Here is a 57,671-nt window from a genome sequence, read left to right on the forward strand (position 1 = left end):
GCAGCTCAGCTGCAGGTGTTTTGCATTAGATCCCCCGTAACGAGCCCGTAACGTTTAAGCCTTACTTATCCTAAAGGGGCTTAATACTAGTGGGCTTCATACTAGTGAGCTTCATCCCAGTTGGCGCCGCTTTCGGCTTCAACAATCAGCGGCACACTAAGCGTGGCAGCGGCTTGCATACGCCTCTGAACCTGTTCAATAAACGCCTCAACTTGTCCATTGGCCACCTCAAACACTAGCTCATCGTGCACCTGCATGACCATGAGTGCATCAAACTCCCCTTCAGCAAGCCATGCATCGACATCGATCATCGCCTGCTTGATGATATCCGCTGCCGTGCCCTGCATAGGCGCGTTAATGGCGGTGCGTTCGGCCCCCTGACGGCGGTTGCGATTTTGCGAGTGGATCTCTGGCAGGTACAGCCGTCGCCCAAGCACGGTTTCGACAAAGCCATCCTCCGCAGCCTGGGTGCGAATACGATCCATATAGCGAGCAACACCAGGATAACGGTCAAAATAGCGGTCGATGTAGGTTTGCGCCTGATTGCGATCAATATGCAGCTGGCGTGATAAGCCCCAAGCGCTCATGCCGTAAATCAGCCCGAAGTTGATGGCTTTAGCGCTGCGCCGCTGGTCGGCAGAGACCTTTTCAAGCGCAGTACCAAACACTTCGGCAGCGGTCGCGGTGTGGATATCGCGCCCTTCCGCAAACGCCTCTAAAAGCCCTTTATCTTCTGAGAGGTGCGCCATAATACGCAGCTCAATTTGCGAGTAGTCTGCCGCCACAATGCGATAGCCTGGACGAGCCACAAACGCTTGGCGGATTTTGCGTCCTTCTTCTGTGCGAATCGGAATGTTCTGCAGGTTGGGGTCGGACGACGAGAGACGTCCTGTCGCTGTTACCGCTTGGTGATAGCTGGTATGTACCCGTCCAGTGGTTTTATTGAGCAAGCGTGGTAGCTTGTCAGTATAGGTGGACTTAAGTTTCGCCAGCCCCCGGTGTTGCATAATCACCTTGGGCAAGGGGTAATCCAGCGCCAACTCTTCTAGCACCGCCTCTGCTGTCGATGGCGCGCCTTTGGGCGTTTTCTTGATCACCGGAATTTTCTGCTCTTCGAACAGAATCTGCCCCAGCTGTTTGGGTGAACCGAGATTAAACTCACGACCTGCCAACTCGAATGCTTCGCTTTCAAGCTCACGAATACGGCGCTCTAGCTGCTGGCTTTGCTCGTACAGGCGTTCGGCATCCAGTGCTACGCCATTGCGTTCAATCCGCGACAACACGTTAATCAGCGGCAGCTCAAGATGATCCAGAACGTCCGCTAAACGCCCTTCCCGTTCCACCTGAGGACGCAATATTTCTTGCAGCCGCAGCGTGATATCCACATCTTCACAGGCATAAGGCACTGCTTGCTCTAGGGCAATCTGGTTAAACGTAAGCTGCTTGGCACCTTTTCCAGCGATCTCTTCGAAAGAGATCGTTTTTTCGCCCAAATACTTCAGTGCCAGCGAATCCATATCGTGGCGCGTGGCGGTGGAATTCAGCACGTAAGAGGCGAGCATGGTGTCGGCCAGCGGCCCCACCACGCGAATATCATAGTTTGCCAGCACGGAAATATCGTACTTAAGGTTCTGGCCAATTTTGGTTTTCTCAGGATCTTCCAGTAGCGGCTTTAATGCCTGCAGTACCCGTTGACGATCAAGCTGTGCGGGCGCATCCAGATAGTCATGGGCCAGTGGAATATAGGCGGCTTCACCAGCCTCCAGTGCCAGGCCAACGCCTACAATATCGGCGTCCATATAATTCAGGCTGGTAGTTTCTAAGTCGAAGCAAAAGCGCTCGGCTTTTTTCAGCCGCGCTAACCACGCATCGAACTCAGCTTGCTCAACGATGACATGGTCATTTCGCTGGCTGGAAGTCGTGGCGCTTTCAGCGGCGTCAGTAGTGATGTTATCAGGCGCGGGCTCGCCCCCTTTTACGTCATCAACACCCTCGTCGTTACCCGCCAGCAGCTCAGCCAACCACTGCTTGAACTCCATCTCTTTATAGAGCTCCACCAGGGCTTCGCGGTCTGGGTGCGCAATATCCAAGTCATCCAGCCCCACGGGGAGTTCGCAGTCGGTCTTAATGGTCGCTAATTGGTAAGAGAGAAAGGCCTGTTCACGGTGCTCTTCCAGCTTCTTCGGTAACGTTTTCGCGCCACGGAAACTAAGTGTCTTGACGCGTTCCAGATCACCGTAAATAGTTTCTAACCCCCCTTCCATGCCTTGCAACAGGCCAATAGCAGTCTTTTCGCCCACCCCCGGCACGCCGGGAATGTTATCAACCTTGTCACCCATCAAGGCCAGAAAATCAATGATCAGCGAGGGCGGCAGCCCAAACTTCTCTTTGACGCCCGCTTCATCGAGGGTTTCTTCTTTCATGGTATTGACCAGTGTGATGTGGTCATTCACCAACTGCGCCATATCTTTATCGCCAGTCGAGATCACCGCATCACGGCCAGCCTGAGTGGCATGATGGGCCAAGGTACCAATCACATCGTCGGCTTCGACGCCCTCAATGCATAGAAGCGGTAAGCCTAGCGCTCTTACACACGCGTGCAGCGGCTTAATTTGGCTGCGTAGATCGTCCGGCATGGGCGGTCGATGGGCTTTATAGTCGCTGTACATCTCATCGCGAAAGGTTTTTCCTGGGGCATCAAACACCACCGCCATTGGGCTTTCCGGGTAGTCTTTGATCAGCCGCTTGAGCATATTTAATACGCCTTTCACGGCCCCCGTGGGCTGGCCGTTGGAGGTCGTTAACGGTGGCAGCGCGTGAAAGGCGCGATATAGATACGATGAGCCATCGACAAGCACGATTGGGGCACGGGCCATAACCAATTCCATTGTTAGCAACACAGTAAGAAAGTCTATTGGCTATGATACGCGTTCAGACCAATGGCTGCAGAAACAACCGTTACGAATAACGCATTTCAAACTCACACAACGCTGCCAACTGACCCTGCAAGCCGCTACAATAATGGGCTTAGCAACCTGGGCGAGATTCTCATGGCTGTATTTACTCCGCTGAGCGACGTTCAGGTCGCCGCGTTTTTGGAAAAGTTTGATGTAGGCAGCTTCGTTTCGCTACAAGGCGTTGCCGGTGGCACAGAAAACTCGACGTTTTTTGTGACCACCGATCGTCGTGAGCTGGTATTAACCCTGTTTGAACAGGGCGAACATGAAGAGCTGCCGTTTTTTGTCGAATTGTTGGATTACCTGGATGAGCACCGTTTGCCGGTGCCCGGCACTATTCATGACCGCGAAGGTATTGCGCTACACAGTTTGGCAGGCAAACCTGCTCTGCTGTTTCCACGCCTACCAGGCAAGCATCCTAGTGCACCTAACCTTGCCCAATGCCAAGCACTGGGCAATACGCTGGGACATCTGCATGTAGTCTCCCAGCGTTTCCCTGGCCATCGGCCAAACCCGCGCGACCTCCACTGGCTGCGTGCGGTGCATCATAAGGTGCTAACGTATATCAGCCCTGACGATCAGACGCTGATGAAAAATGAAGTCGATGACTTTGAAGGTGCCTTTGGCCAGCACGGCGAGCTACCGCAAGGAGCGCTCCACGGAGACTTATTCCGTGACAACACGCTGTTTGAGGGCGACCAATTAGGCGGTATTATTGATTTTTATAACGGTTGTACCGGCGATTTGCTCTTTGACCTAGCCATCGTCATTAACGACTGGGCAAGCAATGATGATGGCACGCTGAACGCTGAGCGTTATGAAGCCATTCTGCGCACTTACCAGGCACGCCGTTCTCTCACCGCTGATGAACGTGAACTATGGCCAATCATGTTGCGCATGACAGCGTTGCGATATTGGCTATCGCGCCTGCTGGTCGTTTATGTTGATCCACCTGCTCATGACCTAACGCCTCATGACCCTGAGCGTTTCCGAACCATTTTAAAAGCGCGCATTGCATTTGGCGCACTACCGCTCCCAGAGGTTTCTTGATGATCGAATCGGTGACCACCAGCGCCCAGGCCTTACGCGCCCGACGCACATGGAATATTGACCAATGGGGCAGTGGCTATTTTGATGTGGATGACCACGGGCAAGCCTTGGTTCGTCCGCTAGGTAGCGACGCAGAAGGCCCGGCACTGCCACTTAGCGGGCTTGTGCGTCAGTTGCAGACAGCGGGGCTGCGGTTGCCGGTGCTAGTAAGGTTTAGCGACATTCTGCACGACCGCGTAGAACAGCTGTGCGGTGCATTCGATGTTGCAATGCAGGATATCGACTATCAGGGCGGCTACACAGCCGTTTATCCTATCAAAGTGAATCAGCAGCGCCGCGTGGTGGAAGAAATCCTTGCTACCTCAGAACGGGGCAATGGTCGCGTAGGCTTAGAAGCAGGCAGTAAACCGGAACTGCTGGCAGTAATGGCGCTGTCTGATGGCGGCTCTTCGCTTATCGTCTGCAATGGTTATAAAGACCGCGAGTACGTTCGCCTAGCGCTGCTGGGTGAAAAGCTGGGGCATCGCGTTTATCTGGTCGTGGAAAAGCTGTCTGAACTGGAGCTTATATTAGAAGAAGCTCGTGAGTTAGAAGTTACCCCGCGTATTGGTTTGCGGGCACGACTGGCCTCTGTGGGTAAGGGTAAATGGCAAAATACCGGTGGCGAAAAGTCAAAGTTTGGTCTGACAGCCAGCCAAATTCTTGACGTAGTCACGACCTTGCGCGCTCAAAATGCGTTAGAAAGCCTACAGTTAGTACACTTTCATCTCGGCTCGCAAATTGCCAATATTCGCGATATTCAGCGTGGCCTGCGGGAATGCGCCCGTTTTTACCAAAACCTAATGAACCTAGGGGCACCGATTGATACCGTTGATGTGGGCGGCGGGCTAGGAATCGACTATGAGGGCACTCGCTCACGTAGTTATTGCTCAGCTAACTACTCCATGCAGGAGTATGCACGTAACGTCGTTAGCGCTTTTGCGCAGCTGTGTCAGGAGGCTGACCTTCCCCAGCCCCACCTGATCAGCGAGTCAGGCCGTGCGCTAACGGCTCACCATGCCGTCTTGATCACCAACGTGATAGGCGAAGAGCGCGTTAATGATTCGCCTCCAGAGCGCTCTTCTCAGGAAGACCTTCAGGTGGAAGCCCTATGGCGGGTTTTTGATCAGTTAGCCGAAAGCCAGGAGCCTCGTGTTTTGGTGGAAGCTTGGCATGATCTTCTGCAGGCGGTTAGTGAGCTGCAAGACCGTTTCGTAATGGGCTTAAGTGATATTAATGCCCGTGCCGAAGGCGAACGGCTTTATATGGCGGCCTGTGCACGCTTACGCGACCAGCTCGATACCCGTAATCGCGCACACCGAGAAATCATGGACGAATTGGCTGAAAAGCTAGCCGACAAGCTGTTCGTTAACTTCTCATTATTTCAGTCGGTGCCGGACGTTTGGGGGATCGAACAGATATTCCCTGTCCTGCCGTTGAGCGGGCTAGACCAGCCCCCGACTCGTCGCGCAGTCATTCAGGATATTACCTGCGACTCAGATGGCCGCATTGATAGCTACGTGGATGGCCAAGGCGTTGAAAGCACACTACCGCTGCCCGAGTGGGCGAGCGACGACGAGCGTTGGCTAGGCTTCTTTCTGGTAGGTGCCTATCAGGAAATTCTCGGCGACTTACACAACCTATTCGGCGATACCGATTCAGTCGATGCCGCACTGGGTGAAGATGGCGAGTGGGTCCTTTCTAACCTACAGGCAGGCGATACGGTGGCCGATGTCTTAGCCTATGTAAATTTTGATGCACGAGTGCTTAAGCAAAAGCTCACCGAGCAACTTGTCACTAGCGGCTTTTCGACCCAAGAGCAGGCAAAGTTTGCTGCTAGCCTGAGCGAAGGCCTAGATGGCTACACTTATTTAGAATAGTGTCTTTCTTTTAGAGTAGTGCCCTTAGAATAAGCCAACAAAAAAGCCACTGACGATGTCAGTGGCTTTTCGCGTTTACCTATTGTTGGTTTTGGCGTCATCGCCATCCAACTACTCTACTACGCTAGTGATGACTTCTAGTCCACCGGTCAATGTTAAACGCAGCGAGGCACCACGGGGCAACTCGCCGACCCCCGCGGGTGTACCTGTCAAAATAACGTCACCCGGTTCTAGCGTGAAATGACGACTCATCTCTGCCACCAGCGTAGGAATTGCAAAGATCATATCGGCACCCTCTCCGTGTTGACGCTCTTCACCATCAATCTCAAGGGTGAATACCAGTGCATTCCAATTGGGTACACGGCCTAGCGGCAAGAACGGTGATAGTGGACAAGCACCATCAAATGCTTTTGCTATTTCCCACGGGTGCCCTTTCTCTTTCAGCTTGGTTTGTACATCACGAAGCGTTAAATCCATCGCTAGGCCAATACCCACAATGGCACGCTCTGCTTCATCTTGAGTAGCGTGGGTCAGTGTCTCTCCAACCAAAAGCGCCAGTTCGACTTCATAATGTACATCTCCCCGTGAAAACGGCGGATCAAGAGGTCTAGTCAAGTCCACCACACTGGTGGCGGGCTTCATAAATAACAGTGGCTCACTGGGAACCGGATTATCCAGTTCTTTGGCATGGTCGGCATAGTTGCGGCCAACGCAGACGATTTTGCCCAACGTGTGGGGAAACTCCTGGCCATCGGTAAACTGTGGAACAAAACGCATGGCGGGTCCTCTCCTTCTCATTATGCGTGCCGCATTCGCAACGACAGGCGCAACAGTCTACCCCAGCTATGCATATGTTCCACAATCTCTTCTACAGCATTTCATACATACCACTAGCGATACGTTAGATTATGCATCGGGCGTCCAGCGATCATCAGGCCCATGCGCCAAAAAGCTAGGACGCTGCCTTGGAGCAGCAAACGGTTCAACGCAGCGATTATCCGGACGATTAAATACAAAGAACACGTTGCTACGCGGGTCAGGCGACAAATTAGCATTAGACGCATGTAGCGTGTTGCAATCAAATAGCAACAAGCCTCCTGCTTTACCTTTTGGCGCTTCAATCCCGTATTTAGACACCAGTTGAGTTAACGCTTCAGGACTAGGAACACCAACCTCTTGTGCCTTAAGTGAACTTTTATGATTATCTTCCGGCGTTTCTCCCAAGCAGGGCACAAATTCTAAATGGGAGCCTGGAATCAGCATAAGCGGGCCATTAAATTCATGATTGTCAGTCAAAATCAGAGAGGCGCTAACAGCATGCATATTCGGCATACCGTCTTCCGCGTGCCACGTCTCGAAATCAGAGTGCCAATTAAACCCTTTACCTGCCAAACCTGGCTTATAGTTAATCCGTGATTGATGCACGTAAGGATCAGTGCCAATGATCTGCCGGGCAGCACCCGCTATGCGCTCGTCGCTAGCCAACTGACCCAAGCGCTTTGAAAGCTTATGTATCGCAAATAACGAACGAATGTTGTGGCTTTCTGGCTCGGTAACGCTGAATTCTTGATCACGATAAGCATCATTGCTCATCAACAGCGTCATTTCATGGCTAAGTGCCTCCAGCTCTTCGCCTGAAATTAGGTTTGGAATAAACAAAAACCCTTTACGCTCAAACTCATCAAGCTGTTTTTGAGATAGTGGGCCTGATAAGTGCCGCCCCTTTATCACTGCATCGCGACGCGGCAGAGTTAGCGAAATCGGGGCTGATGCCAAGCGCGTTGGGTACTCATCTTTCACCGATGTACGTTGCGCCGACGGCATATCCGACATTTCACTATATTGCTTATAGGCAGTAATAGTCTTGAGAGAATTGTTGCTGACTGTCATCTAATCCACTCCTTGTATGATTAAATTTCAGACCAATAAATGTATGCATTGGCTTTCAATTGCACATTACACAAACAATAGGGTAGCCAAATGATTAGCCCTTGCAACCCATATATCTTAATTTATAACGTGTGTTATGAAATCTCTTTAACCCCTATCAAAAGGACCTAGCAATGACTTTCAAATAACTAATCTAAACAAATATGACCATAAATAAAATCACTATCAAAACCAGTATTTTCTGCCATTTCATTTGGCTTTAAAAGCTTAATACTACTCCGAGTTTTTCGAATAAATTTTTTCTGTTCAAGTGCTGTCATACAGCGACTCACATGAACACTCGTCATACCTAAAAGCTCCCCAACGATTTCTTGGGTAACAGGAAAATCAAAAACATCGCCTTCCAAAAGTCCTTTAAATTTAAAACGTGCGTACACTTCAAGTAAAAAGTGCGCAACGCGTTCTACTGACCGATGATGCGTGCAGCTTCTGAGGCGTTCGATCGTGATATTGTCATTCACCATGACATAAGATGTTATGGCCTTTCTAATCTCCTCGTTTTCTTTACAAAGCGTATGAAGGTAATCCCCAGACAATTTTACAAGCTCACAATTAGTAATCGGAAATATAATGACATCGTAACGTTCAAAAAAGCTCTCACGCATGCCAATGATATCGCCAGGCATAAAAATATTACAAATATCCTGCCCACGTGCACTCGTTGGATGAGATAGACTTGCCCACCCATCTTTTATAACAAAAATATCGGAACGTCCGTCACTGACAGAGAAAAACTGCTGACTCTTCTTTAGCTCCACAGGCTTTTGGGGCATTTTTGACAGTACATTGAGCGACTTATCTCCCATTTTTCCATACAGACCCAGCACCTGTGCTACGGTAATACCTACTGCATTATTATCACCCAAGCTTCCAAGCTTACTTTTAAGACTTATATCGCTCGCTAGTGGAACTCGATCCGCAGTAAGCCCTTTCATCTCTACACTCCATTGTAGTTAGACAAAAATTATGCACTTCATAAAAAAAGTACAACTAAATAAATATTAAAAAAAGTTTCGCGACAAAAATATAGTCAACACTGAATAAATAAACAAGGTCCTTTTATGACGCAGTGGTGAAGCGTATTAAAAATATAAAATATTGATTTTTATTAAAAAGCAATCCTATATGATTAATTAACTTAGAATTAAAACATTAAACAGCCCGAATAAAAACCTTCTCTATTAACCTTACGTCATCTAATTCTAGATTCTTATAAAAACTCCCAATACCTCCATACCAAAAACCCTTAAGCATCAGAAAACGATTTTTGAGCTAAAATAATTTATCAAGTACCTATCATAAAAAAACCCTCGGCAAGCTCTGGCGAGGGTTAGGTCACAGTTCAGTCATGATAATAAATATAGCCCTGCTACTTAGGACTTCTCAGCAGCACAAACAAGGCATTTTATGAGGAGCTTACTTTTCAGGGTCAATCTGCTCTTTCTGTGCACCAGACTTCGATTTAGCCTTCCCCAGACTAGGCTCCTGACCTTCAGGCTCAGGCTGCTCTCGCACGCTGTACTTACTACGTCCATCCAACGAGGGACCACTTGACCAGCGACCCTCTGGGGCTTTTTTATCTATTAAGGTATTTAGATAGTAATACGAATGTTGTGTCGCCTCATTGGTTTCCGGCGTGGCATTGGGAATCGGTAGCTGCTTTTCAAAACCACCCAACTCTTCAATGACTGCCAACCACTGCTGCTGGTGATAAGTATCTCGGGCAATGAGGAAGGAAAGGAAATCCTTCATACCATTGTCGTCAGTCCAATTATACAGCCGTGACGCTAACACTCGTCCACCCGCCTCTGCTGCCACGTTCGCCATCATATCAGCAGCAATATTGCCTGTGGCATAAACATGACTCATATCAAAGGGAACACCATTAGCATTAACAGGCATTGCGGAAAGCCCCGATGAAAGCAAATGGCGCGGATTTGCTCCACCAAGAATTGCGTTCATCACAGGGTCTTTTGCCGTCGCTTCCTGATACGATACAGGAGCACCTTCCAGATTAAGCGCGACAGCATGCCCCAACATCTCAATATGAGAAAGCTCTTCAGTAGCGGTCGACATCAGTAGATCACGTATTCGATCATCGCCTCTCGCCCCCATCGCCTGGAAAAAATACTGCATAGCTACTCGAATTTCGCCTTCAACACCACCAATTGCTTGCTGTAACAACATAGCAAACTCAGGGTTCGGCTTATCTACTTTAACGGGGTACTGTAATTTTCCAGAGTGATAAAACATCGTGCTACCCTCCTTGAGTAAACCTTCTCGAATAAAAATTCCATATGCCTTACATCAGAGTTTTTATTCCTTGAGAAAATGACATGCACAACTATCCCCTTAGCCATTATATTACCTGAGCACCCTATAAAAATTCATTACTCAAGTTACTTTAGGCTAGCTGAGCAAAAGTGATAATCAAGCAGATAGCATAAAAAATAAAACTTTTAATATTTATATAGATAATATAAAACAGAGCCAGGTTATTTTCCAAAAACCTATAATATAAGTTAAAATTAAAAATCTTTGCGAGCTAATTATTATTTAAGCTAAAAACCTAGAGAAACGATCTATGAAAACACTACCTCTTATCGCATCTACCATGTTCATACTAATGGCAAGCGGGTGCCAATTACATTCAGCCCCTAACAAAGCAGTCCAACCTGACGAAACACTAACCAATACGTACTGGAAACTGGACACCCTTGAAGGACAGACCATCACCACTGCCGACAACTTGCGTGAACCTCACCTTGTGCTCCATGAAGAAAACTCACGGCTAGCCGGATCAACTGGCTGCAATGCCTTAATCGGAAGTTACCGTGTTGATGGTAAGCAAATAGCGTTTGAACAAGTTGGCACCACGATGATGGCCTGCCCCGACACGCAAATGCGTAATGAGCAGGCAATGCTAAGCACACTTGCGCAGGTGGACACCTGGCAAGTAGACGGCAGTACCCTGTCGCTTAAAAACGCCAACGGCAAACCAGTAGCAGTGTTTGAGGCCGTGCATCTTTATTAATAGGGTAGTCTTGCAGCGTTATAATTAAGGTTAAAAAGCTTTACTGGGTTATCTGAGGCAGGCTGGTCAGGGCAAGCTTTCTGAACTAGCGTTATCCACAGTCACTATTTAGATAGTGGGTGTGGATAACGCCAGTTCGGAATAGGGTAAGTAGCACACACGAAAAAGCCGCCCTTTCGGGTGGCTTAATCTAATTCTCTAACGCTCTGATTTTAACCACTTTTAGTGGTGCCGACACCAGGAGTCGAACCCGGGGACTAATGCACACCAAAAAGACCAATTATTTCGTATAGTTAAGGCAGTTACGCCCACTACATCACCATGAAAAGTGGATCACCCTAATGGGAGTGGATGAAGTTGGCTCATCCTAGGCTGAAACACTCTTTATGGCAACCAGCTACCGACGGGATACTTAGCAGAATAGAGTTAAGACCAGCGCAGCACACAACTGCTATAAGCTTGCGATTGGAGTTGATCAGGATTCAAATCCAGCTGCCAAGCTTTTAAAAGCTCCTGTCGAGACCAGTCCCAGAATCCAGGCCAGCGCTCTTCCAGCTGAGACCGCGTTAACTGGTAAGCTTCTATCACCATAGAATCTAATGTTTCGTCTAGGCTTCTTGAACTGGTCTTTTCCCAGCGATTTTCGTATCCATTCCAGTAAGTATGGCCACTAATTACCGCTAGTTTTTGAGTCATAACACCACAAGCTTCAGCCGCGTTGTTAGCTTGGACAGGTGCTGAAAGTAAGACTCCGAGGGTGAGCGCCCATCCTAGAAGATTTTTGTTGGTTTTCTTCATTTTAGCACCTCGCAATTGGTCAACTGTTGGATGCTGAAATAACTCGCCGAAATGCCTTCCACCAGCACTGTATGCCCGCGTGTAGGGTGTAAGCAGTTGGATATGGTGAGATCGCCGGTGTCGTCCCTTTTAAAGACTTCCGAGGCTTCCAGCAGGGTAACGAACTCAACAGCGGTGAGCTGTTGAACCTCGAAGCGTTCGTTGGAATTATCATTTGGCGTGACGATCTGTGGGACTTCCATGCACTTTGTCTCTGCGGCCACTGTAGTTCTTCTCGTATGGTGATGGCGGATTGCCACACGAGAATTTTAATTTAGAAGTATGAGTAAGCGTCTACTTAGTTTTTATAACAATTTGATATATTAAATTTAATTATTAAATCAATTTAGAGCATGAATATACATTGGCTATTTGCCTTTTCCCGCTTGCGCTGTCTGCTTAAGCGATTTTCAAATATCTCCGGGCGTTGTCTCTGCAATGCATAGAAACGGGGCGATTTTTTCTAGGACTTTTGCTTTTTTTTTGGGGACAACCTGCTGGTCGTTATCAGCGCCAGCAATGGCGTCCTGCATCTCGTCAAGGTCAGGCAGGCTGTCCAGCTCCGACATATCAATTTTTGCCATAAGCGGTTCTGAGGCTGGCACCGGACATGGCTCTATATCGTCCAGAGAATCCAGAAGGGAGTCGATACTGTCTTCTGAATGGTTAGGCATAGGGTCATCGCTAGCAGCGCCCAGAGCATCATGATACTCCCAGTCGAACGGCTCAGGCTCACGGCTGGGTAGACTCCGGCCATGCTGGATGAAGCCCCATATCTGCGTGAAGGAACGGCTTTCCAGTTCTTCCCAGTGTTTCTCAAGGTTGGTGAGACGCTTACGCCGTGTCTCATAAAGCTGCTTGGCTTCGGCTCTTATGTCCTTGGGGGCAAAGATTCGCTCCGAACCTTTGGAGAGATAGTCGGAACGTTTGAATAAGTCCTTTGACTGGTAATCCGACCAACTTATGCTAATCGGTCGACCTTCATGCTCGACCTTCCACGTCATGAAGCTGTTGTTTCCGTCTCTCTTGTCTTTACGGAATACAGCTTTGATCTCCACTTCATCTTCGACGTGGTAGGCAACGGTCATATGGACATGCAGCCCTGATAACTTGGCGCGGCCACGGTCGCCACAATCCTCAACCACACCAAACCATGCAGCGGGGATGCCACGATCTCGAAGCCGTTTATTGATGCGGTTGGCGTGGGTGTTGATGAACGATCTTTCGTTCTTCTTGCTACTGGCGACCATTTGCCGCGCCGATTTCTCTGAGAGCGTTACGGTTACCGCTGCCAATCGGCAATCGCTCGCGCTCCGCCTCACCTGCTCAAGCACTTGATGAAATGATCTCAGACCTCTTGAAAAGGACAGTTTCCCGTCCTTCTCAGAGAGCGGCTTCTTGTCCCATTCAGGTATATATAGGTCTTTAATAGAGACTAATAGCCGGGCACCGTTGCCAGTGGCCTCTCTATGCAGGAAAACCCGCGCCAGCTCTGGGCTTGGGCGATTCAGATGGGGGCCATCGATGATGCGAAAAGTTGCATTATTCGCGTCAGTGGGTGGGTGAGATCGTGTGGCGACCATGCTACAATCCTATCAATCGAATAATTTGCCGATCTCTTATGGGGTCGGCTTTCTTTTGTCTGGTTGCTGCTCTAGGTCAGCACAACTAAATCTGCGTCCTCTTGGTGTTCGCCCTCGACTCCCTCGCTTTCGAGCCTACTGGCACCCGCCGCTTTAATGGCTTGAATCTCTTCATCAGTCAGGGCACGAACAACCAGCTCCGGCAATTGCTCAGCCTCGCTGTCTGCGCGGTTGTAGCCGATGGCTCTATGCAGAACGTCACTTGTATTCTTCAAGGCTGTGGAAGCAGCCGTGAGGCCACGTAGGTGCATCCCCCAGGACTGCATATCATCCGGCGCTGGCGCTTTCTCCAGAGCTGTATAGACACGCTCCCTTAGCTCGTGTGCGAGCGCCAGCTCGTCGTCAATTAAAGCGGATGCCTGCGTTCTGATCCACTCTTCATCAAATGACTTGCGAAGCTCTGCTCGATGGGCGTCGATCATCTCTTGAGTGACGGCCCCCGCCACCACGCCACGGCGCTTCTTGATGCGCTTGACCGTTGATATAGACAAGTCGAGACGTTTAGCGACTGAGGTCAGCGTGTAACCTACTTCGAGCATAACCACTGCCTGAGCTTCGATGTCGGGCTTAGTGGACATGCCTTGACCCTTTCGGCTTTTTCCTTCTGCTGAGCGGTGCGCTTAGGTCGATCCCTTCATTTTTCAGCTTAATACGGGTTGTTTTGATCGCGAGTTTCAGCGTAGTGGTGGGATCGTCATAGTGACGAACGCCTGCTTCTTTCTTGACCTCATCAGGTAAGCCAGACAGATAAGCGTGGATAATACGAGCAACGCGCTCGTCGTCTAGTTCGTTCCATGGTATGACCTCATAAGGCAGCTTCCGAACAGCATCCATCAGATCAGCAGGAAGGCTGAAGGAGTAGCGCCGGATGTTGAGCGCTTCTTGCGCCTCGTCTGCGACCTGAATAATTCTTTTAAGCTGCTGTCCCTGTTCCTTATTCATTACAGCCCCTCTCGGTTAATCTGCACGGCGGCTTCTGACAGCGCCAGCTCAAATGGATTAAAGGCGTGACTATCTGTGGCAAAACCAAGCTTAGCCTTGAGCGATTCCGGTTGAGAGTTTAGCCAATCGAAAAGAGCCGCGAAGGCAATGGTGTCGGTGTTATTGACGCCATTGGCATCCTCGCATTTAAGCCGCTCCATCATGCTTATGATGGCGTTTGTCAGATAAATCGTTATAGGAGTCATGTCGTAAGACTGAGCGGCTTGGTGAAAAATTTGTTTGCGGCGTCGAGAGCGTTTCACCCGCTCGTGTGATGTCATTGTCTTGCCCTTGTTAGGGCGGATGCCGGGGTTAGGCATGGTCATAAATCCAGTGTAAGTGACTACTCACATAATACTCTCAACCATGCTTAAAACGCTACTGTTACATGCAAATATTTCATTATAATCAAAAACTTATACTTAGAGAGGCTGTCTAGTCATATCCCGTTCTTCTTCACGTCCTGAACGGTGCTGGTGGAGCATTTGATGTAATCCGCTACCTTTCTAACGGTCTTACCATCTGCCAGTAGCTCAGCGATTTTTTTACGCTTCGCTGCATCCTTCGGCCTGCCTTTATAAATTCCTTGCTCCTTCGCCTTTACGATGCCCTGGGCTTGTCGGTGGCGTCGATCCTCATAATCTTTACGGGCGATGGCGGCCATCATGTCGAGCATCATGCCGTTGATAGCGTCGAGCATCCTAGCGGTGAACTCATCTCCGGTGGTGTCCTTCATTCCTTGGTGACTGGTGGGCAGGTCGACAGCCACTACACGCAGGCCTTTAATCTCAATCTCAGCACGTAATTGCTTCCAGTCTTCACGTGGTAGGCGGGATAGACGGTCGATAGCTTCCACTAACAGCACGTCTCCCGGCTGTGCGTCGTTCAGTAGCCGACGCAACTCCGGGCGTTCAGTCTTGGCCCCGGATACGTTCTCCATGTAGTAACTCGCGATATTGCGGCTTTGATCCTTGGCGAATCCGGTTAGTTGGTCACGGGCACGGCTGGCGTCTTGGTCTTCGGTGCTGGCGCGAAGGTAGGCACGGATATACATAATGAAAAGGCTCTTGTATCGAATAGGGTGTATCGAAATATATTGTATCGCTTTGGGTTAAAAAACATAAATATCGATACGGAATAAGCAGCATTAAAAATGTATCGCTTGAGGTATACCCTATTCAATACGACAATCCGTTCTCAGCAGAGCTTGACATCATATGCAGTTATGAGATCATGTAAATGCATTAATGATTAACGCAGTGCCACGAGGAATGCCAAATGGAAAACACTCAGGATCAGAAAAAGCTTAAAAGGATGACGATTGAAGTCCCTCTGTCTCTTCACAGAGAGCTCAAGCAGGTGTCCGCAGTAGAGGATAAGTATATAAGGGATATCGTTGTAGATGCATGCAAGCAATATCTTAAAGGTAAAAACTCGCCCGTTGTTGAGCAAGAAGAGGAGACCGATTCACTCCACAAAGATGAGCTATTAAATATCATTGATGAAATGCTTAATGATATTGCTGCGACAAGAGACAAGATCTCAAAGAAGTAAAAAAGCGGCGCAAGTAATCCATGCAAGGCAGGCAGCGGAGCTCTGTTGCTTGCTCCAGCAAGCCTGATTCTTGGGCCAATTTTGGATCAGGGCGGGTCAGTCAGGCCGCTGTCCGTTAAGGGACAGCGGCTGGGAGGATCAGGTGGGAATGTCGATGATGTGAGACCAGTCCAATTTCTCGACCAGCTCTGACAACTTAGGTAGTAAAACACTTTTATCTGACTTCATAAGGTATTGCCAAGCCTCGCCTGACACCTCCTGCCCCGTGATTAGAGGCACATGGTGAGCCTGCTCAGCGTGCTCGAAAAGCCTCGTAATAACGGTATTGCGATACCCGTGAAAATTAGGCTCAATCTTCAAGTGCTGGCGCATCTCACCAAGTCGTTTAGAGACATACTTGCTCCACTTTCCTCGATAGCACGTTAGAGGAAAAAGCCGCTCTTTCCCCTTTCTGCCTTTAACGTATTCCATGAATCCGAGGCGCACCAGATGAGAATGAATAGGCACGTAGCGCCAAGCATTCGAGTTTTTCAAACGACGTCCATCCTCACCATGGATGCGATAAGCGAGAACCCCTTTAAAAGTGCTAATGTCGCCAGGGGTCAATGATGCAAGTTCTTCAAGCCGAGCGCCTGAGTAGAGCGCCAACAGGGGCAACCAGTATCTAGCAACGGTGTCGATGCTTTCGCGATGTTGCAAGTATTCACGAGACTGGAACCACCTCTTCAACTCGTCATCAGACCAACTTCTTGTTTTGTTTGCGTCTGCCTCCGTGGCCTTGGTAATAGCTGTAAATGGATTCTTTGATAGCTCGTCGATAGTTACGAGCCATTGCCCAAAAGTCGTTAACTTTCTGATGTTGTTATTGAACGTCGTCGCTGAAATTCGCGGCCTTTCGATCGCCATCAGATCATCCAGTGACATTTTGGCCCAACTCCCCTTTCTGCGCTGGACAGGGTAGTCTCGATATTCGTCAGCAAACTCACGCGCCACGCTCTTGGTCAATTCTTTAACCGACATATCGCCCATCAGCTCAACGAACACATCGAAGGCATAGCGGTGGGCTGATTTAGTATCATCCGAGCTGTCCCGCTGACGCTCAGTCAGGAACGTTTCGAACAGCTCACTGAGCATCTTCCCAGCTGGCTTTAACTCCTCCTCTAAGGGCATGGAGAGTTGTGCTTTATTGCCGGATAATTCTCGGTGATGTGCCATTAGCTCTTTAGCAATGCGTATAGTATTTTCCGGCGTCTCACCTTCAATAATCGGCATACCTGTCACAGGATGAAACGTGACGTATTCTATAGCGACAGAGCCACCATCACTCTCGCGATAACCGATAATTGGTTCAACACTGAGAAATCTATACTGCTCGTTTTTTACGTTAGGACGCTCTTCCATGCGAGGTTGTGAAGCATTAGGTATAAACGCTAAAGCGCCCCACTCAGGGTTAATTTCTTTCACTGGTAGCCCATTCCTTAAGGCGTCAAACACTTCCTGATAAGTCAGCCATATCGCCACTGCTCGGCGCTTAGCAGTAGCTTTACAAGAAGTGGAGAGGGTCTTTCGAAACTCTCGGCGCTGCCGAAAGTGTTGCCTGACATCTATGGGGATAACAATCCGAGCATACCAGTTTGTCTGGTGGCGAGAACGGGTTAGATAGGTTCCGTAAGTCATAGGCACACAAAAAAAGTGGGGCACCGGAGTGACCCACTTTCTTCATGAAATACTTGGTAAGCTTCTCAAGCCCTTAAAACTTAAGGCTTTAATAACGCTGTGGTGCCGACACCAGGAGTCGAACCCGGGACCTACTGATTACAAGTCAGTTGCTCTACCAACTGAGCTATGTCGGCGCTTCGCGCTTTCTTGAGAACTTGACTGCTTCACTGTTAGGCTTTGCAATCAACAAGAAATCTTGTTGGCAATGGCTGGGGTACCAGGATTCGAACCTGGGAATGCCGATACCAAAAACCGGTGCCTTACCACTTGGCGATACCCCAACGTTTGGTGGCCAGAGACGGAATCGAACCGCCGACACGGGGATTTTCAATCCCCTGCTCTACCAACTGAGCTATCTGGCCGCTGCCAACGGTGCGTATTAAACTAAAAACTCAGCTTTTCGTCAACACTTTCGTGAAACTTTCTTTCTAGTCACGTGCTTAGAGGGCTTTTTAGTAGGGCTCGAAACGTGCAAAAGCCACGCCATCCGTGGGCTGTACCGAGTTTCACTCCTTGCAGACTTGCCAACATGTAAGCTTAAGCCTGGGTAGGCGGCACGTAACCTTCGGCTTGGTCCGTAGCTTCGTTATTTAGAAAACGCTGCATTTGATCCATCAAATAAGCGCGTGCCTCGGGCTCTAACATGTTGAGGTGCTTTTCATTGATCAAGCGCGTTTGCAACGACTGCCACTCTTCCCAGGCCTGTTTAGACACGGTGGCTTGAATCTCTTGGCCCTGCTTACCTGGTAATGGTGGAAATGGCAGAGCGGGCAGCTCTTGTTGGTACTTGCGGCAGAAAACGGTGGTGCTCATGGTGTACTCCTTTTTAAATAATGGTGCGAACATAAAAGTAATAACGCAAGTGAGGCTAGCGCGACGGCCCTGGCGTTGGATCTAGGGCAAAAGGCGCCAGCTGGCTCAGCAGCGATTTAACCGGCGCAGCCAAGCCAAGAGCGGGCGGTTCGTCAACGTCATACCATACGCCGTCTTCTCTTACGCCGCTCAGCCTATCGCAACTGACTGGCTGAGGCGTAATCAATAGCCGAAAATGACTAAACGTATGAGTAAAGCTGGGCAGCGGCGTATGGCGTTCGGGGGAGGTCACATAATCAGCCAGCCAATCGTTCAGTTCACTATGTTGCTCAAATTGGGGCAGGCTCCATAAACCTCCCCATAGGCCGCTGGGTGGCCGTTGCTCTAACCACACCCGCCCTTGCCTGTCTCGTAGCATCAGCATAATGGTTTCACGTGTAGGCAAGGCTTTTTTAGGCTTGGATTCGGGAAAGCGTTGCGGCTCGCCTTGGGCGTAGGCACGGCATACGTCGTTAAACGGACAGATCAGGCAATCAGGTTTGCTGCGTTTACACAGTGTGGCGCCGAAATCCATGATGGCTTGGGTATAGTCGGCAAGACGGGTATCGGGCGTGAAATACTCAGCTAGCGTCCATAGTGAACGCTCTACTGCTGGTTTGCCTGGCCAGCCAGTAATGGCATGCAAGCGAGTCAGCGATCGTTTTACATTGCCATCTAAAATCGCGGCTTGCTGACCAGAGCTTTGTTTATCAGAACTTTGCGCGATGATAGCGCCAGCCGTGGAACGGCCTATACCCGGCAGCGCCATTAACGCTTCGACACTATCCGTTGGCAGCTCTCCCCCATGGGATGCTAATGCCACTTGGGCCGCTTTATGCAAATTGCGGGCACGCGCGTAGTAACCCAGCCCAGTCCAGAGATGCAGCACGTCGTCCTGAGGTGCGTTGGCCAGTGCTTCTAACGTGGGAAAGCGCGTCATAAAGCGTTTGAAATAGGGAATAACCGTAGCGACCTGGGTTTGTTGGAGCATAATTTCAGATACCCATACCCGGTAGGCACTTCGGGGCGACTGCCAAGGCAGGTCATGCCGTCCATACTGATCAAACCAGGTAAGCAAGCGGCGTTGAAACTCTTCTGCTGCGAGACACGGCGTAAACATGTCGGCCATAGGATTTCCTTAAACAGTAAAACCGCACCCTGCAATCAGTCGTCAGTTGGCCTTACTATTATGTAGTTAACTAACACGTAAAAAAGCGCCGGCGGTAAGGCCGGCGCGCACTTATTGTATCGGTTCAAAACAAGTATGGTTGCTCAGTTAAATAGACGACGGATCCCCTCTCGAAGTTCCTGACCAGCGCCTTCTCCTAGCCGTTCGTCAATTTGATCAAGTGAGTCGCCCAGCCGCTCTTCAAGCTCTTCTTCAAGGCGGCCGCCTGCTTCGTTACGTAGCAGGTCTATTACCGCTGCCTGGAAAGCAGAACGATCAAATCGGCACCACTGGGTTTTATCGTCGCTCACATGGCCTTCACAGCGAACGGGAAGTGGCAACTGCTCTAAACGCCGATTCACGTTACAGGCTGCATCCGCCGTGTTAACCAGCCTAGCATTTGCCTCAGTAGTAAAATTCAGCGTATTGAGATTGAATTCGCCTTCACCTTGTACGTCAATGCCAGGAAGGGTGATAAGTAAATCGTCACTGTTTACTACGCCATTACGCACTTGGAAGGTCGCGTCAAACCGCTCAAAGCGCGTATCAGGCTCCCATTCGCGCAGGGTACCTTCGCCCTCTAGCTGCGCCACTATCTCACACATTTGCTGGGAGATATTCGTTTGCAGAATAGCGCCGTCGTTCAGTTGTGCACTTAGCTCGCCGTTAAGATTATTGGTGAGCGCATCACGGCGATTGCCTTGGGTCGTCAGTGCGCCTTCCAAGTTAAAGCGGCCTCGTAACGGTGACGCCTCTTCGCTAAAGGTTTCAATGAGCGGTGCTACCTGAACATCACTGACACGGGGAGAAACCTGCCATTCCAGCACGTCTGCAGTGGCATCAAGACGGCCTGTCGAATTAAGCTCGCCCTCATAAAAACGCGACTCAAAGGCTGTCAGTTGGTGCACTCCATTCTCGCCGCGCAAGCTTAGCGAAGTGTCATCGAACGTTAATCCAGCCAGCACAAGCTGGTCGACGCTTAAGTCCCCCTCTAGCGATAGCGTGCTCAGCCATTCCTGAGGCAATAGTGCCCCATCGGTTTGGGCGAAGGCTTTGCGCAGCATGCCTCGGCTAGCTTGTTGAGCGGTTTCGGGTCCAGGCAGATAATGATCAATATTTAGTTGGTCGCCTTCCAGATTAAAGGCAAGCCAAGTACCGTCCAGCGCGGCGGAAATATTACCTGTAAAGGTACTGTCGTCCACTACTAAGGAAAGACGCGGCAGTGCAATACTCGCCATATCGCCTTCAATTGGGCTAGTCATCGCCACATCTCTCAGTGCGCTTTCATTGGCCGTATTGAGGGTAATCCCTGCGCGAGATAACCAAGGCCGCAATGTAAAAGGAGCTGCGGTGAGTTGGCCGCTGTACTGAGGAGAGTCCAAAAACTTTTCGACATTGAGATGGCCACTGACTCTCAGCCCATCTGGCCCGGTTAACTGGGCATCTTTAAACTGAGCAGTTTGCGCCGCCAAGTCACTTTCCAAGCCAAATGCCAACGAGAGCGCAAGGCTACCCTGCCAATTGTCTGGATGACGTAAGCCCGCGTCAACGACACCCTCGCGAATCGTAAGTTGTTGCTCACCCATTCGGGCAACTATTTCAGCTGCCTTCAAACTAAGCTGCTGCGGATCACTTTCTCCAGCGCGTCGCGTACGGGTCGTTAACTGGATGTTTTCAAAAACCAACTGTTCATCCTTCAGACCTAAACGAAGACGAGTTTCGAGATTCACTTCGCTGGTCAGGTCAGGCGTACGCTCCAACACCTCTGCATCTAAGCGATTATGCTTAGTGAGTGTGAACATGGCTTTTAAAGGGAAAGAGCGTAAAGGATTGACGTTGGCGCCTGAAATATTGAGCGGCTGCACACGCCATAGCGCTTGGCTTTGCTCATCACGGAAGCGAATGTCAGCATTTTTCACTTCTACACTGGCAATATTCAGCACCACCGACAAATTACCAGCATCTGCGTTGGGGCCAGCACTTGCAGGAGCTAGTACTGTTTCCGCTGTTTCGTTCCCCTGTTCAGCGAGGCGCTCTAGTAACGGCTGCCAATTACTTTCACCTTGTTCATTCTTCTCGAGATTTAAGCGCATGCCGTCTAGGGTTAAGCCATCAACAGCGATTTCGCCACGTAACAAGGGGGCAAAGGCCACGCTAACTTCGGCTCGTTCAATAGCGGCAAACGCACTCTCGTCCTGGGCTTGCTCTGGCAGCCACGCTTTTGCCTGCTCAACACTGACCCCTATACGCGGATAAAATGACCATGTGATAGGGCCTTCCAATGCCAGATTCAAGCCAGTTTGTTCTTCTACAACAGCGGTTAGCCGAGGCTTAAAATCTTCTGGGTCAAGAAAAGTGGTGACATATACCACTGCGGCAACAGCAACGATCGCTAAAATACCTATCGCGGCCAGCAAAATACGTAGTAGCTGATTCATTACCCTTTTCCTTGTGGGTCTAGCTCAACAAAATCACTGGTCGTTGGTGCGTCTGGTTGAGAAGAGTGTTCATTAGCCATTGGTCGGTAACCTAACTTAGAGAGCAGTACGCGGTCAGCTAACGGTAGCGATGACGTTTCAATGCGTAGCACACGCCCTTCTTGTTTCGCCTGCTCGCCTAAGAGGGCCATTAACCGCGTGCCTACGCCGCGCCGTCGAGTAGGTTTACGCACGCACAGCTCTGAAAGCCACCACGCGCGATCAGCTGCTTCTTTTATTGCCACCGCACCGAGCAGCCTATCGTTAAAATGTGCGCAAGCAAAAAAATGCTGCCCTTTTAAATGCTGTTCAATAAAAGGGGTGACCGTTGGTGTAGGCATTCGCTCTTGGGGCGCATCTTCATAAATGCGTATTAAGTCAATACGCACCTGCTCCTCAGCCTCCCAGCGGGCCTGGTCGACGTAATGCAGTGTCACCGGCATGGTGAAATCCTCTTTGCCAAAGCAGCAAGGCTGCTATTCTACCGCCAGCAAAGGCGGCTACCTTTCGCGCATTGTAGCGGATGGGGGCGCCGATTCACTATAATGGTCGCTTTTGGCACAGGTTATGCTTTGATCTAGCGGTGTTAACATTACCCGACGATCCACCAATACCCCCTCAGAGTGCGCATCAGCGCAGGAGATGTAACATGTCAGCGCGTATTGCCACGGTAAGCCGTGACACCAACGAAACGCAGATTACGGTCAGCGTCAACCTTGACGGTGAAGGCCGTCTCCGCAGCGACACCGGCGTTCCGTTTCTTGATCATATGCTTGATCAAGTGGCTCGTCATGGGATGGTGGATCTCGATATTGACGCAAAAGGCGACCTACACATCGATGATCACCACACGGTCGAAGATCTAGGCATTACCCTGGGCCAAGCGTTTCACCAAGCGATCGGCGATAAACGCGGCATCTACCGCTACGGGCATGCCTACGTTCCTCTTGATGAAGCGCTGTCCCGTGTGGTTATCGACTTTTCCGGCCGTCCAGGTCTTTATATGAATGTCGACTTTACCCGCGATACCATTGGCCGTATGGATACCCAGCTGTTTTGGGAGTTTTTCCAAGGTTTTGTCAATCATGCGCGCGTCACCCTGCATATTGACAATGTAAAAGGCTTTAATGCTCATCATCAGGCTGAGACTATATTTAAAGCGTTTGGCCGCGCGCTGCGCATGGCGGTGGCAGAAGACCCTCGTATGGCGGGACAAATGCCGTCTACCAAAGGAAGCCTATAATGCCGAGTATTGCATCAAGTGGTAGCTCGCCAACGATAACAAGGAGCGCTTTATGACCATCGCAGTAATCGATTATGGAATGGGCAACCTGCACTCTGTGGCAAAAGCGCTTGAGCATGTTACCCACGAAAATGTGATTATTACCCGCGACCCTCGGCGTATTTTAGGTGCTACGCGCCTAGTACTCCCGGGCCAGGGGGCTATTCGGGACTGTGTAGGCGAGCTGGAACGTACCGAGCTGCGCGGTTTAGTCGATGACATCCTTACTCGTCAAGCGAAACCACTATTGGGTATTTGCGTGGGCCAGCAAATGCTGATGGAGCGTAGCGAAGAGAACGGTGGCGTAGATTGCCTGGGCTTTTTCCATGGCAGCGTCGATCGCTTTCCGGCCAATATGCGTGATGATTATGAACAGCGCTTAAAAGTCCCTCACATGGGCTGGAATCTTGTGGCGCAACATCACGATCACCCGTTATGGTCTGGCATTGACGATAACGAACACTTCTATTTTGTGCACAGCTACTACGTCAATGCGGCTGACGATGCTCAAGTATTTGGTACTACCCAGTACGGCAAAGTATGCGCCCATGTAGCGATTGGCCGTGATGCCACCTTCGCTGTGCAGTTCCATCCTGAAAAAAGCTCCCGCGCGGGCCTTCGCCTGCTTGAAAACTTTGTCACCTGGACGCCCTGAGAGGTTTCACAATGTTGGTAATTCCCGCGATTGATCTCAAAGACGGCCAGTGTGTGCGCTTGAAACAAGGCCGTATGGACGATGCAACGTCCTACGGCGATGATCCTGTTGCCATGGCCGCTCGCTGGGTAGAAGCGGGTGCTCGCCGCCTGCACTTGGTTGACCTAAACGGCGCTTTTGAAGGCAAGCCGATGAACGGCGAGGCAGTCACCGCAATTGCGCGCGCCTACCCTGAGCTACCTATTCAAATTGGCGGCGGCATCCGCTCGGCGGAAACCATTGAACATTATTTAAATGCCGGGGTTTCTTACGTCATTATTGGCACCAAAGCAGTTAAAGAACCGAACTTCGTGGGCGAAATGTGCCGTGCGTTCCCAGGCCACATTATTGTTGGCCTGGATGCTAAAGATGGCTATGTGGCCACCGATGGCTGGGCGGAAGTATCCACTTTGAAGGCGACCGAGCTCGCCAAGCGCTTTGCCAATGACGGCGTTTCCAGCATTGTCTATACCGATATTGCCCGCGACGGCATGATGCAAGGTGTCAATGTGGAAGCCACGGCTGCGCTAGCCCGTGAAGGCGGTTTACCCGTGATTGCTTCCGGCGGCGTCACCAATTTAGATGACATTCGTGCGCTGTGTGATGTCGCTGACAGCGGCATTTTAGGCGCGATTACCGGCCGCGCGATCTATGAAGGCAGCCTCGATGTGGCAGAAGCGCAGCGCTTGAGCGACCAACTTAGCGGAGGCGACAAATGAGTTTAGCGAAACGCATTATTCCTTGCTTAGATGTCGATGCCGGACGCGTGGTGAAAGGCGTTAACTTTGTTGGCATCCGTGATGCAGGCGACCCGGTCGAAATTGCCCAGCGCTATAACCAGCAGGGAGCCGATGAAATCACCTTCCTCGACATTACCGCGAGCCATGAAAACCGTGACACAACCGTCGACATGGTAGAGCGCATTGCCGGTGAAGTGTTTATTCCCCTCACCGTGGGGGGAGGCATCCGCAGCTGCGATGATATTCGCACTATGCTGAATGCTGGGGCTGACAAAGTCTCCATTAACACCGCCGCGGTGACTAACCCTGAGTTTGTTCGCGAAGCCGCTGAGCGCTTTGGCAGCCAATGTATTGTGGTGGCGATTGACGCTAAGAAGGTGTCTAAAGAAGGCGAACCTCCTCGCTGGGAAATATTCACTCACGGTGGACGTCGACCAACGGGGCTGGATGCCATCGAGTGGGCCAGAAAGATGGTAGAGTTTGGTGCTGGCGAGTTACTGTTAACCAGTATGGACAGAGACGGTACTAAAGTGGGTTTCGACCTGGGAGTGACTCACGCTATTTCTGAGGCCGTCAGCGTGCCAGTGATTGCTTCTGGCGGTGTAGGAAACCTGGACCACTTAGTAGACGGCGTACTTAAAGGTGGTGCCGATGCGGTATTGGCAGCAAGTATCTTCCACTTCGGTGAATATACGATACCAGAAGCAAAACGCTACATGGCGGAACGCGGCATCGAAATGCGCCTTTAGCAAAGCCATTTAGCAAAAAGCCCTTCTCTCAGGAGCAGTGACATGCCTCGTTATTATCAATGGGCAGGAGGGATAGCAGGAATTTGGCTGAGCACTACCGTCTCAGCCTTTTCTTTGCCAGATTGGCCTCCCACCTTAGAACTCGACCACACACTGGTGCAAACCAGTTTGCTAACGCGCCATTTCGACCCTGACCCTGACCATACCAATCAGCAAAAACTGGTAAGCATTGAACTACATAATCCAGACCGCTGGTTAACAGGGGCGGCATGGTTTAAAAACTCGTTTGATCAACCAACCTGGTATTTTTATGCAGGACGTGAATTCCCTCTTTGGCAATTTCCTGAAGGAATCAACGTACGAGCCAAGCTAACTGGCGGGCTTCTACACGGCTATAAAGGAGAATATCGCGACAAGATTCCCTTTAACCATTTAGGCACGGCGCCTGCATTGCTACCCAGCATTGGCGTGCAATGGGGGCGCGTAGAATCAGACCTTATCATCTTCGGCACCGCCGGCATAATGGTGACGGCGGGCCTGCGGTTTTAACCGGCTTCGACCGTTACTCTTCACCCTCGTCTAAGGTTAAACCTAGATTACTAATGCCATTATTACGCCCTAGCTGACGAATTTCTTTTAGGGAAGCTTTATTAATTGGCTCACTCACGGCGTCCAAAACAGCGTCCTGGAAGTCGTTTTCGTCGGCCATCAAGGGATGGTCGCGAATGATCAGCGCTAGCGCCTGGGCATCTTCCTCACCTTCCGTTAGCTCGATAAAAGCGCGAACGCCCGCTCGCGAGGTGCGACTGACATCTAACACTGCTTCAGGCGATTCACCCTGCAGCGTATCCAGCAGTGCGGATACCGACACAACAGCATCTAACGCTCGGCGTGCTCCAAAGCTCTCATCATTTTCCGGGGGTTCGCACTCAGCCAGCTTTTCCGCTTGCCGAGCAAAGTCAATGCTAGCATTCGAAACGCTCAGCCGTTCCCACACCAGGCTCAGCACAGTACGCAGTGTATGCTCGTCACCTAACCCCGTGGTTTGTTGATAAAGCGCGTAGTTAGGTAGCAGACGTTCACAAAGGGCTGCCATAAACGCTTGCTGAGCGGGCAAAGGCAACTGTTGAAGCCGCTGGTAAAATCCTAGGGGTTTAGCCACCATGCTGATTTCCTGGGTCACAATATTGGTGAAATGAACGTGATGCGTTATCGTCGCACAAACGCGGCAGGAGATCCCTATCGCGTTATTAACATCGGCCGGCGAGGAGATTACCATGCATATCCATCTGCTACAGCACGGCCCTGACCATGGTCCCGCTCGTCTAACTGACTGGCTTGAGAGTATGGGCCATAGTTACACCGTTTTTCATCTTTATGCGGGCGAGCTCACCCCACGACCGGGTGAGTGCGACGCATTAATTGTACTGGATGGCCCTGAATGCCTAGTGAATGAACCACCCGTTTGGTTTAAAGCCGAACGAAAGCTTATTAATCGTTATTTGGATGGGCAAAAACCATTATTGGGTATTGGCTTAGGCGCACTGTGGATAGCGGAGGCGCTAGAGGCAGTTATTGCACCAGGCACCTACCCCGAAATTGGCTGGCACCAAATAACACTTGACCCAGAAAGCACCTTTGACCTACCCGAACAATTTGAGGCATTTATGTGGCACCGCCTCGTGTTCAGCTTACCGGAAAGCGCACTACCGCTTGGCGGCAGTGCAGCAGCACCATTACAAGGTTTTTCGTGGGATGCCGGGCGTGTCGTCGGTTTACTGTGCCATTTCGAAGCAACGGCTACCAGCATATCACCACTGCTCAATGCCGAAGAATGGCCACAACCAAAAACTGCCGCAGCAGGACGCTTCATACAAACCAATGAACAGATCCTAGAAGATGCTGGACGCTTTCATCAGTTGGCTCCGCTGTTAGACCGCGTGATGACCCAATGGCTGAAAGCAGCATAAGCTATAGAGAAATACGACGCCGCTATGCACTCCATTGCCTAGCGGCTTCTAAGCAGCTTTCCCAATCGCCAACATGAAGCTCCATAGGGCGGTTATCTCGCTGCTTTTCAAGGTGATAGCGATAAAGTGGGTCGTAATACTCGGTCAACAGCGGTGCAAGCCATGCTTCGTGGGCTTGAACATTCCCTAGTGCATGGGCATCAAAAGCCATACATTGTAATCGCTGTAGACGCTGCAATCGGGCATTGCCTAAGCGTTTCGCCAAGCGCTCAAGGGCATTGGCTAATTGAAGTCGCATACGCTGCCAGCCCTCTTGCTGGCCGTAACGGGCTGTGTAGCGCTGCTCCAGTGCTTCAATATAGTCACGGCGCAACTGCTCTAAACGCCAATCCAACGGCATTTCAATGCGTATTCGCGGCGCACGTTGTAGGCCATGCCAAAACGTAAGCGGAATATTGGCATTACCGATTTGCCGCGACTCATCCTCTATCACCAATTTTCCTGACAGACCAATTAAACGCTTAGCCAAAGCATGCTCAAAATTAATTTGGGTCGTCGGCTCTTCTGGCTGTCGGCCAAAAGCCGATCCTTTATGATTGGCAAAAGCTTCCAGATCAATGCCGTTACTCAATTGATTAATAAGCATCGTTTTTGCGCAGCCTGTTAGCCCCGCCACGACCAGCATTGGCTGACTGGAGGCCTCATCAATCCTCTGACATAGCCGTTGTCGCAGTGCCTTCCAGCCCCCGTCAATACGCGGCCTACTGATACCTGCATCAGCAAGCCACTGTTGTGCAATTTGTGAACGTAGACCTCCGCGAAAACAGTAGATAATAGCGTCTGGTTGACGCGCTACGTATTCCAGCCACGCGTCAACGCGTGCTCGCTTAGTGTCACCGCTGACTAAACGTTCACCTAAACTGATTGCCGCCTGCTGTCCCTGCTGCTTATAAGCAATGCCAACTTGATGGCGCTCATCATCATCCATTAACGGTAAGTTAACCGCACCAGGCAAACTGCCCTGAGCAAATTCAACCGGGGCGCGCACATCGATCAGTGGCGTTTTTTGCGCGATTAAGTTCAATGATGCCGGAACAGTGGCTAGCGTCATCCAATGACCTCAATCAAAACATCGCCTTGAGCTGCCTTCATGGTGCCAAACGGTACCAAGTTAAGACTGTGCTCACGACCAATACGTTCTACATCGTCTTCCCAGGCAGGATCGACACTAATCAACAAACCGCCTGACGTCTGAGGATCACACAGCCATTGCCAGTGAGCATCGTCCATATTAGGCAACGCTTTACCAAGAGCGTCGCGGTTGCGCAGCGAACCTCCGGGGACAGCGCCCTGCCGACGGTAAGCTTCTGCTTCTGCTAAACGGGGTAAGCGGCGAAAATCGATCTGAGCCATCACACCGCTTGCGCTGCACATTTCAGCTAAGTGTCCAGCAAGGCCAAACCCGGTGACATCCGTCATGGCGTTAACGCCTTTCACCTTGGCTAACTCAACACCGATATGATTGGGCTTGAGCATCGTTTCACGGGCCAGACCGTGATGGCCTGGCTCCAATAAACCACGTTTTTCGGCCGTAGTTAATAGCCCAACACCAAGTGGTTTGGTTAGGAATAACAGGTCATCAGGCTTTGCTTGGCTGTTGAGTTTTAAATGCGCCAAATCGACTAAACCGTTGACCGCTAAACCAAACATCGGTTCAGGGGCGTCGATCGAGTGACCGCCCGCTAACGCTACCCCTAGCTCACGACAAACAGCCTGGGCACCGGCAACAACATCCCCCGCGATCTCAGCACTGAGCTTATCCAGCGGCCAACCTAAAATCCCTAGTGCCATGACCGGCGTGCCACCCATGGCATACACATCGCTAATCGCGTTAGTGGCAGCAATACGGCCAAAATCAAAGGGATCATCGACAATCGGCATAAAGAAATCGGTGGTCGCAATCATGCCGCGGCCATCACCCAAATCATATACCGCTGCGTCTTCGCGTCCCTTGTTACCGACAATGAGCCGTTTATGGCCTGCGGCAGGTCCTGCTTTAGCAAGAATTCCATCCAGCACATCTGGGGCAATTTTGCAGCCGCAACCCGCTCCGTGACTATATTGAGTTAACCGAATTGCACTCATGAGGCCTCTCCTTAGTCTTAATATTTTTCCTTAGCATAGCTTACGCTAAAGCGCTTCCAGGGCATCGCTCAATTTATCGACAGGGATAACCTCCATTCCCTTCGGTGCCTGCTTAGGTGCATTGCCGCGAGGAACAATTGCTCTTAGAAAACCGTGCTTAGCCGCTTCAGCAATGCGTTCTTGCCCACTGGGCACTGGCCGAATTTCTCCTGAAAGCCCCACTTCGCCAAACACCACCAGCTCTTTTGGCAATGCGCGATTTTGAAGACTGGACACCACGGCCAAAAGCACCGCCAGGTCAGCACTGGTTTCGAGCACTTTCACCCCGCCCACTACGTTAAGGAAGACATCTTGATCACCGGTAAACAGACCACCGTGGCGATTTAATACGGCTAGCAGCATGGCAAGTCGGTTTTGATCGACGCCAACGGCAACACGTCGCGGATTACCCAGGGCAGACTCATCTACTAAGGCCTGCACTTCTACTAAAATTGGCCGAGTACCTTCCCACACCACCATAACCAAACTACCGGGTGCCTGCTCTTCTTGGCGTGAGAGAAAAATCGCGCTGGGGTTTTTAACCTCTTTCAAACCTTGCTCGAGCATTGCAAACACGCCCAGCTCATTCACTGCGCCAAATCGATTTTTCTGGCCGCGGAGCGTTCTAAATCGAGAATCGGCTCCGCCCTCTAATAGCAACGAAGCATCAATCATGTGCTCCAGCACTTTAGGACCAGCCAGCGTGCCATCTTTGGTCACATGCCCAACCAGCAAAAGAACCGTGTTCGTTTGCTTAGCAAAGCGTGTCAGCGCTGCCGCAGACTCCCGTACCTGTGCCACCCCTCCAGGTGCTGAGCTAATATCCTCTAAGTGCATTGTTTGAATTGAGTCGATGACCAAAATTTCCGGTTTTTCTCGTTCAGCCACCGCCAAGATGGTTTCCACGCTGGTCTCGGCCAACATTTTCAAGCCATTGGTAGGCAACTGTAGGCGGTGCGCACGCATCGCCACTTGGGAAAGCGACTCCTCCCCGGTGACGTATAGAATACGCCGCTGCTGGGCGAGCTTGCAGGCAGTTTGCAAAAGCAGCGTGGATTTACCAGCGCCTGGGTTGCCTCCAAGCAACACAGCTGAACCCGGCACTAAGCCGCCACCTAGCACTCGATCAAACTCGGCAAAGGTCGATGTAAGGCGGGGAACCTCACTAAGATCCACATTGCCAAGATCCACCACATCGCGCGATAGATCTCCTGCATAGCCTGCTCGTCCTGTCGCAGCACCGCTTCCAGGGCGCGCACTGGCCAAACGAACCTCACTTAGCGTGTTCCATTCCTGGCAACTGGAGCACTGGCCTTGCCACTTTCGATACTCTGCACCACACTCGGTGCATACAAAGGCACTTTTCGCTTTCGCCACCGCCCTATTGCTCCTTTTGTCATAAAGACTGATTGTTATAAAGATTGATTGCTATAGACACTGAGATTTATACCTTCAACGTCTAAAAATGCAAAAGGCGGCCAATGGCCGCCTTTGAGCGTCGCTTTAAACTTTACTGGCGCTGCAACTGCAGCATTTCGCCATTTTCGAAACGACGACGCTCTGGATCGATCAACTCCAGCGTGCGCTCGTTGATACGCTGGAAGTAGTAGATCTGACCATCGCCATCCGGTGTTAATTCATAGACAGTAGCAGATGGATCAGACGGCGTGCCCGTCAGCACTTCCCAGTTGCCAGCATAGTTTTCGTCTGGCGGCGTTTGTGGATGATTACGATAAGTTGCGTTTAGCGTGAATGTCCGCTCTTCGGGAGCACTCATTTCTTCACCTATCATCGTAACATCCAAGTCAATGCCATCGCAGTTGCGACAAGGCAGCGTACCTTGGTAATTAGCTTGAGAAGCAGTCATCCCAGCGTCTTCACCCTGGTCCGTTGGGCCAGATGCACAGCCCGCCAGAAGTGCCAACATAGCCGAGCCGGCTAGCAAACTCCTAAATTGCATTGAGTGTCTCCTTATCGTGTTGGACATACATTTCTTTCGCGCGCTTATGACAGCATAACCGCTACAAGGTGCGACGCCCACCCCCTTCCTACTTGAATGCTTGCGCTCGGGCAGTCATCGGGCGACCATGGGATATTAACGTCAGGATAATCAGGTTACCCGCATGAGCCAATACTGGAGTCCAGCTGTTAGGGAGCTTACCCCCTATGTGCCAGGTGAGCAGCCCCGTGAACAGGTTATTAAACTCAACACCAATGAAAACCCTTATCCGCCCGCCCCAGGGGTAAGCGAGGCGTTGCGCAATTATGCCACCGATCATTTACGCTTGTATCCTGACCCTACCTCTCACGCGCTGCGCACAACGCTGGCTGAAAGCTATGGGGTTAGTGTGGCAGAAACCTTCGTCGGCAATGGGTCAGATGAAGTGCTTGCGTTTGCGTTTCAGGCTTTCTTTTGCCATGGCGCGCCGCTGGATGTCCCTTCGATCACTTATAGTTTTTACCCCGTTTATGCCAACCTATATGGCATAACGCTTCGTAAACATCCGCTAACCCCCCAGTGGGAAGTCGATGTCGATGCCCTGGCAAATGCATCAGAGCGTAGCGGCGTTATTTTTGCCAACCCAAACGCGCCGACTGGCCACGCACACTCCCTCGAAACCATTGAGGCTCTGCTCAAACGCGTGACAAACCGGGTTGTATTAATTGATGAGGCTTATGTTGATTTCGGCGCAGAAAGCGCTGTCGCCTTAATTGAGCGCTACCCTAACCTGCTAGTCACGGGAACGTTCTCTAAATCACGTAGCTTAGCTGGTTTGCGCTTGGGCTATGCCATTGGCTCCCCAGAGCTGATTGATGGGCTTCAACGGATCAAAGACTCGTTTAATTCCTATCCAGTCGATAGTCTAGCGAGCCTCATCGGTATTGAAGCCCTTAAAGATGAAGAACATTTTAACGCCTGCCGAAATAATGTAATCACGACTCGAGAGCGCACACGTCAGCGTCTTGAACAGCTAGGCTTTGAAGTGCTGCCATCAAAGGCCAACTTCGTGCTTGCTCAACATCCTAACGTTGAAGGTGCTCAGCTGTTTGCAGGCCTTCGCGAGCGAGGAGTTTTGGTACGTCACTTTAATACTGACGCGCTCAACAATTTCTTGCGCATCACCATTGGTACAGATGATGAGATGGATAGTTTAATAGAGGCACTGGAAGCAATCTGCCGCTAATTTTTGCTCTCTACCAGACCCCTTTCAGCCCTACTGTAAGCAGCAGTAGGGCTTTTATTTGCAGTTTACTAACACTTTCCGAGCAAAAAAATCTCCCAAGGCGTAAGCCCTGGGGGGATTTTTTCTTAATAAGTGCCTGATGATGACTCCATTCCGAGCCGCCCTCGTCACTCCCGCAGGCCCTTAGCGGGAATCCATGTTGAGCTGGGGTTCCAGGCTTCTGCTGTCCAAGGTCAAGGTGGATTCCCGATAACCCCACTCGGGAATGACGGTGTGGTGACTCGGGAATGACGGTGCGGTGGCTCGGGGATGACGTGCGGTGTACGCTTCGGGAAGTGGCCGCTTTGTGATAGGGGCCAGAGGGTGCTTTTTTCTTCCGCACAAACAAAAAACCCAGCCGATGGGCTGGGTTTTTTGCGGTATAAGTGCCTGACGATGACCTACTCTCGCATGGGGAGACCCCACACTACCATCGGCGCTAAGCGGTTTCACTTCTGAGTTCGGCATGGGATCAGGTGGTTCACGCGTGCTATGGTCGTCAGGCGTAACTTTTAATGTATATCATGCTGAACATGTTACTGATGTTTTGTGGCGTCTCTTTCGTCTCAAGTCCTTCGTGTGTCACGTTGGGCTTGATTCGCGTATCCGGTTCTCTGAGTGTCTTCACACTCGTCTCGTTATCACTGCGACCAGACCCCTTGGGTGTTATAGGGTCAAGCCTCACGGGCCATTAGTACACGTTAGCTCAACGCCTTGCAGCGCTTCCACACCGTGCCTATCAACCAGCTGGTCTCGCTGGGCCCTTCAGGAGGCTCTAGGCCTCAGGGATGTCTCATCTTGAAGGGGGCTTCCCGCTTAGATGCTTTCAGCGGTTATCCCGTCCGCACATAGCTACCCGGCAATGCCACTGGCGTGACAACCGGAACACCAGAGGTGCGTCCACTCCGGTCCTCTCGTACTAGGAGCAGCCCTTCTCAAACATCCAACGCCCACGGCAGATAGGGACCGAACTGTCTCACGACGTTCTAAACCCAGCTCGCGTACCACTTTAAATGGCGAACAGCCATACCCTTGGGACCGACTTCAGCCCCAGGATGTGATGAGCCGACATCGAGGTGCCAAACACCGCCGTCGATGTGAACTCTTGGGCGGTATCAGCCTGTTATCCCCGGAGTACCTTTTATCCGTTGAGCGATGGCCCTTCCATACAGAACCACCGGATCACTAGAACCTGCTTTCGCACCTGCTCGACGTGTCTGTCTCGCAGTCAAGCACCCTTATGCTCTTGCACTCACTGCACGATGTCCGACCGTGCTGAGGGTACCTTCGTGCTCCTCCGTTACTCTTTGGGAGGAGACCGCCCCAGTCAAACTACCCACCACACACTGTCCTCGATCCGGATAACGGACCTGAGTGAGAACGCCAATGATGCCAGGCTGGTATTTCAAGGTTGGCTCCCCTCGAACTGGCGTCCGAGATTCAAAGCCTCCCAGCTATCCTACACAGGCAACATCAGCGTCCAGTGTGAAGCTATAGTAAAGGTTCACGGGGTCTTTCCGTCTAGCCGCGGGTACACCGCATCTTCACGGCGATTTCAATTTCACTGAGTCTCGGGTGGAGACAGCGTGGCCATCATTACGCCATTCGTGCAGGTCGGAACTTACCCGACAAGGAATTTCGCTACCTTAGGACCGTTATAGTTACGGCCGCCGTTTACCGGGGCTTCAATCAAGAGCTTCGCCTTGCGGCTAACACCATCATTTAACCTTCCGGCACCGGGCAGGCGTCACACCCTATACGTCCGCTTGCGCGTTAGCAGAGTGCTGTGTTTTTACTAAACAGTTGCAGCCACCTGGTATCTTCGACCGGTTCGGGCTCTGAGAGCAAGTCTCGTCACCCTACGCCGGCGTGCCTTCTCCCGAAGTTACGGCACCATTTTGCCTAGTTCCTTCACCCGAGTTCTCTCAAGCGCCTTGGGATTCTCACCCTGACCACCTGTGTCGGTTTGGGGTACGGTCGCACATGATCTGAAGCTTAGAGGCTTTTCCTGGAAGCGTGGCATCAATGACTTCCTGACCGTGGTCAGTTCGTTTCGTGTCTCGGCCTTAAAGCATCCCGGATTTACCTAAGATGCCAGCCTACTCACTTTCACCAGGACAACCAACGCCTGGCTCACCTAGCCTTCTCCGTCCCCCCATCGCAATCATGTCCGGTACGGGAATATTAACCCGTTTCCCATCGACTACGCCTTTCGGCCTCGCCTTAGGGGCCGACTCACTCTGCTCCGATTAGCGTCGAACAGAAACCCTTGGTCTTCCGGCGAGGGAGTTTTTCACTCCCTTTATCGTTACTCATGTCAGCATTCGCACTCGTGATACCTCCAGCGAACTTCTCAATTCACCTTCATTGGCTTACACGACGCTCCTCTACCGCTCACACCTAAGTGTGAACCCGTAGCTTCGGTACCTGGTTTAGCCCCGTTACATCTTCCGCGCAGGCCGACTCGACTAGTGAGCTATTACGCTTTCTTTAAAGGATGGCTGCTTCTAAGCCAACCTCCTAGCTGTCTGAGCCTTCCCACATCGTTTCCCACTTAACCAGGATTTCGGGACCTTAGCTGACGGTCTGGGTTGTTTCCCTTTTCACGACGGACGTTAGCACCCGCCGTGTGTCTCCCACGCTCGCACTCACCGGTATTCGGAGTTTGCCTCGGGTTGGTAAGTCGGGATGACCCCCTAGCCGAAACAGTGCTCTACCCCCGGCGGTGATACGTGAGGCGCTACCTAAATAGCTTTCGAGGAGAACCAGCTATCTCCGAGCTTGATTAGCCTTTCACTCCGATCCACAAGTCATCCAAATCTTTTTCAACAGATCCTGGTTCGGGCCTCCAGTTGATGTTACTCAACCTTCACCCTGCTCATGGATAGATCGCTCGGTTTCGGGTCTATATCCAGCGACTGTGTCGCCCAGTTAAGACTCGGTTTCCCTACGGCTCCCCTAAACGGTTAACCTCGCCACTGAATATAAGTCGCTGACCCATTATACAAAAGGTACGCAGTCACAGAACAAGTCTGCTCCTACTGCTTGTACGCACACGGTTTCAGGATCTATTTCACTCCCCTCTCCGGGGTTCTTTTCGCCTTTCCCTCACGGTACTGGTTCACTATCGGTCAGCCAGGAGTATTTAGCCTTGGAGGATGGTCCCCCCGTCTTCAGTCAAGGTTTCTCGTGCCCCGACCTACTCGATTTCACATGATCAGATTTTCGACTACGGGGCTATCACCCACTATGGCCGCGCTTCCCAGCGCATTCGCCTAATCAGTCACATGCTTAAGGGCTGGTCCCCGTTCGCTCGCCGCTACTAGGGGAATCTCGGTTGATTTCTTTTCCTCAGGGTACTTAGATGTTTCAGTTCCCCTGGTTCGCCTCTTACGCCTATATATTCAGCGCAAGATACTCATCTTATGATGAGTGGGTTTCCCCATTCAGAAATGCCCGGGTCACAGGTTGTTTGCCACCTCGCCGAGCCTTATCGCAGGCTTCCACGTCTTTCATCGCCTCTGGCTGCCTAGGCATCCACCGTGTGCGCTTCATTGCTTGACCCTATAACCCGAAGGAGTCTGGTGTCTCGCAATGATAACGATTGCCGGATACGCTTGAGACGTATCACAAAACAATTACGTATAAACACTTCAAAGAAGCGTTTATGTCAGCATGATATACATTGTTAAAGAGCGACTGCTATGCGCAGTGATAAGCGGTTGCTTTTTTCACATTAAAAGGAAAAGAAAGGTCTTTAAAGAAGATCTTAAAAAAGCTCTTTTCTCTTCTTTCACTATGAAGAAAACGCTTATCACTGCGTATCAACAGCATTCTGATCAGGTAATTCATTGTGAGCGCTTACCGCGAGGATGATGCATCGTTTAAGGAGGTGATCCAGCCGCAGGTTCCCCTACGGCTACCTTGTTACGACTTCACCCCAGTCATGAACCACACCGTGGTGATCGCCCTCTTGCGTTAGGCTAACCACTTCTGGTGCAGTCCACTCCCATGGTGTGACGGGCGGTGTGTACAAGGCCCGGGAACGTATTCACCGTGACATTCTGATTCACGATTACTAGCGATTCCGACTTCACGGAGTCGAGTTGCAGACTCCGATCCGGACTGAGACCGGCTTTTCGGGATTAGCTGACTCTCGCGAGCTCGCAACCCTTTGTACCGGCCATTGTAGCACGTGTGTAGCCCTACTCGTAAGGGCCATGATGACTTGACGTCGTCCCCACCTTCCTCCGGTTTGTCACCGGCAGTCTCCTTAGAGTTCCCGGCATTACCCGCTGGCAAATAAGGACAAGGGTTGCGCTCGTTACGGGACTTAACCCAACATTTCACAACACGAGCTGACGACAGCCATGCAGCACCTGTCTCTGCGTTCCCGAAGGCACCAAGTGATCTCTCACAAGTTCGCAGGATGTCAAGAGTAGGTAAGGTTCTTCGCGTTGCATCGAATTAAACCACATGCTCCACCGCTTGTGCGGGCCCCCGTCAATTCATTTGAGTTTTAACCTTGCGGCCGTACTCCCCAGGCGGTCGACTTATCGCGTTAACTTCGCCACAAAGTGCGCTAGGCACCCAACGGCTGGTCGACATCGTTTACGGCGTGGACTACCAGGGTATCTAATCCTGTTTGCTACCCACGCTTTCGCACCTCAGTGTCAGTGTCAGTCCAGAAGGCCGCCTTCGCCACTGGTATTCCTCCCGATCTCTACGCATTTCACCGCTACACCGGGAATTCTACCTTCCTCTCCTGCACTCTAGCTTGACAGTTCCGGATGCCGTTCCCAGGTTGAGCCCGGGGCTTTCACAACCGGCTTATCAAGCCACCTACGCGCGCTTTACGCCCAGTAATTCCGATTAACGCTTGCACCCTCCGTATTACCGCGGCTGCTGGCACGGAGTTAGCCGGTGCTTCTTCTGCGAGTGATGTCTTTCCTAATGGGTATTAACCACTAGGCGTTCTTCCTCGCTGAAAGTGCTTTACAACCCGAAGGCCTTCTTCACACACGCGGCATGGCTGGATCAGGGTTGCCCCCATTGTCCAATATTCCCCACTGCTGCCTCCCGTAGGAGTTCGGGCCGTGTCTCAGTCCCGATGTGGCTGATCATCCTCTCAGACCAGCTACGGATCGTTGCCTTGGTGAGCCTTTACCTCACCAACTAGCTAATCCGACATAGGCTCATCCAATAGCGGGAGCCGGAGCCCCCTTTCTCCCGTAGGACGTATGCGGTATTAGCCTGGGTTTCCCCAGGTTATCCCCCACTACCGGGCAGATTCCTATGCATTACTCACCCGTCCGCCGCTCGTCAGCGGGTAGCAAGCTACCCCTGTTACCGCTCGACTTGCATGTGTTAGGCCTGCCGCCAGCGTTCAATCTGAGCCATGATCAAACTCTTCAGTTTAAAATCATTGTGATACTTACTTGTCACCCGAAGGCAACAAAAGCGCATCAAACTTGGCTCAAGGTTCAAACGAATTCATTTCAATTTACATTGTCATGACCGCTTGCCTTGATATTTGGTGATTTATCACCCTCATCGGCAAGCGCCCACATGAATTACCTGATCAAATTGTTAAAGAGCTGTTTTCGCTGCTGAACTTCCGAAGAAGTGACTGACTAACCGATGAACTGGCTTGCCTCAGCGAGGAAGGCGTATTCTACGCATTTCCTAGTGTTTGTCAATCACTGTTTTTAGCGAGTGAAGCGAGTGGGTTAAGAAAGCGAGATAACGATGCTTTCTTTATAACTACCCTAACTCTCTGACAAACCGAAGGTTTTCACCTTCAATCACCGCTGGTAACGCTGTGCGTCCCCGGCAGCGGATGCGTACTTTACGGATTCGCTGCCGTCTTGGCAAGTGGTTTTTTGAGAAAACGTGAATAAACTTTAACTTTTAGGCTTAGCTTTACGCATAACGGCCAATACGGGGCCTGAGCACACATAAGCACCAAAAAGCAGTAGCAACATCACTGATGGTTCAACTGAGATCATTACGAACCCTAGCACCACTGCTAGAAGCACAACAAAAGGCACAGGCTTTTTGAAATCGAGGTCTTTGAAGCTGTAATAACGAATATTACTAACCATTAGCACGCCCGCCGCCCCCACTACGAACAGCATAAGCAGCTTAAAACCTACCGCATCCGCATCAAAACTATGGAAGGTCCACACACTAGCAGCCACCAAAGCGGCAGCGGACGGACTTGGCAAGCCGATAAACCATTTCTTATCAACACTACCAATCTGTACATTAAAGCGTGCTAGTCGCAGTGCAGCACAGGCCACATAAAGGAATGCCACGACCCAGCCAGTTTTACCGATGTCTTGTAAAATCCAGGTAAAGGCCACCAAAGCAGGCGCCATACCGAACGAGATCATGTCGGCAAGGCTATCGTACTCTGCGCCAAACTCGCTTTGAGTATTGGTCATACGAGCAACACGGCCATCAAGCCCATCGAGCACCATGGCGATAAAAATTGCCACTGCTGCCGAAGTGAATTCTCCGTTAATGCCAGCTACCACCGCGAAGAACCCTGAAAACAACGCAGACGTAGTAAACAAGTTAGGCAGTAAGTAAATGCCTTTTCGGCGAATCTTCTTACCGTCTTCAACCGCTTCTTCAACTACTTCGGTTTCACGCAAAAAAACGCTAGCAAGATCTTCATTACTTACATTGTCATGACTTGCGTTGCCATGACTTACCTTTTCGTGACTAGCGTCTTCTTGCTCTCCAGTACCACTATCTTCTGTTTTGTGGCCTTCTTGAGGCGCTGACTGCGAGGCCTGTTTACGCTCTTGATCGCGAGCATCCTGGGTCATAAATATCATCCGTTTGAAGTGAAGTCACAAGAACAGTGATCTCTTTTCATTCTACACGGTGAAGCTAACTCAGCCAGTCAATTGAAGTATGTAACGCTAAACGCCTCGGGGCGCGACAGTGCGCGCCCCGAGGCTCTAACCAGCGTGCTAGCACGCTAACCGCTTAGTTTTTCGACTTATCAACCAGCTGGTTGGCAGCGATCCACGGCATCATGCCACGCAGCTTAGCACCGACTTGCTCAATTTCGTGCTCAGCATTCAGGCGACGACGTGCTGTCATAGATGGGTAGTTAGTGTTGCCTTCCTGGATGAACATTTTGGCATACTCGCCCGTTTGGATACGCTTGAGTGCATTGCGCATTGCGGCACGAGACTCATCGTTAATCACTTCCGGGCCAGTCACGTACTCACCGTACTCCGCATTGTTGGAGATGGAGTAGTTCATGTTGGCGATACCACCTTCGTACATCAGGTCAACAATCAGCTTAAGCTCATGCAGACACTCGAAGTAAGCCATTTCTGGCGCATAACCTGCTTCAGTCAACGTTTCAAAGCCAGCTTTGACCAGTTCAACCGCGCCGCCACACAGAACTGCTTGCTCACCAAATAGATCTGTTTCGGTCTCATCTTTGAAGGTAGTTTCGATAATGCCGCTACGGCCACCACCAACGCCTGCCGCGTAGGAAAGCGCTAATTCTTTGGCATTACCAGACGCATCCTGGTGGATAGCGATCAGGTCAGGAATACCGCCACCTTTAACGAACTCAGAGCGTACCGTGTGTCCCGGTGCTTTCGGGGCGATCATGATGACATCAAGATCTTTACGCGGCTCGATTTGGTTGTAGTGGATATTAAAGCCGTGAGCGAAGGCCAAGGTCGCGCCTTCTTTCAAATTCGGCTCTACTTCCTGCTCGTAGATCGCTTTTTGGTTTTCATCCGGCGCCAGAATCATGACAACGTCTGCGGTTTTGCACGCCTCCGGCACGCTTGCCACTTTCAGACCTGCGGCTTCTGCTTTGGCGGCAGAGGAAGAACCTTTGCGCAGAGCAACGGTGACGTCGACGCCAGACTCTTTCAAGTTATTCGCATGAGCATGGCCTTGCGAGCCATAACCAACAATAGTGACCTTCTTGGCTTGAATGAGGGACAGATCGCAATCTTTATCATAATAAACGTGCATAGCGAGACTCCAAAATCGAATTTGATCAAAAAATGATCGTTGTATAGGAATAATTGATATAGGTCGTATCAGCGTTGATGGCCACCCGTGCCGTCTTTTGCAGCACTGGGCTTTGGCGTTGAGATCAACTGTACGCCACTACCACCATTGCGTAAAACGCTATATTTGCAACATACTATTTCTAATTATGAAACATAGATTTTAAAAATGGGCCTACTATGGATTTTCGCTTATTAAAGCATGTGGTAACGCTGGCTGAGACGCTGCACTTTGGCCGCGCCAGCGAGCTTTGTCATATCAGCCCATCCACCTTAAGCCGCTCAATTCAGCAGGTTGAAGCCGAGCTTGGAACGCAACTATTTGAGCGCGATAATCGCCATGTCACGCTAACCCCTCAGGGCTTAGCGTTTCAGCACTATGCAAAAGAGACCTTAGAACAGTGGGAAATGCAGAAGCGAACGCTGGCCGCCACGGCGTCACAGCTAAGCGGCGAAATAAGCATCTACTGTTCGGTAACCGCCAGCTATAGCTTTCTCTACGAACTACTGAGTGATGTACGCACCTGCCATCCTGGCATCGAATTAAAGCTCCATACCGGTGACCCCGCTGACGCCATGTCACGGGTACTAGAAGGCGCAGATGATATAGCCATTACCCCCCGCCCGCGGATTCCACCCAACGCCCTGGCCTTTAAATCGCTTACCCGCTCGCCGCTACTGTTTATTGCACCTACAGAAGCTCACGACTGGCTCCCAAGTCAGCCGGAAAGCTCAACGGCCATGCAGTGGCGTGATGTCCCGATGATCCTTTCAGAGGCTGGTCTTTCAAGGGAGTACGCCAATACCTGGTTTAAAGCGATGGGGATAACGCCGCGTATTTATGCCCAAGTGGCCGGGCACGAAGCGATTGTAAGTATGGTGGGACTGGGGTTTGGCGTAGGCGTAGTACCCAAAATCGTGTTAGATAACAGCCCGCTGGCCGAACGCGTGCAAGTGCTCAACGTTAAACCCGAACTCCCCCACTACGATGTCGGGCTTTGCGTGCTTAACCGACGGCTCAAAAACCCGATGATTGACGCCTTTTGGGCTACCGTGACGCCGCGTTAACGCGAATAAAAACACCATAAAAAAAGCCGTCCTAGGTAAGGACGGCTTTCTCAGTTGCTTGTCCAACGGATTACTCAGCTAGCATGCTTCGCTTACAACGACAGGACTTTATCGCCTCGGGCGATACCGGACACCCCAGTACGCGCCACCTCTAGAATGCCTACTGGCGCCATGGCCTGCAGAAATGCATCTAGCTTGGAGGCGTCACCAGTAATCTGAACGGTATAAAGGCTTGGCGTTACGTCGACGATCTGCGCCCGGAAAATATCCACTGTACGCTTCACTTCATCGCGGGCTGCGCCTAGCGCTTTTACTTTCACCAGCATTAGTTCACGTTCAATGTGGTTACCTTCCGTCAGGTCGACCAACTTCACCACATCAATCAGTTTATTAAGATGCTTAGTGATTTGCTCAATCACCCGGTCATCACCTACGGTAGTCACCGTCAGGCGTGATAGCGACGGATCCTCAGTCGGTGCAACGTTCAGCGTTTCAATGTTGAAGTTACGCTGGGAGAACAGCCCGACCACACGTGACAGCGCACCCGGTTCGTTTTCCATCAGAATCGAGATGATATGACGCATCAGGTACGCTCCGTTTTAGACAGCAGCATGTCACGCATGGCACCCAACGGCACCTGCATCGGATAGACGTGCTCAAAGGGATCAACCTTCACATCCAGGAATACCAGCTCATGCTTGTTGGCAAAAGCGCGCTCTAGTGCAGGCTCCAACTCATCAAGGGTATTCACGGTGATCGCGGTAAATCCGTAAGCCTCAATTAGCATGTGGAAGTCTGGCAGCGACTCCATATAGGAGTGCGCATGGCGGGATTTGTAGTTCAAATCCTGCCACTGCCGCACCATGCCAAGCGATGCATTGTTGAGGTTTACAATTTTGACGCCCACGCCATACTGCTTACAGGTAGAGAGTTCCTGCATCATCATCTGGAAGCTGCCTTCCCCTGTTACACACACGACATCGTCATCAGGGAAGTTCTGTTTGATCCCCATGGCGGCCGGGAAGCCAAAGCCCATGGTGCCCAAACCACCTGAGGTGATCAGACGGTTAGGCTTATCAAACTTGTAGTACTGAGCAGCAAACATCTGGTGCTGTCCAACATCCGTCGTCACGTAGGCTTCACCGCGAGTAACACGGCATAGCGCTTCGATAACTTCCTGTGGCTTCAACACTTCGCCTGGCTTAGAAGGCTCATATAGCTTGCCTTCACGCTCGGCACGCCAGCCGTCAATCTTTTGCCACCACTCGGTTAGCGCTTCAGGCTGCGAAATTGACTGGCCTTGAACCAAGCTAATCATCTCATTAATGACGCTAGATGCTGGCCCAACAATAGGTACATCCGCACGCACAGTTTTAGAGACCGAACTTGGGTCCACATCCACGTGAATGATTTTTGCCGTGGGGCAGAACTTCGACGTGTTGTTGGTTACCCGGTCATCAAAACGCGCGCCAATGGCGATAATCAAATCCGCATGGTGCATGGCCATATTGGATTCATACGAGCCGTGCATTCCTAACCAGCCCAGACACTGCCGGTCACTTTGCGGATAGGAGCCGATCCCCATCAACGTTGTGGTAATGGGGAAGCCGAGCTGTTTGACCAAATCGGTCAATCCTTCGCTTGCCTTGCCAGTTACCACGCCACCGCCGGTATAGAACACCGGGCGTTTGGCTTTCAGCATCATCTCAACGGCTTTTTTAATTTGACCCGTATGGCCCCGGGTAACCGGGTTATAGGAGCGCATCTTGACCTTTTTCGGGTAGACGTACTCATAGCGCTCGGTCGGTGCCGTCATATCTTTAGGAATATCGACGACTACCGGCCCTGGGCGGCCAGTCGCCGCGAGATAGAAGGCCTTTTTCAGCACTTCTGGAATCTCAGACGGATGCCGAATTGAGAAGCTGTGCTTCACGATGGGGCGAGTCACACCCACAATATCGGTTTCTTGGAAGGCATCGTCACCAATCAGGTGGCTCATTACCTGACCGCACAGCACGACCATAGGAATCGAATCCATATAGGCAGTCGCAATGCCGGTAACCGCATTGGTAGCACCAGGACCCGAGGTGACAAGCACCACACCTGGCTTACCCGCTGCACGAGCATAGCCATCGGCTGCGTGAGTCGCTGCCTGTTCGTGACGCACAAGAATGTGCTTCACCTTGTCCTGGCGGAACAGCGCATCATAAATATGCAGCGCCGCGCCGCCGGGATAACCATAAATGTATTCAACGCCCTCATCTTGCAAGAAGCGGGCGATCATATCTGCGCCGGAAAGCAGTTCCACTGTGTTTCTCCCCTGGAGGTCTCGAGTGCGATCCGCAGGACATCCTGCGGTGTCGAGTGCGACGGTATGCCGCTGCCGGCCCATGCCGGCACCTGATGCCAAACCCTGGCATATGGCCCGGTTAGGGCCTGCACTCTCATCGGAAGCACCGACATATCATGAAATATGCCAGTAGCTCCCTTACACGACGGTTTGCCGTGTCGGGGCGTTGGCCAGGTCGGGCGGTTAGCCCAAGCCCGGAAGTCCTTCGGCGGGTAAAGGCTTTCGCCTACCCTTCGCGCGGGGATTAGGGGTTGCCCGTTGGTTCCGCGCCCGCAAATCAGGAACCCACAAGATTCCATTAGCGCCCTCAGCCTGTCAACCTCCGATCAGGACAAACGCAACAAACGTCGCAGTAAGTCATTAAAAAAGCCCCGCTAGCAGAGCTAACGAGGCTTTTGCCCTATTTCATTGCGCAGGCTTGCTGAGGTTCATTGCGCAGGCTTGTTGAGGACGTGGGGATTTTAATTGCCCACGCGTAAATTACTCAAATACCAGCTTGCCTTCACTCGCGCTGATATGAATGGTGTCGCCAGGGGCATATTTGCCCGCCAGCAAATCTTGAGCCAGTGGGTTCTCGATGCGGCTTTGGATCGCCCGCTTCAGCGGCCTTGCGCCATACACCGGATCGAAACCGACCACTGCCAGCTGGGCCATAGCGTCGTCGCTAATTTCCAGGCTCAAGTCATGCTCAGCTAAGCGAACTTTCAAACGCTCGAGCTGAATACCGGCAATTGCCTGAATTTGCTCTTGGCCAAGAGCGTGGAACACCACCACCTCATCAATGCGGTTAATCAATTCCGGGCGGAAATGGTTACCCACTACTTCCATCACTGCACTTTTCATTACTTCGTAGTCGTTATCATCTCCACCCATGCGCTGGATAATGTCCGAGCCCATGTTAGAGGTCATCACGATCACCGTATTACGGAAATCGACTGTACGACCTTGCCCATCAGTTAAGCGTCCATCCTCTAGCACTTGCAACAGGATATTGAACACATCCGGATGCGCTTTTTCCACTTCGTCCAGCAACAGAACCGAGTAGGGCTTACGACGCACCGCTTCAGTTAAGTAACCACCCTCTTCATAACCCACATAGCCTGGGGGCGCACCAATCAAGCGAGCCACAGAGTGCTTCTCCATGAACTCCGACATATCGATACGCACCATTGCTTCTTCAGTATCAAACAAGAAGTTAGCCAGCGACTTACATAGCTCCGTTTTACCCACCCCGGTCGGGCCGAGGAACAGGAACGAACCGTTGGGTCGATTAGGATCAGATAGCCCAGCACGCGAGCGGCGCACAGCGTTAGCTACGGCCTCTACCGCTTCATGCTGGCCAATCACCCGCTCATGCAGCGCTTCTTCCATGCGCAGTAGTTTATCTCGCTCGCCTTCCAACATCTTGGAGACGGGGATACCGGTCCAACGGGAAACCACCTCAGCAATCTCTTCTTCGGTAACGTTTGAGCGCAGCAACTGGTGACTGGCAGTATCTGCCTCACCCTCACCCGCTTCGCTGATTTTCTTCTCCAACGCCGGGATCTTGCCATACTGAATCTCTGACATACGGCCTAGATCGCCCTGGCGACGAGCCTGCTCCAGGTCAATGCGCGCCTGTTCCAACTCCGCTTTAAACTGAGCTGCGCCTTGAATACTGGCTTTTTCGGCTTTCCAGATTTCATCCAAATCAGCGTATTCACGCTCTAATTCGTGGATCTGGTTGTTCAGTGCCTCAAGGCGTTTCTTAGTAGCCTCGTCGGTCTCTTTCTTAAGCGCTTCGCGCTCCATTTTCAGCTGAATTAGGCGACGATCCAGCCTATCCATCTCTTCAGGCTTAGAGTCCAGTTCCATGCGGATACGGGACGCTGCCTCGTCGATCAGATCAATTGCTTTATCGGGCAACTGCCTATCAGTGATATAGCGGGTAGAGAGCTTCGCCGCCGCAATGATCGCTGAATCGGTAATATCCACGCCATGGTGGACTTCGTAACGCTCTTTTAAGCCGCGCAGAATAGCTACCGTATCCTCTTCGGAGGGCTCATCGACCAACACCTTCTGGAAACGGCGCTCCAGCGCGGCATCTTTTTCAATGTATTTACGGTACTCATCCAGCGTGGTCGCCCCTACGCAGTGCAGTTCGCCACGCGCCAGCGCAGGCTTAAGCATGTTGCCTGCATCCATCGCGCCTTCAGCTTTACCTGCGCCCACCATGGTGTGCAGCTCATCAATAAACAGGATGACTCGGCCTTCTTCCTGGGAAAGCTCTTTAAGCACCGCTTTCAGGCGCTCTTCAAATTCTCCGCGGAACTTAGCACCCGCCAGCAGGGAGCCCATGTCCAAGGAAAGGACGCGTTTCTCTTTCAGGCCTTCGGGCACTTCACCGTTTACAATACGCTGAGCCAACCCTTCAACAATGGCAGTTTTACCCACCCCTGGCTCCCCGATCAGTACCGGGTTATTTTTGGTACGACGCTGCAGCACCTGAATCGTGCGGCGAATTTCATCATCACGCCCAATCACGGGGTCCAACTTGCCGTCTAAGGCACGCTGGGTTAGATCCATGGTGTATTTATTAAGTGCTTCACGCTGGTCTTCGGCATTTGGGTCGTCGACCTTAGCACCACCGCGCAGACTATTGATTGCGGCTTCCAGGGCTTTCCGGTTGAGCCCTGCCTCTTTCATCAGCTTGGTGATCGCACTGTTCATTTCCAATGCAGCCAGAAGTACCAATTCACTCGCAATGAACTGGTCGCCACGCTTCTGCGCTTCCCGGTCAGTTAAATTGAATAGCTTAATGAAGTCGCGAGATGGCTGAACATCACCATCGAACTGGCTTACTTTAGGTAAGTCATCTAATTGCTTCTGCAAACCGTCGCGCAGGCGCGAGCTGCTGCCCCCGGCTTTTTCAACTAGAGCTTTGATGCCAGTGTCTTTGGTATCGAGTAATGCTAGCAATAAGTGCGCGGGATCAAGCTGATTATGGCCGTGCCCAACCGCAAGGGATTGTGCCTCAGAAATAGCGGCCTGTAATTTGGCAGTAAATTTATCGAATCGCATGGAGTTCCTCCTGGGGGTGCCGTGCGTTTGGACCCACGGTGTTTCCCAATAACCTGTCTTTAATGTGCTAAAAACGTTTAGCTTGACAAGTTAAATGGCGTCAGTTCCACGCATTTCAAGAGGTGCGCAGAACAAGCTCGAAGGAATAGCGCTGCTTAATTGACCCAGATCACACTTGCCATGCGTCCAGTGCTGCCATTGTCTCGGCGGTAGGAGTAAAAGCGCGATTCGCAGGCGGTACAGAAGTGGCCGCCACTGATATGGTGAATCCCCAACGCTTCTAGACGAAAACGCGCCAAGCGATAAAGATCCGCCATATAGTGGCCAAGTCGATAGGGGCTGTGGTCAAACGCTTCGGCGGTCTCAGGGTGTACCGCAACAAAGGCACCATACACTTCGGGTCCGACCTCAAACTGAGCATTTGAAATAGCCGGCCCGAGCCATACCAAAATATCGCCTGGATCGCAGTTCATCGCGGCGACGGTCGCTTCCAACACGCCGCCCGCTAGCCCGCGCCAACCCGCATGGGCAACAGCTACCTGGGACCCTTGACGATTGCAGAACATCACCGGCAAGCAGTCTGCAGTTAACACTACACAGGCATAGTCGTTGCTGCTGGCAACCGAGGCGTCTGCTTCCGGCATATCGTCTTGGTACGCCTGCTGGACGCGTGCGCCATGGGTTTGGTTAAGCCACAGTAGCGGTCGATCATCGCCTATTTCTTTATGCAGCAAACGTCGACATAGCGCGACGTGATCAGCATTATCGCCTACGTGGTTCGCTGGATTGAAAGCTGCAAAATCATCTTGGCTCGGCCCTGTTTCCCGAGTGGTCACAAACGCCCGCACATTCGCGGGGGCTGGCCAATCAGGTAACAGTAGCGTGGGCTTTAGATCAATCGCGTCGCTCATCTCATGGTCTCACTATCTTCGCGCAGGTAATCCAACAACATCAGTAGATCATCGGGCAAGTCAGCATGAAACGTAAGCGTTTCACCACTCACCGGATGCACAAAGCTAAGCTTCCGAGCATGCAGTGCCTGACGCGGAAATTCACGCAAAATCTCTTTTAACGGTGCAGCAGCGCCCGGAGGCAGCTTAGCACGGCCACTATAGAGCGGATCGCCAATCAACGGGTAGCGGGCATGAGCCATATGAACGCGAATTTGATGGGTACGTCCGGTTTCTAACTGGCAACGCACATGGGTATGCGCGCGAAAACGCTCAACTACCCGGAAGTGAGTGACTGCGGGTTTTCCGGAGGCCGTAACCGCTTGGCGCTTGCGGTCTTTTGGGTGCCGTCCAATGGGCGCGTCAATAGTGCTACCCGACACAGGCTTACCAATTACTACTGCATCATATTGACGAGAAACGCTGCGTGCCTGTAGTTGATCAACCAACGTCGTTTGTGCGGGTAATGTTTTTGCCACCATCATCAAGCCAGTGGTGTCTTTATCAAGGCGATGGACTATTCCTGCCCGGGGCACTTCTGCCAGTGCAGGATGATGATGAAGCAACGCATTCAACAACGTGCCGTCGGGATTCCCCGCGGCGGGATGAACCACCATGCCAGCGGCCTTGTTGATGACCATCACCGCGTCGTCTTCATAAACGATATCAAGCGGAATATCTTGGGGCTCAAAACGCGTATCGTCTTCAATAGTCGCTTTTAGCGCTAATATTTCGTGGCCGTGCAGCTTGGCCTTAGGTTTTACTTTAGCGCCGTCGACGGTGAGCTCACCGGCGTTGATCCACGCTTTCAAACGCTCGCGGGAATAATCGCTGAACAACTCAGCTGCGGCTTGGTCTAAACGCGCGCCTGCTAATGTCGCGGGTACCCGCTGCGTGGCTTCAACAATACGAGACATGAACAACCTCTTTAAGACGCAAACGACTTTGCCACTATTTAATGCTGCTTAACTCTTCAAGCAGTAATGGAGTGTCGCTAAGCCTGCGTTTTGCGTCTAGGTGATTTATAGTGGGCGGACTGCGACCTATTCTACCATTTCTACTTATGGCCATCGTCGCTTTTCGGTGATTGAGGCTTGTTTGCAACGAGGATGATGATGCGCGCTTTTTCCGCTGCCAACCGCTTTGGCGTTCTAGCCTTAAGTCTTGCCCTTCTGGCAGGCTGTGCCAGTAACGACACCACACCTGAAGAAGAGGACGAATTCTCGGGTGTGCAAGAACGTGAGCTCTATGAGCTTGCACGCACAGCGCTGGATAGCAACCGCTTTCCGATTGCCATTGAGCGACTGGAAGCACTCGATACTCGCTACCCGTTTGGCCCCCATGCCGAACAAGCTCAGCTTGAACTGATTTACGCTTACTACGAAAACAGCAACTGGGAAGAGGCACGCGCCGCTGCTAGCCGCTTTATTCGCTTGCACCCGGATCATCCACAAGCGGATTACGCCTACTACCTTCGCGGTCTTTCTGCTTGGCAGGCAGGTCGATTTAGCCTCGAGCGTTTGCGCCTGATTGATATTTCCAAGCGCGACTTAGGTGCTTCACGGGATGCTTACAACGACTTCCGCGAATTAATTCAGCGCTTCCCCCAAAGCGAATATGCACCGGATGCCCAGCAACGCATTGTTTATCTGCGTGAGCTACTGGCACGCCATGAGCTACACGTTGCAGACTACTACCTACGTCGCGGCGCCTTTCTGGCCGCCGTAGAACGCGGCCGCTGGGTAATTGAAAACTACCCTGAGTCCAGCGCAACACGCGACGCACTAGCAACCATGGTAGAAGGCTATCAAGGACTTGGTATGGACGATCGCGCCAATGAAGTGCTTGTCGTTCTACGAGAAAATGCGCCAGACCATGAGCAGCTACGAGGCAATCGCTTTATGCCCAAACATGGTAACGCAGATAATTAATGCCGTTTTAGGCAGCCTTGACTCATACAGAGCTGTACAAAACGCTTATCAAAAAACCACGCCTCGGCGTGGTTTTTTGTTTTACCTACAAAAAACTTTTACTTACATGATGTTAACAAAATAAAAAAACCTCTATATCTAAAAAATAAGTTGTACAAATATTATGCAAGGAACTATATTTCTTTCACCTAAATAATAAAGCGCCTGCTTGGAGTTCATTGGATGCCCGCCCCCAAATCTTGGTTTTCAGAAACCAATATCAGCACCCGTCTCACATTTGCTTTTTCTACCGTGCTTGCATTACTTGTTCTTTTAACAGCTATCGGTATTTATCAAGTTAACCAAATTGACCGTGGATTGACGTCAATCAATGACGTGAACGGCGCTAAACAGCGCTTCGCAGTTGATATGCGCGGCAGTGTTCACGACCGTGCCATTGCGCTACGCGACATCGTTATGACGACGGATGCCAGCCGCCTGACGACACTAAATGAAGAGATGAGAAGGCTAGCTGCCAACTACGATACAGCGATTGAAAGCATGCAGCGGGTCATGGGCGAAACCGATACAACGCCCCAAGAGCAAAGCATTCTTTCTACTATCAACAGCCAGTCAGAAACCACCCAAGCGCTTACCCAGCAAGTGCTCGATGCCAACACTGCTAACGCCCTTAGTCGCGCTCAAACCTTGACGCTAGAGCAAGCTGGCCCGGCCTATGCCGAGTGGCTTAACCGCATCAATCAGTTTATCAACCTGCAGGAACAGATTAATAACGCTTCCACCGCCGCTGCTCGTAGCACCGCATCAGGGTTTCAACTACAAATGCTGGGGCTGACACTGTTTGCCGTGTTGATTGGCGGGGCGATTGCGATATTTTTATCACGTCAGCTGCTTCGCGAATTAGGCGCAGAACCCCATCAAGTGAAAGTGTTTGCGGAAGCTATCGGGCGCGGCGAACTGACAACTCAACCGTACCTCAAAAAAGGCGATACCAGCAGTATCATGGCATCACAAGTAGCGATGTCTAAACAACTGCAAGCTATCGTGGCGCAAGTTCGCTCGTCAGCAGAGGCGGTGGCATCCAATAGTGAACAAATTGCTGAAGGGAATAACGACCTCTCTTCACGCACTGAAGAACAGGCCAGCGCACTAGCAGAAACAGCGTCAGCAATGGAGCAACTCAACAGCACGGTCAAACTCAACGCAGACAATTCACAGCAAGCCAGCCAGGAAGCCGCCAGTGCTTCAAAAACCGCGACCCAAGGCGGCGAAGCCGTGCATCAAGTAGTCGCTACCATGAACGACCTCAACAAAAGCTCGCAAGAAATCGCTGGCATTATTTCAACCATTGATGCCATTGCTTTTCAAACCAACATTCTTGCCTTGAATGCCTCTGTAGAAGCTGCTCGGGCTGGGGAGCATGGTCGTGGGTTTGCCGTGGTTGCAGAGGAAGTTCGTAAACTCGCGCAACGCAGCGCTGATGCCGCAAGAGAAATAAACGATTTGATTTCTAATAACTTGGAGCGAGTCAACCATGGCAACGCACGCGCTGAAGAGGCCAGCAAATCAACCGAAGATATTGTGGCAGCGATTGAGCGAGTGACCAAGATTATGCAGGAAATTAGTCATGCTAGCGCTGAACAGAGTACGGGGGTACAAGAAGTTGGCCAAGCGATCACCGAGATGGATCAAGTGACCCAGCAAAACGCTGCGCTTGTGGAAGAGAGCGCAAATGCTGCGAATCATTTACGCCAAAACGCACACCAATTGTTACATGCTATGAGCGTTTTCAAGTTACCAGCCAGCCAACAAAATGCCCATGCGCAAACAGTGACAAGCACCCGCCAGACACAAAATCCGGCGACGAATAACGCTCCAAGCTTACCAGCCTTAAAGCGCCAACCCGCCGAATCTGCGTGGGACAGTTTTTAAGCCAATCGAGCAAACGCTGACACTCTAATCGCCAGGCTGCCAGCCATTAACAATCGGGTAACGCCGGTCACGCCCAAATCCTCTGGGCGTGACCCGCACTCCGACCGGCGCCTGTCGGCGCTTATATTCACAGCGATCAACAAGCTTAACTACTTTATAAACATCTTCCTCATCAAACCCAGCAGCAATAATTGCCTCAGCACTCATATCGCCTTCGATATAGCTCACCAGAATGGCGTCTAGTACATCGTAATCAGGCAATGAGTCACTGTCTTGCTGGTCGGGCGCCAGCTCCGCACTGGGCGGACGCTCAATCACTCGCTCTGGAATAGCAGGCGATTGGGTATTGCGCCAGCGGGCCAAACGGTACACCCAGGTTTTGTAGACGTCTTTGATGGCGTTATAGCCCCCCACCATGTCGCCATAAAGCGTGGCGTAACCCACTGCCATTTCGCTTTTATTGCCAGTAGTAAGCACCATCAGGCCTTTCTTATTGGAGATCGCCATCAGCAGAACACCGCGACAACGCGACTGCAGGTTCTCTTCAGTGGTATCCCGCTCTGTGCCCGCGAAACTTTCTGCCAAAGTGCCCATAAACGCCTCGACCATCGGCTCGATGGGCATTACGTCATAATGGACGCCTAGCATGTCAGCCTGCTCAGCAGCGTCCTGTTTAGAGATATCCGCCGTATAGTGATAAGGCATCATCACTGCTTGCACACGCTGAGGGCCTAACGCATCGACGGCAATCGCTAAAGAAAGTGCCGAATCGATGCCTCCGGAAAGCCCTAGCACAACGCCTTTAAAACCACTTTTATTGACGTAGTCACGCAGACCTGTGACCAACGCACAGTAAAGACTCTCTTCAGGCTCAACTTCTGGCTCAATTTCACCCACTTGGGGTTCCCACGTATCAGCGCTCGTTTGCAGCAGTTGAACGGGCATTAAGCCAGCTTGCCAAGAAGGCGCCAGTACTTTGAGTTCGCCTTGAGCGTCCACACAACTAGAGCCACCGTCAAAAACCAGCTCATCCTGACCACCGATAGTGTTCACATACACAATCGGCCGATTTACATCCTGGGCACGCTGCTCTAACAGGCGCAGGCGCTCGCTGGGCTTATCCTGATGATAGGGAGAGGCGTTTAAGCTGATCAGCACTTCTGCGCCTGCTTCACGGGCAGCATTAACCGGCGTACCTTCCCAAAGGTCTTCACAAATCAGCAGACCTAATTTGGCACCTTTATGCTCGTAAACCAGCGGTTTGGTGCCAGGCGTAAAGTAACGCTGCTCATCAAACACCTGATAGTTCGGCAGTGCCTGCTTGGCATACTCCGCTTCCCATTGGCCGTTATACAGTACACCTGCCAGGTTATACCGCTCACCTTCACGCACGCCTGGATAACCAATAATCACCAATACATCACGAGCGATTTTTTCTGCCATCTTCGCCCGCGCTTCACGCAAGCGAGCTTCCATCGATGGGCGAAGCAACAGATCTTCCGGGGGGTAACCAGACAAGAAAAGCTCTGGGAAGACAACAATATCCGCCCCATGCTCGATCCTCGCTTCGCGCACCGCTTCAATGGCGCGTGCAGCATTGCCGGGAATATCTCCCACTAAAGGGTCGAGTTGGGCCATTACCAGCGTTAAGTCTTGCATGGGCGTTAAAATCTCTTGAGAATCTTTAGAACACGTTGCCGCTAACCTAAGCACATTGTCACGCAAGGGCTGCCAACAGGCAAAGGTTAGCCAGCGCACATGTTACTCTAGCCATTATTACATCCCACCATGGGAGACATAGAGGATGAACCTTTTGATCATTCGGCTGATTATTTTTGCCGTGTTGTTCTATGTGGGCCTGAAACTTTATGGTCTCTACCGAGAACGCAGACTTTCCCACCAACAAAGTGAACCCGAACGCCATGAAGGCGGACAAATGGTGCGCTGCCGCTGGTGCGATGTCCATGTTCCAGAAGAGGAAGCCCTACGCGATAGCGAACAGTGGTTTTGCTCAAGTGCTCATCGAGATCGTTTTTTGCAAGAGCAACAAGATAAGCAAAGCCGCGACTAACAACGCTACCGACCAACAATGTCAGCCATCAAGCGATCTGCTGTTGGCTGAAAGGGTGCTGGGTCGATAAGTGGCTCGCGCCCTAATAGCTGATCAACCAATACATGGGTAGACGCGGGTGCAAGCACCAACCCATTGCGATAGTGGCCCGCATTGACGTACACATCAGACCACCCTGGCAATGCCCCAATAAATGGAATGCCATCCGGGGAGCCTGGACGCAACCCCGCCCAATGATAAGCAACCGGGTAATCTGCCAACGTAGGAACGATACTTTCAGCGGTCTGTTTGAGTGACGCCATCGCTTCACTGTCGGTTGTTTTATCAAAGCCCGCTTCTTCTAAGGTTGAGCCTACCAACAGCAACCCATCACTACGCGGGATAATATATCGACCATCTTTCAATACCACGCGCTGCACCAATCCTGGCGGCGCTTGATAAGCAATCATTTGGCCTTTTACGGGGCGTACCGGCAGACGAATCGTTAAGCTTTCTAACAGCTTGGCTGTCCAGGCTCCACCACACACCACCACCTTTTCAGCGCGCAGCTCACCTTGCGCAGTCGCAACGCCCAGCACCTGCTGGTCATGCGTTATAAAACGACTCACCTCGCAGCCTTCATTAAGCTCAACGTTCGGCATTGCCAGCAGCCGAGCGCGCAACGCCTGCCCAAGGCGTGGATTGCGCACACTGCCGAGTGTCGGCATCCACAACGCACTCTCTTGCGCTGCTGCCACCATGGGCTCCTTCTGATGAACAAACTCAGCGCTAACACGCTCCAGCGGCTTGGCTAAGCCTCTCGCCCAGCCAAGCGCCGTTTCCGCATCGTCAACGTTGAGATAAAGCAGCCCTTTTTGCCGATACTCAGGATCAATACCGGTTTCTTCCAGTAAGCGAAGCGACAACGTGGGATACACGCCCTCTGACCAGCGCGAAAGTTGCGAGATTGGCGGCGCATACCGCCATGGATAAAGTGGCGAAACAATACCGCCACCTGCCCAGGAAGACTCCTGCCCGCAAATGCCGCGTTCCACTAAAGTAACTTGCTGGCCAGCATCTGCTAGCTGCAGCGCCGTCATCATACCGATCACGCCACCGCCGATAATTAAGAAATTGCTCACAACGTTTGTCCGCTTTGGCTTACATAAAAATCGATCACCGCGAGGTAGGCTGTAGAAAACACACACGCCTGGAGCCACCATGCAAGCTAACAATAACGGCGCCCCCCACACGCATATCCAAGGCTTTACCCTGATCGAACTTATTATTGCTCTTCTGCTTATTTCAGTATTAGCCACCTGGGGAATGCCAAACTTTCAAGCACTTGGCCGAAACACAGCCGTCACCGCCGATATTAACAGATTGCAGTCTGCCTTTTCGCTGGCTCGTAACACAGCGATTACGCAGCGTAAGACGGCCACGGTTTGCCCAACCAATAAGCAAAGAAACGCCTGCACCCGTGACTGGAGTAACGCGTTACTGGTCTTCAAGGGGGAGGCGACAAATCAAATCACCAGCAGCGATGTCATACGCGTCTTCCCTAAAGAGAAGACAACCACTGTCACTTATAATCGCAATAGGCGGCGTGTGAGCTATAGCACGCTTGGCCACGCAAACGGCTTCAATGGCCGCTTTTATATATGCGCGGCAAGCGCTCCAGGTAAAGTGCTCGTGCTCAGCCGACTGGGTCGCCTGCGCATTGATGAAACGCCCGCCGATTGTTGATCTCGACAGGCGTTAAACCATTACTAACTCAGGCAATGCCATCCAGGTAGCGCTCGGCATCTAGTGCTGCCATGCAACCACTACCGGCAGAAGTAATCGCCTGACGGTAAATATGATCCATCACGTCACCACAGGCAAAGACGCCAGGCACGCTGGTTGCAGTAGCATTGCCTTCAAGACCTGATTTCACCTGGATGTAGCCACCGTTCATTTCCAGTTGGCCTTCAAAAATCCCCGTGTTAGGGCTGTGACCGATAGCAATGAACAACCCTGGCGCGTGAATCTCTTTGGTAGAGCCGTCTTTAGTCGACTTAACGCGCACGCCAGTGACACCGGTGTTATCGCCCAGCACCTCGTCAACTTCATAGAACCACTCAAGGGCAATTTTGCCTGCTTCGACTTTCTCGAACAGCTTGTCCTGCAGGATTTTCTCAGCACGCAGCGTATCGCGACGATGCACCAATGTAACCTTAGAGGCGATATTTGAGAGATACAGCGCCTCCTCAACGGCAGTATTACCGCCACCCACCACAATCACTTCTTGGTTGCGATAAAAGAAGCCATCGCAGGTAGCACAAGCAGACACCCCTTGCCCCATAAATTGCTGCTCGGTTGGCAAGCCCAGATAGCGTGCGCTAGCACCGGTGGCAATAATCAGCGCATCACACGTATAAATTCCGCTGTCCCCTTTTAAGGTATACGGCTTTTCACCTAAGCTGACCTCATTGATATGGTCGAACAACACTTCCGTATTAAAACGCTCAGCGTGCTGCTTCATGCGCTCCATCAACTCTGGCCCCTGAACACCTTGTGCATCGCCGGGCCAGTTATCGACATCGGTTGTGGTGGTCAATTGGCCACCTGCCTGTAGGCCGGTAATGAGCAGCGGCTTTAAGTTAGCACGGGCTGCATACACCGCTGCGGTATATCCTGCAGGGCCGGAACCAAGAATAATTAAACGTTCATGACGCGTTTCCATGACACCACCTTTGTCACAATTGAGCAGATATCGTTTGCAAGAGAGTCTGCCTGAAATGGCGTCAAGTACAAGCAATTACAAGGGTTAGCCTTCGCTATTAGGCGAAGACGCCTTGAAAGCCGGGGGTGAAACACCCATGTGCTATTAACAAGATAAGCCATACTGGGGATAAGCCACATTAAAGAAAAGCAGTGACCGTCGCGCCTAAGCATTGCGATCAGCAAATTGTGATCAGCAATTCGCTTCAGGCTAAGCAATCAAAGGAGAGACCAATGGGCAAGATACCCGATACGCTCACCACCCTAGAAGTAGGCAACCAGCAGTATCATTACTATAGCCTGCCAAAAGCCGCCGAGGCGCTCGGCAACATTGACCGGCTACCCAAAACGCTCAAAATTCTGCTCGAAAACCAGCTGCGCTTTGGCGATGACGAAAGTGTTGATCAAGAGGACGTTCAGGCGCTTGTGGACTGGCAAAAAGAGGGCAAATCAAGCCGTGAAATTGGCTACCGCCCTGCCCGTGTCCTCATGCAAGATTTCACCGGGGTGCCAGGGGTTGTAGATCTTG

Annotated in this window: 49 protein-coding genes, 3 tRNA genes, 3 rRNA genes and 1 pseudogene (1 of these 56 running past the window's edge); 17 read left to right on the top strand and 39 right to left on the bottom strand. The window is 51.4% G+C overall.

What is annotated here, in order from left to right:
- Nucleotides 1-101: 101 nt before the first annotated feature.
- A complete protein-coding gene (polA, locus tag B6A39_RS15415; protein WP_083007077.1) occupies nucleotides 102-2,876 on the bottom strand; it encodes a DNA polymerase I in 2,775 nt (924 codons plus the stop codon).
- Between the two features lie 174 nt (nucleotides 2,877-3,050).
- Here polA and B6A39_RS15420 point away from each other — a divergent pair, with 174 nt between their 5' ends.
- Together B6A39_RS15420 and speA are read left to right on the top strand one after the other, a co-directional pair.
- Complete coding sequence (locus B6A39_RS15420; protein ID WP_083007930.1) at nucleotides 3,051-4,007, top strand: homoserine kinase; 957 nt, start codon at nucleotides 3,051-3,053, stop codon at nucleotides 4,005-4,007.
- Complete coding sequence (speA, locus tag B6A39_RS15425; RefSeq protein WP_083007079.1) at nucleotides 4,007-5,926, top strand: biosynthetic arginine decarboxylase; 1,920 nt, start codon at nucleotides 4,007-4,009, stop codon at nucleotides 5,924-5,926. The genes B6A39_RS15420 and speA overlap by 1 nt, the downstream gene beginning before the upstream one ends.
- Before the next feature lie 111 nt (nucleotides 5,927-6,037).
- On the opposite strand, the gene B6A39_RS15430 is transcribed toward speA, so the two are convergent.
- The 4 genes from B6A39_RS15430 to B6A39_RS15445 all read right to left on the bottom strand — a co-directional run bounded on the left by B6A39_RS15430 (nucleotide 6,038) and on the right by B6A39_RS15445 (nucleotide 10,129).
- Nucleotides 6,038-6,703, bottom strand: coding sequence for a fumarylacetoacetate hydrolase family protein (locus B6A39_RS15430; protein ID WP_083007080.1), 666 nt, complete (start codon nucleotides 6,701-6,703; stop codon nucleotides 6,038-6,040).
- A gap of 129 nt (nucleotides 6,704-6,832) precedes the next feature.
- Nucleotides 6,833-7,816, bottom strand: coding sequence for an ectoine hydroxylase (gene thpD / locus B6A39_RS15435; RefSeq protein ID WP_083007082.1), 984 nt, complete (start codon nucleotides 7,814-7,816; stop codon nucleotides 6,833-6,835).
- 188 nt (nucleotides 7,817-8,004) lie between these two features.
- Nucleotides 8,005-8,811 (bottom strand): Crp/Fnr family transcriptional regulator, encoded by an 807-nt coding sequence (locus B6A39_RS15440; protein WP_083007084.1) that lies wholly within the window; start codon nucleotides 8,809-8,811, stop codon nucleotides 8,005-8,007.
- 481 nt (nucleotides 8,812-9,292) lie between these two features.
- A complete protein-coding gene (locus tag B6A39_RS15445) occupies nucleotides 9,293-10,129 on the bottom strand; it encodes a manganese catalase family protein (protein WP_083007085.1) in 837 nt (278 codons plus the stop codon).
- A 331-nt stretch (nucleotides 10,130-10,460) separates the two neighbouring features.
- Here B6A39_RS15445 and B6A39_RS15450 point away from each other — a divergent pair, with 331 nt between their 5' ends.
- Nucleotides 10,461-10,910, top strand: coding sequence for an META domain-containing protein (locus B6A39_RS15450; RefSeq protein ID WP_083007087.1), 450 nt, complete (start codon nucleotides 10,461-10,463; stop codon nucleotides 10,908-10,910).
- 426 nt (nucleotides 10,911-11,336) lie between these two features.
- Here the strand turns inward: B6A39_RS15450 and B6A39_RS15455 are convergent, their stop codons facing one another.
- The 7 genes from B6A39_RS15455 to B6A39_RS15485 all read right to left on the bottom strand — a co-directional run bounded on the left by B6A39_RS15455 (nucleotide 11,337) and on the right by B6A39_RS15485 (nucleotide 15,425).
- Entirely contained in the window at nucleotides 11,337-11,708 is a 372-nt protein-coding gene (locus B6A39_RS15455) for a hypothetical protein (RefSeq protein ID WP_083007088.1), read from the bottom strand.
- Complete coding sequence (locus B6A39_RS15460; protein WP_083007090.1) at nucleotides 11,705-11,950, bottom strand: hypothetical protein; 246 nt, start codon at nucleotides 11,948-11,950, stop codon at nucleotides 11,705-11,707. The genes B6A39_RS15455 and B6A39_RS15460 overlap by 4 nt, the downstream gene beginning before the upstream one ends.
- Nucleotides 11,951-12,157: 207 nt before the next feature.
- Entirely contained in the window at nucleotides 12,158-13,330 is a 1,173-nt protein-coding gene (locus B6A39_RS15465; RefSeq protein WP_083007091.1) for a hypothetical protein, read from the bottom strand.
- 71 nt (nucleotides 13,331-13,401) lie between these two features.
- Nucleotides 13,402-13,968, bottom strand: coding sequence for a helix-turn-helix domain-containing protein (locus B6A39_RS15470; RefSeq protein WP_083007093.1), 567 nt, complete (start codon nucleotides 13,966-13,968; stop codon nucleotides 13,402-13,404).
- On the bottom strand, nucleotides 13,958-14,332 hold the full coding sequence (locus tag B6A39_RS15475) for a hypothetical protein (protein WP_083007094.1): 375 nt from the start codon (nucleotides 14,330-14,332) through the stop codon (nucleotides 13,958-13,960). The genes B6A39_RS15470 and B6A39_RS15475 overlap by 11 nt, the downstream gene beginning before the upstream one ends.
- A complete protein-coding gene (locus B6A39_RS15480) occupies nucleotides 14,332-14,652 on the bottom strand; it encodes a hypothetical protein (protein WP_083007096.1) in 321 nt (106 codons plus the stop codon). The genes B6A39_RS15475 and B6A39_RS15480 overlap by 1 nt, the downstream gene beginning before the upstream one ends.
- Before the next feature lie 158 nt (nucleotides 14,653-14,810).
- Nucleotides 14,811-15,425, bottom strand: a complete 615-nt coding sequence (locus B6A39_RS15485; protein ID WP_083007097.1) for a recombinase family protein — start codon at nucleotides 15,423-15,425, stop codon at nucleotides 14,811-14,813.
- Nucleotides 15,426-15,649: 224 nt separating this feature from the next.
- Between B6A39_RS15485 and B6A39_RS15490 the strand changes: the two genes are divergently transcribed.
- Nucleotides 15,650-15,925, top strand: a complete 276-nt coding sequence (locus B6A39_RS15490) for a hypothetical protein (protein WP_083007099.1) — start codon at nucleotides 15,650-15,652, stop codon at nucleotides 15,923-15,925.
- A gap of 138 nt (nucleotides 15,926-16,063) precedes the next feature.
- Here B6A39_RS15490 and B6A39_RS15495 read toward each other — a convergent pair whose 3' ends face one another.
- The 9 genes and pseudogenes from B6A39_RS15495 to B6A39_RS15530 all read right to left on the bottom strand — a co-directional run bounded on the left by B6A39_RS15495 (nucleotide 16,064) and on the right by B6A39_RS15530 (nucleotide 22,584).
- Complete coding sequence (locus B6A39_RS15495; protein ID WP_198036726.1) at nucleotides 16,064-17,389, bottom strand: site-specific integrase; 1,326 nt, start codon at nucleotides 17,387-17,389, stop codon at nucleotides 16,064-16,066.
- 21 nt (nucleotides 17,390-17,410) lie between these two features.
- Nucleotides 17,411-17,602 (bottom strand): annotated as a pseudogene (locus B6A39_RS19225) (DUF6538 domain-containing protein); the annotation flags it as partial.
- A gap of 100 nt (nucleotides 17,603-17,702) precedes the next feature.
- Nucleotides 17,703-17,778: transfer RNA gene (locus B6A39_RS15500), tRNA-Thr, on the bottom strand.
- 72 nt (nucleotides 17,779-17,850) lie between these two features.
- Nucleotides 17,851-17,925 (bottom strand) — tRNA-Gln (locus B6A39_RS15505).
- 5 nt (nucleotides 17,926-17,930) lie between these two features.
- Nucleotides 17,931-18,006 (bottom strand) — tRNA-Phe (locus B6A39_RS15510).
- A gap of 175 nt (nucleotides 18,007-18,181) precedes the next feature.
- A complete protein-coding gene (locus B6A39_RS15515) occupies nucleotides 18,182-18,457 on the bottom strand; it encodes an oxidative damage protection protein (RefSeq protein ID WP_083007102.1) in 276 nt (91 codons plus the stop codon).
- A 55-nt stretch (nucleotides 18,458-18,512) separates the two neighbouring features.
- Nucleotides 18,513-19,625 carry an A/G-specific adenine glycosylase gene (mutY, locus tag B6A39_RS15520; protein ID WP_083007104.1) on the bottom strand — a complete coding sequence of 371 codons (1,113 nt, stop codon included), beginning with the start codon at nucleotides 19,623-19,625 and terminating at the stop codon, nucleotides 18,513-18,515.
- A 143-nt stretch (nucleotides 19,626-19,768) separates the two neighbouring features.
- The gene (locus tag B6A39_RS15525; protein ID WP_083007106.1) at nucleotides 19,769-22,102 is read right to left on the bottom strand and encodes an AsmA family protein; all 2,334 of its coding nucleotides are present in this window, start codon (nucleotides 22,100-22,102) and stop codon (nucleotides 19,769-19,771) included.
- A complete protein-coding gene (locus B6A39_RS15530; RefSeq protein WP_083007107.1) occupies nucleotides 22,102-22,584 on the bottom strand; it encodes an acetyl-CoA sensor PanZ family protein in 483 nt (160 codons plus the stop codon). The genes B6A39_RS15525 and B6A39_RS15530 overlap by 1 nt, the downstream gene beginning before the upstream one ends.
- A 206-nt stretch (nucleotides 22,585-22,790) precedes the next feature.
- Between B6A39_RS15530 and hisB the strand changes: the two genes are divergently transcribed.
- The 5 genes from hisB to B6A39_RS15555 are packed head-to-tail and all read left to right on the top strand — an operon-like array spanning nucleotide 22,791 to nucleotide 26,155.
- Nucleotides 22,791-23,384, top strand: a complete 594-nt coding sequence (gene hisB / locus B6A39_RS15535; protein ID WP_009724907.1) for an imidazoleglycerol-phosphate dehydratase HisB — start codon at nucleotides 22,791-22,793, stop codon at nucleotides 23,382-23,384.
- A gap of 52 nt (nucleotides 23,385-23,436) precedes the next feature.
- Nucleotides 23,437-24,078: an imidazole glycerol phosphate synthase subunit HisH gene (gene hisH, locus B6A39_RS15540; RefSeq protein ID WP_083007109.1), complete on the top strand. Its 642-nt coding sequence runs from the start codon at nucleotides 23,437-23,439 to the stop codon at nucleotides 24,076-24,078.
- Between the two features lie 11 nt (nucleotides 24,079-24,089).
- Nucleotides 24,090-24,836, top strand: a complete 747-nt coding sequence (hisA, locus tag B6A39_RS15545) for a 1-(5-phosphoribosyl)-5-[(5-phosphoribosylamino)methylideneamino]imidazole-4-carboxamide isomerase (protein ID WP_083007111.1) — start codon at nucleotides 24,090-24,092, stop codon at nucleotides 24,834-24,836.
- Nucleotides 24,833-25,606: an imidazole glycerol phosphate synthase subunit HisF gene (gene hisF, locus B6A39_RS15550; protein ID WP_083007112.1), complete on the top strand. Its 774-nt coding sequence runs from the start codon at nucleotides 24,833-24,835 to the stop codon at nucleotides 25,604-25,606. Before hisA ends, hisF begins: the two co-directional genes overlap by 4 nt.
- Before the next feature lie 42 nt (nucleotides 25,607-25,648).
- A complete protein-coding gene (locus tag B6A39_RS15555; protein ID WP_083007114.1) occupies nucleotides 25,649-26,155 on the top strand; it encodes a hypothetical protein in 507 nt (168 codons plus the stop codon).
- 13 nt (nucleotides 26,156-26,168) lie between these two features.
- Here B6A39_RS15555 and B6A39_RS15560 read toward each other — a convergent pair whose 3' ends face one another.
- Nucleotides 26,169-26,771 (bottom strand): YjaG family protein, encoded by a 603-nt coding sequence (locus tag B6A39_RS15560; protein WP_083007116.1) that lies wholly within the window; start codon nucleotides 26,769-26,771, stop codon nucleotides 26,169-26,171.
- Between the two features lie 112 nt (nucleotides 26,772-26,883).
- Between B6A39_RS15560 and B6A39_RS15565 the strand changes: the two genes are divergently transcribed.
- Nucleotides 26,884-27,576: a type 1 glutamine amidotransferase gene (locus B6A39_RS15565; RefSeq protein WP_083007118.1), complete on the top strand. Its 693-nt coding sequence runs from the start codon at nucleotides 26,884-26,886 to the stop codon at nucleotides 27,574-27,576.
- A gap of 22 nt (nucleotides 27,577-27,598) precedes the next feature.
- On the opposite strand, the gene mnmH is transcribed toward B6A39_RS15565, so the two are convergent.
- The 4 genes from mnmH to B6A39_RS15585 form a co-directional block, all read right to left on the bottom strand.
- Complete coding sequence (gene mnmH / locus B6A39_RS15570; protein ID WP_083007119.1) at nucleotides 27,599-28,687, bottom strand: tRNA 2-selenouridine(34) synthase MnmH; 1,089 nt, start codon at nucleotides 28,685-28,687, stop codon at nucleotides 27,599-27,601.
- The gene (gene selD, locus B6A39_RS15575) at nucleotides 28,684-29,721 is read right to left on the bottom strand and encodes a selenide, water dikinase SelD (RefSeq protein ID WP_083007121.1); all 1,038 of its coding nucleotides are present in this window, start codon (nucleotides 29,719-29,721) and stop codon (nucleotides 28,684-28,686) included. The genes mnmH and selD overlap by 4 nt, the downstream gene beginning before the upstream one ends.
- 45 nt (nucleotides 29,722-29,766) lie before the next feature.
- The gene (gene radA / locus B6A39_RS15580) at nucleotides 29,767-31,137 is read right to left on the bottom strand and encodes a DNA repair protein RadA (RefSeq protein WP_083007122.1); all 1,371 of its coding nucleotides are present in this window, start codon (nucleotides 31,135-31,137) and stop codon (nucleotides 29,767-29,769) included.
- Between the two features lie 133 nt (nucleotides 31,138-31,270).
- Complete coding sequence (locus tag B6A39_RS15585; RefSeq protein ID WP_083007124.1) at nucleotides 31,271-31,720, bottom strand: copper resistance protein NlpE N-terminal domain-containing protein; 450 nt, start codon at nucleotides 31,718-31,720, stop codon at nucleotides 31,271-31,273.
- A gap of 163 nt (nucleotides 31,721-31,883) precedes the next feature.
- Between B6A39_RS15585 and hisC the strand changes: the two genes are divergently transcribed.
- Entirely contained in the window at nucleotides 31,884-32,945 is a 1,062-nt protein-coding gene (gene hisC / locus B6A39_RS15590; RefSeq protein WP_083007126.1) for a histidinol-phosphate transaminase, read from the top strand.
- Between the two features lie 427 nt (nucleotides 32,946-33,372).
- Here the strand turns inward: hisC and rrf are convergent.
- The 5 genes from rrf to ilvC form a co-directional block, all read right to left on the bottom strand.
- Nucleotides 33,373-33,488 (bottom strand): 5S ribosomal RNA (rrf, locus tag B6A39_RS15595).
- 166 nt (nucleotides 33,489-33,654) lie between these two features.
- Nucleotides 33,655-36,548 (bottom strand): 23S ribosomal RNA (locus tag B6A39_RS15600).
- Between the two features lie 321 nt (nucleotides 36,549-36,869).
- Nucleotides 36,870-38,402 (bottom strand): 16S ribosomal RNA (locus B6A39_RS15605).
- Together the 16S, 23S and 5S rRNA genes form the textbook arrangement of a ribosomal RNA operon.
- A gap of 485 nt (nucleotides 38,403-38,887) precedes the next feature.
- A complete protein-coding gene (gene pssA, locus B6A39_RS15610) occupies nucleotides 38,888-39,820 on the bottom strand; it encodes a CDP-diacylglycerol--serine O-phosphatidyltransferase (protein WP_083007127.1) in 933 nt (310 codons plus the stop codon).
- A gap of 163 nt (nucleotides 39,821-39,983) precedes the next feature.
- On the bottom strand, nucleotides 39,984-41,000 hold the full coding sequence (gene ilvC / locus B6A39_RS15615) for a ketol-acid reductoisomerase (protein ID WP_016916053.1): 1,017 nt from the start codon (nucleotides 40,998-41,000) through the stop codon (nucleotides 39,984-39,986).
- A gap of 218 nt (nucleotides 41,001-41,218) precedes the next feature.
- Between ilvC and ilvY the strand changes: the two genes are divergently transcribed.
- Nucleotides 41,219-42,106: an HTH-type transcriptional activator IlvY gene (gene ilvY / locus B6A39_RS15620; RefSeq protein WP_083007129.1), complete on the top strand. Its 888-nt coding sequence runs from the start codon at nucleotides 41,219-41,221 to the stop codon at nucleotides 42,104-42,106.
- A 92-nt stretch (nucleotides 42,107-42,198) separates the two neighbouring features.
- On the opposite strand, the gene ilvN is transcribed toward ilvY, so the two are convergent.
- The 5 genes from ilvN to rluD form a co-directional block, all read right to left on the bottom strand.
- A complete protein-coding gene (gene ilvN, locus B6A39_RS15625) occupies nucleotides 42,199-42,690 on the bottom strand; it encodes an acetolactate synthase small subunit (protein ID WP_030074339.1) in 492 nt (163 codons plus the stop codon).
- Complete coding sequence (locus tag B6A39_RS15630; protein WP_083007131.1) at nucleotides 42,690-44,414, bottom strand: acetolactate synthase 3 large subunit; 1,725 nt, start codon at nucleotides 44,412-44,414, stop codon at nucleotides 42,690-42,692. Before B6A39_RS15630 ends, ilvN begins: the two co-directional genes overlap by 1 nt.
- 522 nt (nucleotides 44,415-44,936) lie before the next feature.
- Nucleotides 44,937-47,516 (bottom strand): ATP-dependent chaperone ClpB, encoded by a 2,580-nt coding sequence (gene clpB / locus B6A39_RS15635; RefSeq protein ID WP_083007132.1) that lies wholly within the window; start codon nucleotides 47,514-47,516, stop codon nucleotides 44,937-44,939.
- Between the two features lie 155 nt (nucleotides 47,517-47,671).
- Entirely contained in the window at nucleotides 47,672-48,427 is a 756-nt protein-coding gene (gene pgeF / locus B6A39_RS15640) for a peptidoglycan editing factor PgeF (RefSeq protein ID WP_083007134.1), read from the bottom strand.
- Entirely contained in the window at nucleotides 48,424-49,383 is a 960-nt protein-coding gene (rluD, locus tag B6A39_RS15645) for a 23S rRNA pseudouridine(1911/1915/1917) synthase RluD (protein ID WP_083007135.1), read from the bottom strand. The genes pgeF and rluD overlap by 4 nt, the downstream gene beginning before the upstream one ends.
- Before the next feature lie 198 nt (nucleotides 49,384-49,581).
- Here rluD and B6A39_RS15650 point away from each other — a divergent pair, with 198 nt between their 5' ends.
- The gene (locus B6A39_RS15650; protein WP_083007137.1) at nucleotides 49,582-50,397 is read left to right on the top strand and encodes an outer membrane protein assembly factor BamD; all 816 of its coding nucleotides are present in this window, start codon (nucleotides 49,582-49,584) and stop codon (nucleotides 50,395-50,397) included.
- A gap of 222 nt (nucleotides 50,398-50,619) precedes the next feature.
- On the top strand, nucleotides 50,620-52,329 hold the full coding sequence (locus B6A39_RS15655) for a methyl-accepting chemotaxis protein (RefSeq protein ID WP_083007138.1): 1,710 nt from the start codon (nucleotides 50,620-50,622) through the stop codon (nucleotides 52,327-52,329).
- A 24-nt stretch (nucleotides 52,330-52,353) separates the two neighbouring features.
- On the opposite strand, the gene B6A39_RS15660 is transcribed toward B6A39_RS15655, so the two are convergent.
- Entirely contained in the window at nucleotides 52,354-53,988 is a 1,635-nt protein-coding gene (locus B6A39_RS15660; RefSeq protein ID WP_083007931.1) for an NAD+ synthase, read from the bottom strand.
- 145 nt (nucleotides 53,989-54,133) lie between these two features.
- On the opposite strand from B6A39_RS15660, the gene B6A39_RS15665 reads away from it, so the two are divergent.
- Nucleotides 54,134-54,400 carry a PP0621 family protein gene (locus tag B6A39_RS15665; protein ID WP_009725034.1) on the top strand — a complete coding sequence of 89 codons (267 nt, stop codon included), beginning with the start codon at nucleotides 54,134-54,136 and terminating at the stop codon, nucleotides 54,398-54,400.
- 5 nt (nucleotides 54,401-54,405) lie between these two features.
- On the opposite strand, the gene thiO is transcribed toward B6A39_RS15665, so the two are convergent.
- On the bottom strand, nucleotides 54,406-55,521 hold the full coding sequence (thiO, locus tag B6A39_RS15670) for a glycine oxidase ThiO (protein WP_083007932.1): 1,116 nt from the start codon (nucleotides 55,519-55,521) through the stop codon (nucleotides 54,406-54,408).
- A 79-nt stretch (nucleotides 55,522-55,600) separates the two neighbouring features.
- Between thiO and B6A39_RS15675 the strand changes: the two genes are divergently transcribed.
- Nucleotides 55,601-56,125, top strand: coding sequence for a GspH/FimT family protein (locus B6A39_RS15675; RefSeq protein WP_083007140.1), 525 nt, complete (start codon nucleotides 55,601-55,603; stop codon nucleotides 56,123-56,125).
- Between the two features lie 28 nt (nucleotides 56,126-56,153).
- Here B6A39_RS15675 and trxB read toward each other — a convergent pair whose 3' ends face one another.
- Complete coding sequence (gene trxB, locus B6A39_RS15680) at nucleotides 56,154-57,104, bottom strand: thioredoxin-disulfide reductase (RefSeq protein ID WP_083007141.1); 951 nt, start codon at nucleotides 57,102-57,104, stop codon at nucleotides 56,154-56,156.
- 272 nt (nucleotides 57,105-57,376) lie between these two features.
- On the opposite strand from trxB, the gene acnA reads away from it, so the two are divergent.
- Nucleotides 57,377-57,671, top strand: the 5' portion of a protein-coding gene (acnA, locus tag B6A39_RS15685; RefSeq protein WP_083007143.1) for an aconitate hydratase AcnA. The gene runs 2,438 nt beyond the window's last position; the window shows 295 of its 2,733 coding nt (coding positions 1-295); the start codon lies at nucleotides 57,377-57,379; its stop codon lies off the right edge, out of view.

It is taken from the genome of Halomonas sp. GT, from assembly GCF_002082565.1.
Classification (GTDB): Bacteria; Pseudomonadota; Gammaproteobacteria; order Pseudomonadales; family Halomonadaceae; genus Vreelandella.

What these genes read in the sequence shown, in the direction of transcription:
- polA (WP_083007077.1), bottom strand. Translation starts at nt 2,876, where the DNA reads ATGGCCCGTGCCCCAATCGTGCTTGTCGATGGCTCATCGTATCTATAT.
- B6A39_RS15420 (WP_083007930.1), top strand. Translation starts at nt 3,051, where the DNA reads ATGGCTGTATTTACTCCGCTGAGCGACGTTCAGGTCGCCGCGTTTTTG.
- speA (WP_083007079.1), top strand. Translation starts at nt 4,007, where the DNA reads ATGATCGAATCGGTGACCACCAGCGCCCAGGCCTTACGCGCCCGACGC.
- B6A39_RS15430 (WP_083007080.1), bottom strand. Translation starts at nt 6,703, where the DNA reads ATGCGTTTTGTTCCACAGTTTACCGATGGCCAGGAGTTTCCCCACACG.
- thpD (WP_083007082.1), bottom strand. Translation starts at nt 7,816, where the DNA reads ATGACAGTCAGCAACAATTCTCTCAAGACTATTACTGCCTATAAGCAA.
- B6A39_RS15440 (WP_083007084.1), bottom strand. Translation starts at nt 8,811, where the DNA reads ATGAAAGGGCTTACTGCGGATCGAGTTCCACTAGCGAGCGATATAAGT.
- B6A39_RS15445 (WP_083007085.1), bottom strand. Translation starts at nt 10,129, where the DNA reads ATGTTTTATCACTCTGGAAAATTACAGTACCCCGTTAAAGTAGATAAG.
- B6A39_RS15450 (WP_083007087.1), top strand. Translation starts at nt 10,461, where the DNA reads ATGAAAACACTACCTCTTATCGCATCTACCATGTTCATACTAATGGCA.
- B6A39_RS15455 (WP_083007088.1), bottom strand. Translation starts at nt 11,708, where the DNA reads ATGAAGAAAACCAACAAAAATCTTCTAGGATGGGCGCTCACCCTCGGA.
- B6A39_RS15460 (WP_083007090.1), bottom strand. Translation starts at nt 11,950, where the DNA reads ATGGAAGTCCCACAGATCGTCACGCCAAATGATAATTCCAACGAACGC.
- B6A39_RS15465 (WP_083007091.1), bottom strand. Translation starts at nt 13,330, where the DNA reads ATGGTCGCCACACGATCTCACCCACCCACTGACGCGAATAATGCAACT.
- B6A39_RS15470 (WP_083007093.1), bottom strand. Translation starts at nt 13,968, where the DNA reads ATGTCCACTAAGCCCGACATCGAAGCTCAGGCAGTGGTTATGCTCGAA.
- B6A39_RS15475 (WP_083007094.1), bottom strand. Translation starts at nt 14,332, where the DNA reads ATGAATAAGGAACAGGGACAGCAGCTTAAAAGAATTATTCAGGTCGCA.
- B6A39_RS15480 (WP_083007096.1), bottom strand. Translation starts at nt 14,652, where the DNA reads ATGACATCACACGAGCGGGTGAAACGCTCTCGACGCCGCAAACAAATT.
- B6A39_RS15485 (WP_083007097.1), bottom strand. Translation starts at nt 15,425, where the DNA reads ATGTATATCCGTGCCTACCTTCGCGCCAGCACCGAAGACCAAGACGCC.
- B6A39_RS15490 (WP_083007099.1), top strand. Translation starts at nt 15,650, where the DNA reads ATGGAAAACACTCAGGATCAGAAAAAGCTTAAAAGGATGACGATTGAA.
- B6A39_RS15515 (WP_083007102.1), bottom strand. Translation starts at nt 18,457, where the DNA reads ATGAGCACCACCGTTTTCTGCCGCAAGTACCAACAAGAGCTGCCCGCT.
- mutY (WP_083007104.1), bottom strand. Translation starts at nt 19,625, where the DNA reads ATGGCCGACATGTTTACGCCGTGTCTCGCAGCAGAAGAGTTTCAACGC.
- B6A39_RS15525 (WP_083007106.1), bottom strand. Translation starts at nt 22,102, where the DNA reads ATGAATCAGCTACTACGTATTTTGCTGGCCGCGATAGGTATTTTAGCG.
- B6A39_RS15530 (WP_083007107.1), bottom strand. Translation starts at nt 22,584, where the DNA reads ATGCCGGTGACACTGCATTACGTCGACCAGGCCCGCTGGGAGGCTGAG.
- hisB (WP_009724907.1), top strand. Translation starts at nt 22,791, where the DNA reads ATGTCAGCGCGTATTGCCACGGTAAGCCGTGACACCAACGAAACGCAG.
- hisH (WP_083007109.1), top strand. Translation starts at nt 23,437, where the DNA reads ATGACCATCGCAGTAATCGATTATGGAATGGGCAACCTGCACTCTGTG.
- hisA (WP_083007111.1), top strand. Translation starts at nt 24,090, where the DNA reads ATGTTGGTAATTCCCGCGATTGATCTCAAAGACGGCCAGTGTGTGCGC.
- hisF (WP_083007112.1), top strand. Translation starts at nt 24,833, where the DNA reads ATGAGTTTAGCGAAACGCATTATTCCTTGCTTAGATGTCGATGCCGGA.
- B6A39_RS15555 (WP_083007114.1), top strand. Translation starts at nt 25,649, where the DNA reads ATGCCTCGTTATTATCAATGGGCAGGAGGGATAGCAGGAATTTGGCTG.
- B6A39_RS15560 (WP_083007116.1), bottom strand. Translation starts at nt 26,771, where the DNA reads ATGGTGGCTAAACCCCTAGGATTTTACCAGCGGCTTCAACAGTTGCCT.
- B6A39_RS15565 (WP_083007118.1), top strand. Translation starts at nt 26,884, where the DNA reads ATGCATATCCATCTGCTACAGCACGGCCCTGACCATGGTCCCGCTCGT.
- mnmH (WP_083007119.1), bottom strand. Translation starts at nt 28,687, where the DNA reads ATGACGCTAGCCACTGTTCCGGCATCATTGAACTTAATCGCGCAAAAA.
- selD (WP_083007121.1), bottom strand. Translation starts at nt 29,721, where the DNA reads ATGAGTGCAATTCGGTTAACTCAATATAGTCACGGAGCGGGTTGCGGC.
- B6A39_RS15585 (WP_083007124.1), bottom strand. Translation starts at nt 31,720, where the DNA reads ATGCAATTTAGGAGTTTGCTAGCCGGCTCGGCTATGTTGGCACTTCTG.
- hisC (WP_083007126.1), top strand. Translation starts at nt 31,884, where the DNA reads ATGAGCCAATACTGGAGTCCAGCTGTTAGGGAGCTTACCCCCTATGTG.
- pssA (WP_083007127.1), bottom strand. Translation starts at nt 39,820, where the DNA reads ATGACCCAGGATGCTCGCGATCAAGAGCGTAAACAGGCCTCGCAGTCA.
- ilvC (WP_016916053.1), bottom strand. Translation starts at nt 41,000, where the DNA reads ATGCACGTTTATTATGATAAAGATTGCGATCTGTCCCTCATTCAAGCC.
- ilvY (WP_083007129.1), top strand. Translation starts at nt 41,219, where the DNA reads ATGGATTTTCGCTTATTAAAGCATGTGGTAACGCTGGCTGAGACGCTG.
- ilvN (WP_030074339.1), bottom strand. Translation starts at nt 42,690, where the DNA reads ATGCGTCATATCATCTCGATTCTGATGGAAAACGAACCGGGTGCGCTG.
- clpB (WP_083007132.1), bottom strand. Translation starts at nt 47,516, where the DNA reads ATGCGATTCGATAAATTTACTGCCAAATTACAGGCCGCTATTTCTGAG.
- pgeF (WP_083007134.1), bottom strand. Translation starts at nt 48,427, where the DNA reads ATGAGCGACGCGATTGATCTAAAGCCCACGCTACTGTTACCTGATTGG.
- rluD (WP_083007135.1), bottom strand. Translation starts at nt 49,383, where the DNA reads ATGTCTCGTATTGTTGAAGCCACGCAGCGGGTACCCGCGACATTAGCA.
- B6A39_RS15650 (WP_083007137.1), top strand. Translation starts at nt 49,582, where the DNA reads ATGCGCGCTTTTTCCGCTGCCAACCGCTTTGGCGTTCTAGCCTTAAGT.
- B6A39_RS15655 (WP_083007138.1), top strand. Translation starts at nt 50,620, where the DNA reads ATGCCCGCCCCCAAATCTTGGTTTTCAGAAACCAATATCAGCACCCGT.
- B6A39_RS15660 (WP_083007931.1), bottom strand. Translation starts at nt 53,988, where the DNA reads ATGCAAGACTTAACGCTGGTAATGGCCCAACTCGACCCTTTAGTGGGA.
- B6A39_RS15665 (WP_009725034.1), top strand. Translation starts at nt 54,134, where the DNA reads ATGAACCTTTTGATCATTCGGCTGATTATTTTTGCCGTGTTGTTCTAT.
- B6A39_RS15675 (WP_083007140.1), top strand. Translation starts at nt 55,601, where the DNA reads ATGCAAGCTAACAATAACGGCGCCCCCCACACGCATATCCAAGGCTTT.
- trxB (WP_083007141.1), bottom strand. Translation starts at nt 57,104, where the DNA reads ATGGAAACGCGTCATGAACGTTTAATTATTCTTGGTTCCGGCCCTGCA.